Here is a 41,191-nt window from a genome sequence, read left to right as displayed (position 1 = left end):
CATGCCCGGCGCACCATAAAAAAGCCGCTGCAGTTGCAGCGGCCAAACCCACCAGGAAGTTAGGGTGTTAATTAATGGTCGTGATGATCATCTGCCGGCTCAGCAATACCCAGCCACGTAATACGGTGTGGTGTAAAGTTTAGCTGTTTGCGGCTTTTGATTTCTGCATCATGCACATCCACCGTAATCAGCTCTTTGCGGATCGGATCGGTGATATAAACTTTGTCATCGGCCGCCGAAATCGCTAATTGGAAACGGGCCCCTGCCGGTAACAGGCTCAGATCAGCGTTCGATACTGCAACTTTAGCCGCATAGGTAAAGGCACTTTGGCCAGCGTGGGCATGACCATGGTAGTTAAAAATGGTCAGTTGGCCGGTGTTATCCAGCAGGACAAACTTCTCGGCACCGTCTGCAAAGCCATAGCCCCAGATCGCAGTAGCAGTGCCGGGCTGCCAATCCAGCTTTTCCATTTTGGCATCTTCAGCGTCAATCGCGAACACCTGAGCGCCTGCTAAACCAATAAAATGTTCTGCCGCTTTGTCGCCGGCCAGAGTGCCAATACGCAGCGTACCGGTAAAGTCGGCGGTATTCGCCAGCTTACTGGCAGTAAAGGTATTTCCATTCTGCTCAATCAGCAATACACCATCCGAACAACCAAAGGCCACAAAATCATGATTCTGTGCGCTGCCGTGTAAGTTAGGGCAGTTTTCGGCAAAGACTTGTTCCTGGATGAAATCAGCACCTTGCCGCTTATACAGTGCCACCTGACTTGGCAGGGTAGTGCTGCTGTTTACATCGCGCAGAGTACTGACTAAAAACTCACCCCGTGCCTGCGCCGCACCATGCTGGTGAGTCGTTAAGGTTAATTTCGGATAGTTAGTGCGATCTTCACCAATATCAGCATCGGTTAACACCGCGACACTGGCAGGCGCACCTGTTGCGGCATTACCATCGAAAAATACCGCCAATTGGCCCGGAGCCTGCTGAAAGTGTGTCGGTCTGACGCCAGTTAACTGAAACGGCATAAAACGTGGCGCTTCCTGATAATCATGTAGATGGTCGACATGGTCTTCCTGCCATAAACCACCATCAATAAAGTTCACCAGATCCTGGGTACGTTGTACCACAGCTGCATAGCGGTAATCGCCACTGGCATAAAGATCACTGGGTGTCGCACTGACCATAAAGGTGTTCAGTTCGGTTTTAGCGGGTAACTCTAAGATTTGCACGAAAGGGTTATCAATCGCGGTTAACACTAACCGGCCTACCGGATTCACCTTATCATGGTCATGATCATGACCCGGCCGCTCAATAACAATCGGCTCCTGCTCGTTAATATTAATTGTCGTATCTCCACAAGCCGCAAGCAAAGCTGCGGCTACGGCCACGGCAACAGTCCGGGTCGGTGTTAGATAACGCATAGTGTCTTCCTCTGATACTCGAGCCCTGTCGCCAGGGCCCCTAATTGTTGATTAAAGTTAGAATGAACCTCTAAGGCCAATAGCAAAGCTACGACCTGGGAGTGGTGTGATGTCACGTAAGAAGGAGGTATGAACCAGCGCCAGCTCATCGGTCAGGTTCTGCGCTTTCAGATACGCCACCAGATCCTGCGAACCTAAGTTAAAGCGATAGCTCACACTGGCATCAACCAGGGTGTACCCCGCAGAAGCCTGCTCGAATTCAGCGATTTTATCCTGCCGGAAGTAACGGCTGATACTGAGGTCAGCATCAAAATGATTACCCTGATACGCTAGCTCGGTCATCAAACGCATTGGTGGTGTGCGTGGTAACTCACCACCAGCGCGCAGCCGGGCCCGAATATAGTCGCCCTGAATGGTCAGCCGATACGGTGCGCTGATTTGCCAGATAAACTGAGCTTCAAAGCCGTGCAAATCAACGTCTTCGTTAACGTACAGATAAACCGGCAATTCACCGCCATGGTCGTGGCCACCATGATCATGATCGCCATGGTCATGGCCATCATGCTCATCTTCGTGCTGGTGGCTATATTCGGCAAATAAGCCGGTGTTACGTTGATAGAAGTAATTATCAACCCGGTTGTAGAAGGCATTTAGTACTAAACCAAAATCACCACCAAACTTGCGGAACGTCAGGTCCAGATTGCGTGATTTTTCTAATTCAAAGCCGTCCCGGTTTAACTCAAAGCCATCCCGATCGGCATTGAGACGGAATAACGAGCCGATTTCATAACTACGAGTCCCCAGGTGAGGACCAAAGGAGAACAACTCAGCCGCACTCGGCGCCCGCTCAGCCTGGGATAAGGATAAACCAAGGTTATATCCCTCAGCAAAGTCCCAGACCACACCGGCAGATAAACTGACTGGCGTGTATTTATTCTCGACACCAAACACACGGATGATCTCAACACCGCCATGATCATGGTCATGATCGTGGTCGTGATGGTCATCGTCATGGCCATGAATGTCCAGTTCCGGCAGCAGCACCCGGTCAGCGCTAATCTTTACCCGTTCAGCGCGGGCGCCCAGCTGCAACAATACCGGGCCAAAATGACGCTCAGCCATCCAACCCAAGGCCAACATGGTAGATTCAGATGGTGGCGTAAAGGCCTCGCTGCCAACCGCCTCGAAATCGCTGAATTTATAGTGCAGACTCAGGCCGCCTTTCCAGTCGTATACCGGCTGGTGGAATAACTCGAAACGGGCTTCGTGACTCTTGTTGCGGAACACCGTACTGACAAAACCGTCTTCAATCTCAGCATGCTGATAATCGGTATAGGCCAGACGACTATTCAGCTGACGTAGCCAGGGATTGTCAAAAAACAGCTCGCTTTGTAGCTGCAGCCGATCCTGCTTTTTATCGGCATAGACCAGCTCTTCGTCATGCTCAGCGTGATCTTCTTCGCCACCATGGCTATGACCAGGGATACCATATTCCCGCTCTAAACGACCGTATGACAGCCCGACAAAGCCATTATCTAACAAGCGACTGCCACCAACGGTAAAGCCTTTGCTGGTGCTGAAGGTGTTCGCAATGCGACGACCGTGCTCATCATGCTCATCAGCATGGTCGTGATCATGATCGTGCTCGTCCTGGCGGTGCATCCAATCGTGCGGTGCCTTGTAATTAATGCTGTCGCGCCAGAAACCATCCAGATAAACCGCATAGTCCTGATTACCATTAACCAGTGAGCCGGCAACCAGTTTTGCCGAGTCGACGCTTTGTAGCTCGGTGAGCCACTCAGCACGTGGTGTACTGTCTGTAGGGATCCTATCATCGACTACGTTAACCACACCACCAATAGCGCCACTGCCGTAAAACAAAGTCGCGGGGCCGCGCAATACTTCAATTTGGGTTGCGGTACTGGTTTCTGTTGCCACACTGTGATCCGGGCCGATGCGAGAGGCATCACCGGCATCGAGACCATTTTGCATAATCAGTACCCGCGGGCCATCCAGGCCACGGATAATCGGGCTGCTGGTAACACCGCCATGGAAATTCGAATGCACACCAACTTCTTTACTCAGCGTATCGCCCAGCGAGGTAGTTTGTTGCATCTTTAACCGATCACCTGCTAACACGCTGACTGGCAGGGCGGATTCTGTTACTGAGGCATGTAACGGGCTGGCCGTGACATCAATAATTTCAAAGCTGCTTGGCGTCAGCTGCAGTTCCACATCGGTTAACCCAGCTGCCGGAACAGATAATTTCACGTTGCTGTGACCAAAACGACGGGCCGCCAGATGCAACTCTACTTCCCGCACTGGTACATTGCGCAATGTAAAGCGACCAAATTCGTCAGTGCGTGTTTTGGCCGCGGCGCCAATAACATCAACTTCAGCATTGGCAACGGGCTGCCCTTTAGGATCTTTCACTACACCGCTAATGGTATTGGCTTGTGCTGTGGCGCTATGCAAGGCCGCTGCTATGGTTAGGGCTATCGCACTCTGCTTGATCATTGGTCCTTAACTCCAGGATTAGCTCAAAATGTTATATCGTAACAATATACAGCTTTTGTGATGATATAACAATGCAGGGGATTAATGATGTGCGTTTAACAGATGTAAAACCTCGATAAACGCCATACCGACTGCTACACAGGAGATTTGCAAACCCAGGACTCTGATATTTACCGGCCGCTGCAGCCTGGGCAATAGATCGAATAGTGCAATGTAAATAAAGCCCCCGGCCGTAATAGCCAACAAGGTTGCTACCGGCAAAGTTAGGATCTGGCCCAAACTCAACACCAAAGCGGCACCGATAAAAACGGTGCTCGCCGCCAGCAAATTCAAGCCAACTGCCTTTTTCAAACTCGCGCCCGCCGCCACCAAAATGGCGGTATCACTGATTTCCTGGGGCAATTCATGCAGCAGAATCGCCAGCGTCGTCGCCCAACCCAACGCCGGATCCAACAAAAAGCTGGTCGCAATCAGGGCGCCATCAATCAGATTATGCAGGGCATCAACACTCAGGCTTACCCAACCAAAGCTGGCCATGGCTGGTGGATAAGCGTGATGAAAAACGCGATGCTGCCAATTGAGTCCCCGCTCGAAAAGAAAGAATACGCCCAGCCCTACGACCAGCCAGCTTAGAACGGGCCAGACCGTCGCCGAACTGGCAAGGGCTTCGGGTAATAAGTGAAAGAGCGCATCAGCAAGCAATACGCCGATGGCCACCGCTAATAACCAAGGGATAACGCTGTGCAACAGGCTACCGAACAACCGCAGCAACAAGCCGCCACTTAGCGATACTAAACAAACCAGGAAACAGGCAAAGACGATCTGCAGCATAAGACACCGAATTGTTATAATATAACATTACAATCGGTAGTGTAATCGATGTCACTGTCAGACACAAATTGTTAATGATAACTATTTGCATTTACAAAAAGCCGCGCTATACTCACTGCAACGGATTAAGAGCCGGTCATGGATGGCATCTCTCTGGTCTTTGTGGCTCGTCCTGCATTGTTCGGGCAAGCAAGCTTGCCCGTTTTTTTTGGAGGAAGATAAACTATGCCATTGCTGGCAGCCGGATCCCTGAAGAAAGCGCTTGGTATCCTGGCCGAATGCTGGCCATCGTTACGCAACAACAGCTCGCCCGCCCCCTGTCAACAACAGGTGTTATTTCCACCTGCTGCCGGTTGGCAACATTTACGCATTCTCGGTTATCGCTGTCTGGCTGAACATAGCGCGGGGTACGAGTTTATGCTGAAGCTGGAATCGCCATCAGAGAGGCTTGCATTGCCAACACTGCTGGAATTACAACCGCAGAATAGCTATAGCCAGGTGGCACTCTGGTTAACCCGTCTCGGACTCAGCGGCTGTCAGACAGTGCAGTTTGCGCAGCAACGGGTGCCGCTCTGTCAGGCGCTGTCCTGTATTGATCTTACTGCCGCCAGCCAGATACCGGCATCGGCGCTAAGTGACTGGCTGGCCAGCCAGCCCAGGCTAACAGCAGGACGTTTTCAGGTGTTAGAATCTTGGGAAACGGACGACAGTCTCAACCTGCACTGTGTCACCACAGATTGCATGTCGCGCGCCTGCTATCACTGGCTGCAACAGCAGGCGATCCGCTATCAGTTGCTCTACTTACGTTTTCTTGCAAACCGTTGTTAAAGCTGCGATTGCAGATAGTTTTCTAGTCCCAGTAGCTTAATCAGGCGGAGTTGCTGCTCCAGCCAATGCGCGTGATCATTTTCGGTATCGTCCAGCAGCCCCTGCAGGATATTACGCGTCACAAAATCCTGTTCCTGTTCACACAAGGCCATGCTTTGTTTCAGCAGCTTTTGCACCGCATACTCAACATTCAGATCATTCTGCAACATCTGCGGCACCGTCTGCCCGACCTGAATGGCATCGCGTTTGCTCATATCCGGCGTGCCGCCGAGAAAGATAATGCGCTCAATCAGCGCCGAAGCATGACCTTTTTCATCGTCGAACTCGTGATCGATGCGCTCAAACAGCTTGTGCAGGCCCCAGTCGTGATACATTCTGGAGTGAATAAAATACTGATCCATTGCCGCCAGCTCATTGGCCAGTAACGCATTTAATGCGCTAATTACCTTCGGACTACCCTGCATTATTCACCTCCCAGCTGCGCTTGCAGATAATTGGCTAATCCCATCACCGTAATTTGATGCTGTTGCGTTTCCAGCCAGTCCAGATGTTCTTCTTCATACTCCAGGATTTCCGTTAGCAGATCCCGGCTAACATAGTCCTGCAAACTCTCACACAGTGCTATCGCTTCCTTCAGTAACGGTAATTGCTCCAGCTGGAAATCCTGATCGCATTGCAGCATCTCCGGCGTATCTTCACCAATTCTGAGCTTACCCAGCGCCTGCAAATTCGGTAACCCTTCCAGCATCAGAATACGCTCAATCAGTTCGTCAGCTTGCTTCATATCTTTGATAGATTTCTTGTAGCAAACATCATTCAGGGCTTTCAGCCCCCAGTTTTTATAGATCCTGGCGTGCAGAAAATACTGATTAATAGAGGTTAATTCGGCAGTCAGTACTTCATTCAGCTTACTGAGTACCTGTGGATTACCGTGCATAGCAGACTCCGGCTAGATTAAAAGCAGGCTTTAAGCTTAGTTCAAACTGCGCAGTTAAGCAAAATTATGTTTAATATCAGAAATATGCAATTAATAATGCTTTGCATTTCTACTGTCAACCAGGCTCAGCACTGCCCTCCGTCCTGTAAATCTGCAACCAATCGCAAGTTGCTTCGCAGCGCTGGCATTTAACGTTATGGTAAGCATAAGATTTTCATTATCGACCTTGGACAACATTATGCGACTATCCTGCTACGCCCTGCCCCTCTTGCTGGGTTTGGGTCTAACACTGGGCCCCGCGCTACCGGCGCTGGCTAACAACAAAACCGAAGCGATCAGTATCGACGCCGATAGTGTGGTGGTTACCGAACACCGCACGCAGATTAACGGCCAAAGGATCAGCTACAAAGCTTATACCGGTACCCAGCCGGTGTGGGATGACAATGGCCATCCCACTGCTACGCTGTTTTATACCTACTATCAGCGCACTGATATTAAGGATAACAGCAAGCGCCCCTTGCTGATTTCGTTTAACGGTGGTCCGGGCTCGGCATCGGTTTGGATGCATATCGCCTACACCGGCCCCAAAGCACTGATTATTGATAGCGAAGGCTACCCTATTCAGCCATACGGCGTAAAAACCAACCCTTACTCGGTACTCGATGTCGCCGATATCGTCTTTGTAAATCCGGTTAATACCGGTTATTCGCGTGTCCTGCCCGGGCCAGACGGTAAAATGCCATCCCGTGAACAACAACAGAAAATGTTCTTTGGCGTCAATGCTGACGTTAACTACCTTGCCGGCTGGATCAACAGCTTTGTCACCCGCTACGAGCGCTGGCCGTCGCCTAAATTTCTGATTGGTGAGAGCTATGGCACCACCCGGGTCGCCGGCTTGGCGCTGGCACTGCAAAACAATCAGTGGATGTATTTAAATGGTGTGATCCTGGTGTCGCCGACCGATATTGGCATTGAACGTCAGGGCCCGGTCAAGGTAGCGAATCGCCTGCCATACTTTGCCGCGACGGCCTGGTATCACCAAGCCCTGCCGGCCGATCTACAACAGAAAGATCTGTATGATATTCTGCCGGAAGTTGAAAACTTTACGCTGAACGAATACCTGCCAGCACTGGCCCGCGGCAATTCGCTGCCGGCACAGGACAAGCAACGTATTGCCGAGCAGGTTAGCCGTTATTCCGGTATCAGCGTGCAGAATGTGCTGCGTTCTAACCTGGATATCAGCACCAGCTACTTCTGGAAAGAGCTATTACGTGACCGTGGTCAAACCGTTGGCCGGCTGGATTCACGTTATCTGGGGATCGATAAAAATGACGTCGGCGCCAGCCCGGACTATTGGGCCGAGCTGACCTCCTGGTTGCATTCTTTTACCCCGGCAATTAATCACTACCTGCGCACCGAGTTAAACTATAAAACCGACATTAAATACAACATGTTCGGTAACGTACATCCCTGGGATCGCAGCAACGACAATACCGGTGAAAACCTGCGCCAGGCGATGGCACAAAACCCCTATCTGCGGGTGCTGACGCAGGCGGGTTATTACGACGGCGCCACTAACTACTTTGATGCTAAGTACAATATGTGGCAGCTGGACCCGAGCGGTAAAATGAAAGATCGCCTCAGCTTCAAAGGCTACCGCAGCGGCCATATGATGTATTTACGCTATGAAGATTTAAAGAAATCAAATGATGATCTGCGCGAGTTTATCCTGCAATCATTACCGGCAGCTGGCCAGCCTGCTAAATACTAAACCGCACCTGTTACTGCCGAGTACAGCCAGTACTTGAAACAAAAGCCCCCGCAACAGCGGGGGCTTTTTTAGGTCAGAGCTCGACATTTAGTCTGCCAGTTCCTGTTCGGCGCTTTGCTGTTTGGCTAACAGGGTTTGTTGCTCCATCTGCGCCGTCAGCTGCTTCACCCGAGCAGCAAAAGCGGCCTTGGATTCTGCCGGTACCGGCCGCGCCAATGGGATATGCGCGGTCATCGGATTTACCGGTCTGTTATTCACATGCAGCTCATAATGTAAATGTGGTCCGGTGGAGCGCCCGGTATTGCCGGATAAGGCAATACGCTGTCCCCGCGTTACACGTTGCCCACGCTGAACCAAAAAGCGGCTTAAGTGCAGGTAGCGGGTTTTATAGTTACCAAAATGCTGGATCTCAATGTACTTACCAGCAAACGGATGGTTTTCAATCCGGGTAACCACACCATCAGCCGGTGCAATAATCGGCGTCCCGATCGGTAACGGGAAATCGGTACCATTGTGCGGCGACACCCGTTGCGTAATAGGGTGCAGACGGCGTGGATTAAAGTGTGAGCTAACCCGGACCTGGCTAGCCAGAGGTAAGCGCGAAAAAGCCCGCTCCAGACTATCGCCATTGGCATCATAGTACTGGCCGTCGTCATGCATAAAGGCGGTTAACGTCTGACGCCGGTTTAGAATACGGATGCCTTCAATCCGGCTTAAGCCCGTACTTTCTTCACCAACAAAGTTTTCACTGCGCAATACCTGAAACTGGGCTCCGGCTTGCAAGTCGCGGGCGAAATTAATCCGCTCTTTAAATAACTGATTAATATTGTAAATATCAGCATCATTCAAACCAGCTCGCTGGGCTGAAGCGTAAAAGCTGCCAAAGACTTCACCCACCAGAATCGTATTTTGCCATACTCCTTCATCCAGCAGTTCCTGATAACTGAATTCATCGGCGGCTTCACGTTTATACAGCACTTTCTTGCCGGCATGCACATACAACTCCATGCTCTGTAGCTGGCCATTTTCATCCAGCTGCAGGGTCAGACGATTACCGGGGCGCAGTACGTCTAACGCCAGCAAGGACTCGTCTGCCGCCATCACCTGCTGTACAGTTTGGTAGTTCAGGCCATAGCGGGCAAAGATCCGGCTCAGGCTATCACCGGCACGGATATTATAAACTTTGATAAAGGGATCTTCGGCGGGTGCAATATGCAACTGGCTTTGCAACCAGGCGGTAAGCTCGGCCACCGGAAATTGCTGCAGCTGCTGGGGCCCATGTTGTAGCCCCATACCCAGCATTAACGGCATAAAGCCCAGGCTACTCTGTGTTGGCTTAGGCTGCGGCCAGGCGAGCAACACGCTCAAGCCCAGCGCACAGCCCAGCATCAACCGTTGATGCAGCACGGGCACACGGTCCCGGAATTGTTGAATTAAACTGTTCGGCATGAATTAAATCGTAATCATTATTCTAATTTTAGTGTGGATGGCGCTGGCGCAACCTGCTATCAGCGGCGGCCGACTCTGGCTACCTAAGATAACCGTACCCTCAATAAGTTCATTCTATGACATAGCAACGATAATTGCACCCGCCACCTGGCGACATAGCACGACAAGCGTTTATGCCCTGTGTTATATCCCAGACAAAACTTTTACCAGAATGCGGCGAAAAATCATACAACTTTTTTAACTTCGACTTCACCGCATATCAGATGAACGGCCGCTACTTTGTTGTTATATTGATGTCAAAATTAACAGCAGGATCCCGTATGCAACTTAAACCCTTGTTATTACTCGCTACGCTGACAAGCTTTGGTCTGTCTGCCGCGCCTGTAGTGCTGAAAAATATTCAGGGCTATGGTTTTGACCAGCAGCGGCAACTGGTGAACTTCCAGACGCTGGTATTTGATGACGAAAGCGGCCAGGTACTGGCTCGCGGCGCAGCCGGCATTGCTGCCAACTATCCAAAGGCCAGGGTGATTGATGGTCAGGGACAAACCCTGCTGCCGGGCTTAATCGATGGCCACGGCCATTTACTGGGGCTGGGTGAATATCTGAAACAAGCCGACTTGCGGGGTCTAAGCAGTGAACAGGCCTCAGCGGCTCAGGTCGCGGAGTTTGCCCGCGCGAACCCGGAGCAGCAATGGGTGATTGGCCGTGGTTGGAATCAGGTGTTATGGGATAGCAATGCTTTTCCGGCGAAAAAGACACTGGATGAACTGTTACCGGATAAGCCGGTATATCTGGTGCGGATCGACGCCCATGCGGCCTGGGTCAATAGCAAAGCGCTGGCCTTGGCCGGTATCAGTAAAGACACCCTTGATCCACCCGGCGGAGAAATTATCCGTGATGCCGCCGGCGAACCAACAGGTGTATTAATTGATAACGCTATGTACCTGGTACAGCAAAAAATCCCGGCCCCCAGCACTGACGATAAAAGAGCGGCTCTGCAAACGGCATTTGCCCATTTGCAGGAACTGGGGATCACTGCCGTGCATGATGCCGGTGTCAGCAGCGAACTGGTCGCGCTCTATCAGCAATTACAGCAGGAGCAGGCGCTGGGCGTCCGGGTATACCCGATGCTATCAGCCAAGGATCCGGCGCTGGAGCAGTGGTTTACTAACGGCATCGTTGACGACCCGACTGATTGGCTGGATATCCGCTCGGTAAAAATTTATGGCGATGGAGCCCTGGGTAGTCGCGGTGCGGCATTGTTAGCTGACTATAGCGATCAGGCTGGCCAACGTGGCCTGTTGGTTACCGAACCCGATACTCTGACCGAGATTATGCGGCTGACCATTAACGCCGGCTATCAGGCCAATGTGCACGCCATTGGCGATCGGGCTAACCGTTTGGTATTGGATCGCTTTGAATTGCTAGCCTCCGCCGAGCAGCGCGCTGCCGGCCGCCACCGTATCGAACATGCGCAGATAGTCTCACCGCAGGATATTCCGCGCTTTAAAGCGCTGCACATTCTGCCCTCGATGCAGGCGGTACATGCCACCTCGGATATGAATATGGCCGGTGACCGGCTGGGCATAGCGCGGTTGCGCGGCGCCTATGCCTGGCGCACCTTTGCCGATCAGGGCAGTATTATTGTCGGCGGTTCAGATTTTCCGGTGGAACTGGCCAATCCGTTCCATGGTTTACACGCCTCGGTCACCCGGCAGGATCAGCAAAATCAGCCGGTCGGTGGCTGGTTGCCAGAACAGCGCCTGACCTTAGTTGAAGCACTGCGTTCTTTTACCGTTGATGCCGCCTACGGTGCCTTTCAGGAAGAAAAAATGGGCACCTTGGCACCGGGTAGCTGGGCTGATTTTATTCTGGTCGACCGCGATATTTTTGCGATACCGGCAGAACAACTGTGGCAAACCCGCACCCAGCAAACCTGGATCCACGGTCAGCTACGTTTTAGCCGCTGATCCTGCGCAGATAGCCGTTGGCAGCCATCACGGCCAACGGCTATGCTTAAAGCATCGCCCAGAGTAGGTAGTACTGATGACTGACACGCTGATTGCCAAATGCCGTGGAATGGCTTTTGTACTGCTCGCCAGTTGTTGCTGGCCACCTCTGGTAGTTGCCGATCCGGTCACCATTACCGTTGGTACCACGCAAAGCCCATCAGACCTCAGTACCCGAATTGAGCAGCAGTTAGCTGCGGCTTATGCCAGGCTAGGCTTTAGTACCCGCTTTATCGCTTTACCATCAGAGCATCGGTTACGGTTATTGACTAATAATGAGCTGGATGCCGACTTGTTTCGGATCTGTCAGTTGGAACAGCAGGAAAATCTGGTAACAGTTCCGGCCAAGCTTGGCGAGCTGATGTTACAGGCCTACAGTCAGTCGGTAGAAACCCTAACGCAATGGCAGCAAAACAGCGAGCTGATTATCGTCCATATCCGCGGCTTGAAGATGGCGGAGCTTACTCTTTTTGCCGGCAGCCGGGTGGAGGTCAGTGATTTGCAACAGGCGTTTGGGATGCTGCTGCAAAAACGCGCGGATATTTTACTGGAAGATCAGCGCTCTGCGATTGCCTATCTGCATCAGGCCGGTTTAACCGATGCCGGACTGGTCGCAACCGATCTCTTGCCCTTTGCGATCTGCCATGTTTTAAGCACACAGCTGGGGCATTTAGCGGCGCCGCTAGCCGAGCTGTTGCAGCGCGCGCAGGATTAACAGCGGGCCTAAGCCCGCAGCGGTTAATTCGCTTCGTCTTCTGTTACAAAGTCCGGGCGCTGGCCGTGGCTTTGCTTATCACGTAATTTGCCAATAACCGTACTTAATTTGCGCTGTAGCTTGTCAGCCGCACCGGTAATGGCCTGCCCCACTGTCGGGGCAAACTCGGTTACCGCTACCGGCTCCAGCCCTTGCGGGCGGGCTTCCAGCAAGCAGCGCTTGTCGTTACCTTCGTGTTTGGTGCTACCGTTTTCATCACTCAGGTGTACCTCAACCCGGGTCAGGTGATCTGCAAAACGCTGTAATTTATGCTGTAGCGTATCGCGGACAAATTCGGCCAGGCGCTCATCCGCCTGAATATTGCGGTCACTGTTAATCTGAACTTGCATAGGTCACTCCTGTGGCAATAGGGACTGCAGAGTAAGACGCCGTTTTAGTCGATAGGTTGCGTCGTCTTAACGAATAATTGGCACCGCTTGGCGCTAACTTCAAGGGCTGACGCAGAAAATAAAGCGAGAAAGTCAGACATCTTTGGCAAGACTGGTTAAAATAGCGCTATACCTTACAGCCCAAATATAAGCGCATGATCAGTAATAAGTGGACCAAGCTCATTAAATCGCTGCACCTGAAAAAGCATCGTAAAGCCGAGCAACTGTTCTTCGTCGAAGGTGAGAAAGCGGTGTTGGAGCTGTTACAGTCAGACTGGCCGGTCGTCGCCTTATTTGCCACTGAAAGCTTTCTTTCCGCGCACGGTGTGCACAGTCAACGCGCTGACCTACTACAAAGCTGCAGCAGTAGCGAGCTGGAGCGGGTGGGCACCTTTAGCAGCAATGATGCCGCCTTGGCGGTGGTACGGATACCGCAACGAAGTTTTAGCCCACCGGCACCTCACGAGTGGGTGCTGGTTTTAGACAGCATTAACGATCCGGGTAATCTGGGGACCATTATTCGGATTGCCGACTGGTACGGCATCCGGCACATTCTCTGCTCCGAGGATACCGCGGATGCCTTTAATCCCAAGGTCATTGCTGCCGCCAAAGGATCATTTTTAAGGGTGCAGTTGCATTATCAGCCGTTAGTACCGCTGCTGGAACACGCCGCGCGTCCGGTATATGGCGCTTACCTGGGCGGAGAGTCGGTGCATCAGTTAGCGCTGGCTGCGCCCGGGGGGTACCTGGTGCTGGGTAATGAAGCCAATGGCATCAGCGCAGCTGTCGGTCAGCATATCAGCCGTAAAGTGACGATTCCGGCCTTTGGTCAGGCGGAATCGCTGAATGTTGGTATTGCCTGCGCTATTATTTGCGATAATCTGCGTCGCTTAAGCGGCGCCTGAACCGGGAACTGGCTATGAACTTTCCGACTATTGAAGCCTATGTGGGCAATACGCCGCTGGTCCGCTTACAACGGCTGGCGAACCATACCAACAGCACGGTACTATGCAAGCTGGAAGGCAATAACCCAGCCGGCTCAGTAAAAGATCGGCCAGCGCTGAATATGATTGTGCAGGCCGAACTGCGTGGCACTATCAAACCCGGTGATCGGATTATTGAAGCCACCAGCGGCAATACCGGTATCGCGCTGGCGATGGCAGCCGCCATTAAAGGTTACCCGATGACGCTGATTATGCCAGCGAACGCCACCGAAGAGCGCAAAGCCTCGATGCGCGCCTATGGTGCCGAGCTGATCCTGGTGAGCAAAGAGCAGGGAATGGAGGGCGCGCGTGATCTGGCGTTACAAATGCAGGCCGAGGGCAAGGGCATAGTACTGGATCAATTTAATAATCTTGATAACCCGGCGGCGCATTATGTCAGTACCGGCCCAGAGTTATGGCAACAAACGAATGGCTGCATTACGCATTTCGTTTCCAGCATGGGCACCACCGGCACCATTATGGGCACCTCCCGCTATCTGAAGCAGCAAAATCCGGCGATTCAGATTATTGGCTTGCAACCGGCAGATGGCGCCAGTATCCCCGGCATCCGCCGCTGGCCCAAAGAATACCTGCCGGGCTTTTTTGAGCCTGAGCGCGTCGATCAAGTAATCGATATCTACCAAAAAGATGCCGAAGAGATGATGCGCCGGCTTGCCCGGGAAGAAGGCATCTGTGCCGGTGTCAGTTCAGGTGGCGCTGTTTATGCGGCGATCAAATTGGCAGAGCAGCAGGATAATGCGGTGATTGTAGCGATTATCTGTGATCGCGGTGACCGTTACTTATCATCCGGTATTTATTAGCATAAAATGTTCTTAAAGCCCGCACGCTAAACTACCGGCTGGCGGTATAATAAGGGCCTTTTCGGCTAAGTGAGTGGCCCTTTTGTCATACGAATATCTGGCGCTGCTGGCAGCTGCCTGCTGGGCCTTTGGCAGTTTATTGTCGGCGCAGGCCGCTACCCATTTAGGTGCCTTTGCCTTTACCCGCTATCGGATGCTGATTGCTATGTCGCTGTTATGGCTACTTAGCTTGCTCAGTGGTAGTTGGCAGACCTTGGCCTCAGCGCAGGTTTTGCTGCTGATCCTATCCGGTGCTATCGGGATCTTTATTGGTGATACTGCCCTCTTTGCCGCGATGAATCGTCTGGGTCCGCGCCGGGCCGGTGTGTTGTTCGCAACCCATGCGCTGTTCTCGGTGCTGCTGGCGTACTTTTTTTTGGGAGAAACCCTGTGGGGACTGACCCTGGTTGGCGGCAGCCTGTTAGTCGGCGGTGTGATGATTGCTATCGCCTTTGGTAAGCGCAAAGAGGAGCAACATCAGTGGGAAAGCAGCCAGCAAGGGCTGAAGATTGGCATAGCGCTGGCATTGTTATCGGCACTGTGTCAGGCCGTCTCAACCCTGATGCTGAAACCGCTGATGGTAGAGGGCCTGGATGCAATAGCCGGTTCTGCCGTGCGGATGAGCACCGGCTTTGCATTGCACCTGCTGATTTGGTTACTGGGTTGGCGTATTGCGAAAAGCTATTTACCCCTGACACCGAAAATCTTCGGCTATGTGTTTATTAACGCCAGTCTGTCGATGGTGCTGGGCATGACGTTAATTTTGCAGGCGCTAAAGAGTGGTGACGCCGGTATGGTGGCGCTGTTTTCCTCTGTTAGTCCGGTGTTGATTCTACCTATGTTATGGTTGGTATACCGCCGCCGGCCAGCCTGGGGCGCCTGGGCAGGCGCCGTGCTAACCGTGGCAGGTATCGCCTTATTGATCCGTTAACTACCGATGATACCGCCATCATCCTTGGTAATAATTACCGTTGCCGAGCGTGGCCTACGGGTACCGCGATCCGGCCAGGTGCTGCTAAAGCTGTACGGGCCAGATCCCTCCCCCGGATGCTGAATATTGACAAACATAGTACGGCAGTCCGGCGTCATCACCACGCCGGTGATTTCGCAGCCCACCGGCCCGACCAGGAAGCGTTTCAGTTGATGTGTTGCCACATCGGCGACCAGCATCTGGTTGTTACCAAAGGCCCCCTCTCTTAACTGGCCTCCGGACATATCGGTCTGGATCCACAATAAGCCATTAGGGTCAAACCAAAGCCCGTCCGGCGAGGCATGGTGATTCTCAGCGGTCAGCATAAATTGGTGCTGCGGCGTGTAGGTATAGACGTCGCCACTTAACATAAAGATATCCCAGCTAAAGCGCTGCTGCGCCTGCTCACGCCAACGAATAATATGGCCCTGGCTGTTGCTGGCTCGCGGATTGGCGGCGTTGAGCTGTGAGCTATGCCGTTGATCATTATTGGTCAGCGTAAAATACACTTCACCGGTTTGTGGGTGTACCGCGCCCCATTCCGGACGGTCCATTTTGGTAGCACCGGCGATATCAGCCGCTAACCGGGTATTTAACAGCACATCAGCCTGATCACTGAACTCGACCTTGGCCGCCTCGGCCTTAGCCCGAAAGCCGGCATCTGCCAGGTCCAGTGGCAGCCAATCGCCACTGCCATCGTCATTAAAGCGGGCGACATAGAGGGTGCCGCTATCCAACAGATGCGGACCGGCCGTTGCCGGATCATAGAGCTCTTTTGATACAAATTTATAGATATACTCAAAACGTGAGTCGTCGCCGGAATAGGCGACCAGCGGCTTGCCGGCTTCTGCTTTGGCGAAAATTACGCCTTCATGGGCAAAGCGCCCCATGGCGGTGTGCTTAACCGGCACGCTGCCCGGGTTAAAGGGGTCAATCTCAACAATCCAGCCAAAGGTGTTGGGCTCATGCCGGAAATCCTGCTCCGCAGTTTCGGCAACTGCTGATGCATCAAAACGCGCCAGCACCTGATCCTGCCTGGCTGCCGTTTCCCAATGCATAATGCTATTAAAATCTGACACGCTATAACGGCGATGCTCACGCGGCATCCGTTGGTCGCGGTTTACAAACAGCAACGCCCAGTTCTCTTCGCAGGTTAGATAGGTGCCCCAGGGGGTGACACCATGCGAACAATTATTCAGCGTGCCGCGGGTGGCGGTGCCATCCGGGCTGTACTGAGTGCGAACCTTGGCGTGACCGCGCACCGGGCCGGTCAGCTGCATCGGTGTCATGCCAGTGATCCGACGATTGTACTGACTGCCGCTAACCAGTTGCCACTGACCACTGTCATCCCGTTTGATATGCGCCACACTAACGCCGTGTGCTGCCAGCTCCTTATGCACCTCTTCCGCCTGCCGCGGTAAGCCGGCACCACCAAAGGCATGCAGGATCATCGGATCACAGTATTCGTGGTTCATTACCAGTAAACCTTCACCCGAGTCCGTGCCACCATCCTTTAAATCAATCGGGAAGAAGTGCATGCCATCATGGTGCGAGCCAATTTGTTTTTCCTGATCGGCGGCGGTATTAGTGCCATCCGCTTTATAGGGCGCCGCGCCGTCCAGCAGCGGTGTGCCCCAGGGTAAAAATGGCTTAGCAGTGTAACCCGTTGGCACAGTGACACTGTCAAAACGGTTTACCGCCACAGCCTCAAAGCCCATTAAACCCTGTTTGACTGCCGAACTAACGGCGCTAACCTTAGTATCGCAACCTACCAGGCTAGTACCAATAAAACTGCCGACCGCCAGTGCCATGGCACCGCGCAAAAACTGGCGCCGATCTAACCGCTGCGCGACAACCTGCTGAAAACTGGGGTTATCAGAAAAGTTTGCCTGTGGCTCAACGCCAGAAATATCGTAGTTTACTTGCTGAGATTTAGTCATTCACGTTCGCCATCATTATCATTCGGGAAAATAGTCGTAATATGCCAGCAGTTGATTGCAAATTTGTGACGACCAAGGCTATGCTCGGGCTATTTCGCAGCACAGCGGGCTGGTCGCCGGCTAGTCTGCTTTGCTATAGTAAAAAAGAGTAAACCAGAGGAACCCAAATGATGCAATGGCAGGTGTTGACCTTCGACGAGCTGGACACGCGAACCCTGTACTCCCTTTTGCAATTGCGGGTGGATGTATTTGTCGTCGAACAAAACTGTCCCTATCCGGAATTAGATGAAAAGGATTTAGAGCCGCAAAGTCGCCACGTGCTGCTGAGGAAAGGCGACAAGGTGATTGCTTACGCCAGGGTACTGGCCCCCAACGTCAGCTTTGCCGGCTACCCGGGCATTGGCCGGGTTTGTGTGTCACAAACGGCACGCCGCCTGGGGCTTGGCAGGGTGTTAGTAGAGCGTACGCTGGCTGTGGCCAATGAACTGTGGCCGGCAACGGATATTTATATTTCAGCCCAGTGTTATTTGCAGCGGTTTTATGAAGATCTCGGTTTCCGTGCCGCCAGTGAGCCTTACCTGGAAGACGATATTCCTCATTTACAGATGATTAAGTACTTTCAGCAGACTGCGACAGCATAAAGTGCGACGACGGCAGTCTGCACAGACAGCCGTCACCGCAACCCCACGTTAAGGTAAGCCGACTTCAAAAGTCAGGGTCAGTGTCGCCCGGATCTGATCTGCCAGTTCAGTCTTTTCTGCTGACTGATAGCTGGCCTCGATCAGGTAACGACCGGCTTGCGTCGGGGTAAAAGCCAGTTTGCCCGCCGCATCCGTTTCCAGCATCTGCCGCCCGGCCGCATTACGGTATAACTCATCCTGCTGAGAAAGCTCTACCTTAACACCGGCAGCGGGTTTGCCGTCCATTAGCAGTTGCCATTCAATCTTATCCTCTGCCACATAATCCGCCGGATGGGTAATAAAGTTCAGTTCAAAGCCATCCCCTTTCGGGTCCAGCGCAGTGCGATTCGGTGCCTTTACCGTCACCACCGCCAGGGCTTTACTCTGCCCCCGGCTGGTCGTCACCTTAGTCGCGCCAGCCGGTAGCTCTTTAGCCGCCGCCCGCTTATCCGCCATAATGCGCTTACGCTCGCCGTTCACCTCAAACATAGTGAAGTAGCGCGCCGGGCCACCATTTTCAATCAGGTAAGTGCCTTCCTGCACCAGCTGATGGTCGGCCTGGGATTTGCGTTTGCCCTGATAACTCTGACTAAACTTATGCCGGCTGCCATCAGGAAACACCAGGCTCAGATTGTCAGGCGATACCCCTTTATCGGCGACAAAGGTCATATTGGCGGCAGACACATCGACCGAAATCCAGGTGTCTTCGCCTGATAACACAAAATGACTTGGCATCACCCACAGGGTATGGGCCAGACTCGCCTGGCTAAAAAGTGCCAGCATGGCAGCAGTAAGTAAGTTCTTCATCGGTATATCCTTCTTCTGTTTAGTCACTTATTTAAGCGTCAGCGTCAACGGTCCCAGCTCTTCAGCCGCCGCCGCATTCAGTTGTTGTGGTTGACCATTTAACTGAAAATCAATTTTTTGCAGGCTACGCCCGCCCTGCTCCCGCGAGGCTTCAACATAGAGCGTATAAGCACCAGGGGCCAGCGCCTGCCCCTGATCATCGGTGCCGTCCCAGCTTAACCGGTACTGACCGGGGGTGCGGGTGGCACCGGTCATCGCATCAACCAGCGCAGTATCACTACGGCCGATTTTGCGCCAGAAGCGGCGGATATCTTTTAGCCAGTCAGGCTCCTTACGCCACAGGGCAATCAGTTTTACCGGTTGCTGCTGGGCGTCTTCCACCCAGACAGCGACATAAGGCCGGTAGTACTGCGCCGTAGCAATCTCGGGGATCGTCAGCACAATGTCGGCCTCGGCCGCCGACAGCGGCTGGCTGCCCAGGCCGAGCAGCAATGCCAGGGCAAATAGCGGTTTTCTCACAATGTTCTCCTTGTTAATGATCGGCTTTAGTGAAAGGCCAGCAGATACGCCAGCACGGCCATCACGCCGCCAAGCACAGCCAGGGCGTTACCTAACTGCTTTTTCGATGGCATTTTCAGCAGCAGATAAAAACCAGTCAGCGCAAACAACAGGCAGGCGATAGCGGTAATGTCAATCAGGGCTTTCCACAGGGCACCGCTATCCCGCCCTTTGTGCAGGTCATTTGCCAACGCCAGATAGCCGTTAAACTGTTGTTCCAGCTCTATTTCTGCGGCAGAAAAGTCCACCAGGGCTACGGCAAAACCCGCTGGTCGTTTAAAGCTCAGCTCCAGGGTTTGTTCATCGCTGTCAAAACGGGCTTGCCAGCTGATGCCAGCGACGCCATGAGTGCGTTTCAACCAGTCCACCAGCGTTGTTGCATATTCCTGCTGCTGCGTGGTAAGTGGCCAATGCTGCAGAGGTTCAGGCAGGGGCAACTGCTGCAACTGCTGTCGCGCTCCCCATTTGCTTTGCCAGTCCGGATGGTTAAGGGTGATGCCGGTAACAGAGAAAAACAGCAGTAACAACAACACCCACATTGCACTGTAGGTGTGTAGGGCGCGCATCAGGCGCGCCATGGCTGCTGCCGGCTTCTTACGATTAGAAGCGGACATTCATCCCTACCCAGTAATTGCGACTTTTGTCCTTGTTGTTGAAATCATCAACAAAGGCGGCACTGTAACCGTTCTGGCCACTGCTATCGCGAACACAGCTGGCGGCGGTATCATTACACTCAGTAAACACAATGTTGTATGAGGTAAAGTCTTTATCCAGCAGGTTATTGATGCGGAAATTAAAACTCACCGCATCGCTGGCCTGATAAGCCGCACCCAGATGCAGCACGTTATAGCCTTTAAAGTACAGCGCTTCGTTGTTCACGGTATCCCAGGAGCGGTAGCGCCGGTCGCGGTACTCAGAGGTTAAGAACAGATTTAACATATCGCTGGCCTGCCAGCTTAATGTCAGGTTAGCCATATGTTTGGCGGTATTACCCAGCGGACGGCCTTTTAACGCACCGCTTTTCTGTTCGCTATCGGTATAGGTATAGTTTGCACGCAGCGCCAGTTGTGCCAGCAACTCGACCCGGCCCGCCAGCTCAGCGCCCTGAATAGTGACCTTGTCAATATTGACGGTCTTACTGCTGGTGGCATAACCCAGTTCGGCAAATTCACCGGTTTCAGTACAGACAATACTCGTACCCGCACCGCAAGGCTGGGATGCGAGCTTGTCATCAAAATCGTTTTTAAACACTGTGGCGTTAACGTTATGCCCGTTTGGATGACTCCAATACACCGCCAGCTCGGTCGATACACTGGTTTCCGGTTTTAAATCCGGGTTACCAAACATCGGCGAGGTGCCCTGACCGCCGAAACCGACTACGCCATCATACAACTGAGTAGTTTTAGGTGTTTTAAAGCCGGTACTGACGCCACCTTTAATGGTCCAGGCATCGCTTAGCGTATAAACACCATAGACTCTCGGACTTAACTGATTACCAAAGATTTGATGATCATCATGCCGCAGGCCAGCAGTTAGCGAGAAAGCGCCGGTCAGATCCCAGGTATCTTCAGCAAATAGGGACCACATATTATGTTTCTGTACTGCCCCCGGAGTACCGCTTTCAATCCCAAAAACGCCATCCTCCAGTTCACCGCGGATCAGCTGCGCGCCCATAACCATGGTATGCCGTCCGGCGGCTTCAAATGGGAAATCGACTTTCAGATCCAGGGTATACTGGTTACTGTTCATTACCCGCTTCGGTCGCGGCAGGAAGGTCGCTTCCGCCAATGCTTTACGCTGCGCTTCGGTTAAACCAGTGTAAGACCCCGTGCCATCAATCATTTGCAGCAGCAACGCCCGCTCTGCCACACTAAAAGGCAGAGTTCGACCGTTGTTATTAGTATCGACATAAGAGAGAGAGATAAAGCTGTTGAGCTGGTCCCATTTGCCTTCATGAGTCAGCGACCAGGTATCACGGGTAAACTCCTGGGTTTCACTGTAGCCGACCTGAGGGTTAGCGCGCCGCGCCCAGGTGCCGCCACTTTGTACACAAGCCGCTTCACGACTACCAACGCCGTTTTTACAGAAAAAGCCAGCCGCCCAGATGGTATTGATATTATCTACTGTACCGAGCGGAAATTCGCGCACGCCATTAGCATTAATAAAGGGCGTATTATCATAGTCCTGCGTTGAAGACTCGATATCAAACCAAATCGTTTGCTGCGCAGTCGGCGTCCAGCTTAAACGCCCGCCCAGTACCCGGTTTTCGTTATCCACGGTTTTGCCACCACCACCAAAGCCCAGCGAGCGGGTGCGGGTTTCACCATTCGGATAAACGACAGGCGCATACTCTGGCGTCGAACTTAGACGATTATAGACGCTGCCGCGTACTGCCATGCCCAATACACCGGGGATCAGCGGGCCCATCACGTTAAAGTCGGTGGTAATATCATCGCCGTAAGCACTGTCGCTTTGTTTTGAACGGCTATGGGTCACAGAGCCGCTCCAGTTTTCGGTGACCTTTTTGGTAATAATATTGATCACGCCGCCCAGCGCATCGGCGCCATACAGGGTTGACGCCGGGCCGCGGATCACCTCAATCCGCTCAATGGCATCCAGCGGTGGAATATGGCCAAACTGATTGCCAGCAAAGGCATTAGGATAGATATCACCATGGTTATTCTGCCGCTTACCGTCAACCAGGATCAGGGTGTAATCCGCGCCCATACCGCGCAGGCTAATGGTACCCTGTCCGGTTTTATCGCGCGTTTCACCAATATCGACACCTTCCAGATCTCTTACCGAATCTAACAGTGTGGTATAGGGCCTTGCCCGTAAATCTTGCTGAGTAATCACCGAAATACTGGCCGGTGCATCCACTAGTTTCTGTTCGTAACCCGAGGCTGTTACCACGATCACCTCTATATGGCTACCGGCCGCCTCTTCCGCTTGGGTAACTGGACTACTCAGCGCACTGGCGATAGCCAGCGCCAAAGCACTTTGACGAAGCAGTGACTTATCAGCAAACAACATTAACCTAACTCCTGTAATGGCTTCCCGCCCTAAAAGATGGCGCAAATGATAACCATTATCATTATTAAGATCAATATCGATAGTGAGAATTGTTGTGATTTAGGGAACTTTTTTAAGCTGGCTAAACAGCAATAGTGGTTCAATAAAAAAGCCCGCACAAAGCGGGCTTAGTCATACCAATGTTTAGCTTTAGAAGCGGTAACGGAAACCGGCTTCAAAGGCGCGCTCAGGACCAACATAGATCCCCTGACGCAGACCTGCGATATACTGCTTATCGGTCAGATTCTTTACTGAGCCATAAACAGTAAAGCCTTCAAAAGCAGTATATTGCGCCAGTAAATCATAGACAGTGTAAGCCGGTAATAAGCCACCCCAGATGCCGCCAGCAGCGTTAGCCGGAATATCGATGCGGTTGCTTGGATCGCCGAACTGTTCACCACGGTGGTGTGCGGTCAGAGCAACGCTAAAGGCATCAGCGCTGTAGCTTAAGGCCACATTGGCCAGTACCTTGGGGGCATACGGCAGACGGTTACCGGCATTGACACCCGTTTTAAACTCAGAAGTCGGCACCCAGGTCGCATTGGTATCTAAGCGGAAGCCGGCGCCCAGATTATAACCAAACAGAAACTCCATACCGGTATGCTCGGTTTTACCGGCATTGGATTGGGACAGGTTGGGATCACTGTTGCCGGTAACGACCTGATTGGCAAAGTCCATATAGAAAGCCGATACTTCGTAGTTAGCCGCACCCACTGTGCCACGTAAACCCAGCTCATAGTTAACTGAACGTTCACCATCTAACTGCTGATCGGTTAAACCATCCAGTGCTACACCATTTGATGCTGGCGAGAAAGCACGATAGACACCACCGTATAATTGCGCATTTGCTGTTAACTCATAGGTTGCGCCTACGCCTGGTAGCAATTCGGTGTTGGAGGTCTTAGCACTATCGCCATTCTGCGTCAGGATGGTACGTTTTTGCTCATAAGACTCAACCCGTAAACCTGGGGTAACGGCAAAATCATCAGTCAGCTGAATACGGCTTTGCGCATAGCCGGCGACACTGTTAGCAGAATCAATAATATGACGGTCATTGTTACCTGAGCGATCAGCCGCACGGGTCGCCCGGATCCGGGTATCATTCGATTCTTCTTCCATCAGGCGCAGACCAAACTCCGTCGCAGCGGCATAGCCAAATAACTGCTGATCAAAGCTTAACCGGCTTTCAATCCCCAGGCGCTCAAAGCTACGATTATTGCCGGTTAAGGTATTGGTGTAAACCCAACGCCCTGCGGTATTCGAGGCGGCAGTATTGGCGTCATAACGCCAGTAATCGCGGGTCGTATTACTCCAGTAAACCAAGGTGTTTAATTTGGCATTATTATCAAATACATATTCATGGTTCAGGTCAAAAGCCGTGCGATCGGTCAGATACCAGTCATCCGGTGCCGGGTTGTTACGCTCACCATTCAGGTATTGCTGCAGCAAAAGTCCACGATAGGAAATATTGGCCTCATTTTCATGATAGGCAAATTTAATCCCGACTTTTTGCTTATCGCTAATGGCTAAACCGGCTTTAACCATCACATCGGACATATCGTAACCCTTGTCCATAAAGCCATCGCTCTTGGCTTTAGTGGCCACCACGCCTAAGAAGGCATCTTCGGCCTGGTTTTTAGCACCGGCTTCCAGTGTCATCTCACGTAGATTGAAAGAACCGGCGCGGGCAGACAGCTGTACGCCATCAGTAGGAGTTTTGGTGATATAGTTAACTACGCCACCGATAGTGGAAGGGCCGTAACGTAAAGAGGCCGAACCTTTTAACACTTCAACCGACTCAACCCGCTGAATACGGGTATTAAAATAACGGTCATTACCGATAAATAAGCCCGGGGCTACCGGCACGCCATCTTCCAGTAACAAGGATTTTGATTCACTGGCAGACAAACCACGAATGCCGAAATTAGATACGATAGAGGTCTCTTCTTCGCCTTTGATATTGATACCAGGTACCCGGCGCAACACATCCTCTGTAGACAGCGGCTGCACCTGCTCAATCTGGGCACGGTCGATAAGGATCACTGACCCGGTTTCATCAAAACGGTGCAGTTGCTGATCGCCTTTGACCCGGATTACCTCAATAGAGGGCATCACTTTTTCTGCACTACTTTCTGCGGCAACTTCTTCTGCAACCGCAGTCATATTTACTGCACCTAGAGATAACGCCACGGCTAAAGCCACGGGCTGACGCTTAGTCGACAACATAAAACCTCACCTGGATAAATTAATGCTGTTTGAAATTGCCGCGCATCTTAGCAATTAAAAACTCAAACAGCAATTGTTATCATTTGGCTTTATGATTGTTTTACTGTCACTATTACTTTGTGGGTAGCCCGTACAGGGTTTCGGCCCGTTGCAGTAAAATCCAACTGGTCAGTATGTACTTGTCACCGGATACCGGGATGCAGCCGCGATGAGTGTGGGTAAAATAGGCCGGCGCTATTACCATGCGGCCAGCTTTCGGTTGAATACGCTGCTGCTGATAATAAAACTCGGTCTCGCCGCCTTCGGCTACATCATTCAGATAGAACATAAACAGCAAGCTACGGTGCAACGGTTCATTGTCCGGCAGCTGGGGGTAAACCTCGCAATGCCAGTAGTTGTAGTTGCCCTTACCGGCGGCATATTTTTGCGCCTGAATAGGCCCCAGCCGGTACAGGGTACGCATAAAATCAAAGGTTTGTTGCTCACTAAACTGGCTGAAATTTTCATGGGTGACCGGCAAGGGGGCGCCACTGACCGGATCCTGGGTGGTGATGCCCACAGGCGCAATCAAGGCAAAATGGTACTTCTGAAAATACTGATGTGCATAGTGGGTGGTAACCTGAATAATCTGCTGTAATAACGCCTGGTACTCAGCATGCTCATTCAGATACAGATCGGTACTGATTTTTTTGCTGGTATCAACGCCTGCGCCGGTACGGCCGGTTTGCGTATGCGGGCTTTGCTCAAAGGTGCTAATCAGCTGTTGGCAAAGTGCCGGGCTTAACGCATTATCATACACTTCAATAAAATTGGTCATTACAAGGTCCTACTGATGTTTACCGAGGTTATCCAGCCCCGTTTTTCTGATACTGATGCCTTAGGGCATATTAATAACACGGTGTTTGCCGTCTGGTTTGAAAGCGCCCGCCAGCCGGTGTTCCGAATCTTTACCCCAGATCTGGACGTTAAAAAATGGGCTTTGATTATTGCCGGTATTCAACTGAATTACCATGCCCAGACCCATTATGGCCAGCCGGTAGAAATTCGAACCTGGATCAGTGAAGTGGGTAATCGCTCGTTTAAGGTGTATCAGGAAGCCTGGCAAAACGGCCAGAAAACGGTATCGGGCACTGCCGCCATGGTGAAATTTGATTATCAACAGCAACAGGCGGCGTTGTTAACCGAACAGGAACGCCAACAGCTAAGTGCCCACCCGCTTAACGCCGAAAACTAACCACTGAGCGAAAGCCGCTGGTATGCGTATTAACAACTGCTTAAGTTTAACCAAAACCACAGGGGATAAAATTTATGCAGCAAACACTGTTAACGCTGGCGCTGGGGCTTGGTATCACCGCCTCGCCGCTGGTACAGGCTTTCGATCGCATTACCGGTAAAGACTTTGCCAGCCGCTCCGAAGTGATCGCAACAGAAGCTATGGCGGCCACCAGCCACCCACTGGCAACCCAGATTGCATTGGATATTATGAAACAAGGCGGCAACGCAATTGATGCCGCCATTGCCGCCAATGCGGCCCTGGGTTTAATGGAGCCGACCGGTAATGGCATTGGTGGTGATCTCTACGCCATGATCTGGGATGCCAAAACCGGCAAGCTCTATGGGCTAAATGCCTCTGGCCGCTCGCCGCTGGGATTAAGTTATGACACCTTAAAGGCCGAGCTGGATAAACTGGGCCGCAGCGATTTACCACCCCATGGCATGCTGCCAATTAGCGTGCCCGGTACTATCGATGGCTGGTTTGAAATGCACCAGAAATTCGGTAAGCTGCCAATGCCACAGCTGCTACAACCCACTATCGATTACGCCGAAAAAGGTTTCCCGGTTACTGAACTAATCGCCTACTATTGGGATCGCAGTGTGCCAGTGTTAAGCCCACAACCCGGCGATTTTAAAGGCAGCTTTACCATTAATGGTAAGGCGCCAGCTAAGGGCCAGATTTTTAAGAACCCGGGCCTGGCGTACACGCTACGCACCGTCGCCAAAGACGGTCGTGATGCTTTTTACCGGGGCGAAATTACCCGCAAAATCGATAAATTTATGACTGAAAACGGTGGCTATCTGCGCTTTGCCGACTTTGCCAATCACCGTTCGGACTGGGTAGAGCCGGTGGGCGTCGACTATAAAGGCTATACCCTTTGGGAGTTGCCGCCAAACGGCCAGGGTATTGCTGCCTTACAAATGCTGCAAATACTCAAGAACTTTGATCTGGCCGCCCTCGGTTTTAACAGCCCGGAAAGCATCCACCTGATGGTAGAAGCAAAAAAACTGGCCTTTGAAGATCGCGCCAAGTTTTATGCCGATATGGACTTTTACAAAACACCAATCAGCAAACTGATTTCTGAGGAATACGGCCGCGAGCGCGCCAAGCTGATTAGCCAACGTGCCGCCCAGCGCGTCGATGCCGGCAACCCGCATCTGTATGAAGGCGATACCATCTATATGACCACCGCCGATAAAGACGGCAATATGGTGTCATTAATTCAGAGCAACTACCGTGGCATGGGCTCTGGCGTGGTGGTGCCGGGCTTAGGCTTTGTGTTCCAGGATCGTGGCCAGTTGTTCTCGATGGATAAAAATCACGCCAACGTCTATGAGCCTGGTAAGCGTGCCTTTAATACCATTATTCCGGCCTTTGTGACCAAGGACGGCAAGCCGCTGATCAGCTATGGCGTAATGGGCGGCGCCATGCAGCCGCAGGGCCATGTGCAAATTCTGGTCAATATGGTGGATTTTGGTATGAACCTGCAGGAAGCCGGTGATGCCGCCCGTTGGCAGCATCTGGGCAGCACTGAACCTACGGACGGCCAGGATGCCTATCTGAAAAACGGTGGCTATATTGAGGTTGAGCGCGGCATCCCGTTTGAAACGGTACGCGAGCTGCAAAAGCGTGGTCATGATGTGCGTTATGGCTTAGGTGGCTATGGTGGCTATCAGGCGATTATGAAAGACCATGTCAATGGTGTTTGGATCGGCGCCTCCGAATCCCGTAAAGATGGTCAGGCCGCGGGTTACTAACGCCGGCACCTGCTGTGGTTTTCTGCAAATCAGGGCGGCTCATGGCCGCCCTTTTTTATAGGTTAAATCACCAATTCTACTCTGGCATCATGATGTTGGCGGATTTCGCAGACTGCCTGCTCCAGACAGCCGGCAAAGGGTTCCGCCGATGCCGGCTTTTGCTTGCGCAGTTCAATGCGCTCGGCCGCTTTCAGGTAGCGCATCACTTCTTCCTTGCTACGCAGGATCAAGCGTGGCACCGCCACCGGCTTGCCGGTATCCGCGTCCTTGGCAATCATCGTAAAGTACGACGAGTTACAATGCTTTATCTGGCCGGTTTGAATATTCTGCGCTTCAACCCGGATCCCGACCACCATTGAGCTGGTACCGACATAGTTCACCGAAGCATTCAGTGTCACCAACTCCCCGACTTCGATCGGACTGAGAAAATCTACCCGGTCCACCGACGCCGTGACACAGTATTTACCACTAAATTTAGAGCCACAGGCAAAGGCGATCTGGTCCATCAGCGATAGCAGATAGCCACCGTGGATCTTACCGCTAAAGTTGGAGTGGGAGGGTAACATCAACTGCGACAGCGTAATGTGAGAACAGGCAACGGTTTTATAGTCCAGGCTCATAACAGGCTCCTGCGCAGGTAGGGGTTAATTTAACTGTTGCGGTAATGGCTTATCCTGCACCAGAACCCAGGGTGAAATGACCACGGCCCACAGTTCAGCCTGTTGCTGATACCACTGCTGCGCTTGCTCCTCGCTGGTACGAACCACCTGAGCACTTTGCAGCCACTGCGCAACCTGCTGCTTATCATCGCGGCTAAATGCAAAGGCCACGTCAATTAAATCCAGCTCGGCTGCGACGCTAATCACACTGCCAGCGGCATAAAACTTTTGCAGCTCCAGCCAGCTGATCCGCGCTGTTTCACTAACAATTTTCGCCCGGACCAGCGCCGGGTTTTCTGCTTCTTCGGCCAGCCAGGCATCAGACGGAGTGGGTTTATTCATCTTTGTTTCTTCCTTCGCAGTGCCCTATTCCAGCTCATCACCCTGTTCGGCGACCTGCTGGGCACTGAGTTCATGTTTCTTCAGCAACTTATAAAAATCGGTACGATTACGACCCGCCAGTTCGGCGGCCCGGGTGACATTGCCTTCGGTCATTTGCAATACCCGGATCAGATACTGGCGTTCAAACTGGTCACGCGCTTCGATTAGCGTCGGCCAGTAACTGCTATTCTGTGATAACGCCTGCTCCACTAAGGACGCTGAAATCACCGGGCTCTGGGTTAAGGCGACACACTGTTCAATCACATTGACCAGTTGCCGCACATTACCCGGCCATTTTGCGGTAGCCAGCAGCTGCAGGGCGTCATCGGAGAAGCGGGTTACCTTTACATGATGCCGCTCGGCACTTTGCTGCAAAACGTGGCGGGCTAACAGCGGGATATCTTCTGCCCGTTGCTCTAACGTCGGCAGTGGCAGGTTCACCACATTTAACCGATAGTACAGATCTTCGCGGAAACTGCCGTCGGCCATCGCCTGTTGTAAATCGCGGTGCGTGGCAGACAGCACCCGCACATTGATCGGGATCGTTTTAGCACTGCCTACCGGCCTGATCTGGCGCTCCTGCAAGGCACGCAGTAACTTTACCTGCAAGGCCACTGGCATATCGCCAATTTCATCCAAAAACAGGGTACCACCGTCGGCTTCGCGGAATAAACCAGCATGCTCAGTGACCGCGCCGGTAAAGGCCCCTTTACTGTGGCCAAACAGCTCAGACTCCAGCAAATGCTCAGGTAAGGCGCCGCAGTTAATCGCGACAAAAGGCTTAGCGGCCCGCGGGCTGGCATTGTGGATGGCTTTGGCCAGCAATTCCTTACCGGTACCACTGGCACCGGTGATCAGTACGCTGACATCCCGCTGCGCCACCCGGTACGCCTGCTCCAGCACATTTTGCATCAGCGGGCTGCGGGTAATAATGGCCTCACGCCATTGCTCCTGCTCCGGTAAGGATTGATTCAACGCGCGTTGTAATACTTCGCGCAGCTCAGCCGGGTTCAGAGGCTTGGTCAGGAAGCCAAACACGCCGCGCTGCGTGGCAGCGACCGCCTCCGGAATAGAGCCATGCGCCGTCATCAGGATCACCGGTACGCCTTTGTAGCGTTTAGCAATTTCATCAAACAGGCTCATACCATCCAGTCCAGGCATCCGCAGATCACTTAACACTACGTCGACACTCTGCTTCGCCAGCAGCGTCAGCGCCGTTTCAGCGCTGTCGGCGTTAATCACCTGATAGCCTTCGCCTTCCAGACGCAGGGTTAACAGCCGCAGTAAACTCGGATCATCATCGACCAACAATAAGCGAGGGTTATCCCGGGCCATTATTGCCTCCGTTATTTTCCACCGGTTGCTGGTTTAACTCGGCCTCGATTTGGGTCAGAGCATCAATTTTCTTCTGCAATTCCCGGTTGGTTTTTTGCAGCCGCTCTAACTGGTCCAGTTGCTGGGCATTTAAACGGGTAACGGCACTGACTGCCGATTCAGCTTCCAATAACTTCTGATTATAGGTTAGCTCCCAGCTAAAGATCGCAGCCAGACGCGGCGGGAAACTCAGCAGCATCTCAGCCAATTGCGTTTGTACCTTAAAGCGGCTGACATAGGGCATATCCGGGTGCAGCGACAACAGTGCGAACTGGAATTGCGCCACCTCGTCCGGTTCCGTCAGTTGCAGTAAACGTTGGCGCTCAGCCTCCGGCTCAGCCAGAATGCTTTGTTTATAATCCAGCCAGGCTTGCAGCGTTGCCGGCTCATCGGTAAATTTTAGCAGATCAAGCAACTGCGGCTCTTCCTGCGGCGCTGGCTCTGGCTGCTCCGGCATCACTTCAAGCTGCGGCTCGGCTGGCGGCGGTGCCGGCGGCGGCGTAACCTGACAGGCTGATAACAGCGCCAGTGACGCTACCCAGACTAAATTTTTCATACCATTTTTTCTCCTGAAAGCGGCAACCTGACCCGGATACAGACATCGGCATAGACGACGTCAACAATATCCGCATGCCCGCCAAGCAAGCGGGCGCAGTCTGCTACTATCGACAGCCCCAGCCCCGAACCCTGCACTGCATCAAAACGTGGGGTCGTGCCCCGCTGGAAAGGTTCAAATAATTTCTCACGCAGTGCCACTGGGATCGGGGTGCCATTATTCGCCACCTCCAATACCACGGATTCGTCCTGCCGGTATAATTTCACCCAAACCGGACTGCCTTCGGCGCCATAGGCCTGGGCGTTATTAATCAGATTATCCAGAATGCGCCGAAACAAGGTGGCATCAGTACAAAGTGAACTGAGCTGACAATCAAGCTTCACCTGTTGCTGGCGTTGCTGTAGCGATAACGCATGGTCACTAAAACACTCCTGCATCAGTTGCTGTGGCACCACCTGGCTCCAATTCGGCTGGGCTTGTTGTAGCAGGCGGTTATAGTCAAGGAGCTGATCGGTTAACACGCTGAGCCGATCGGCACTGCCATTTAGCAGGCTAACGACCTCCTGCTGCTGCGCATTAAGCGGACCAACCAACTGCTCGGTTAACAGGGCGCAGCCTTCGCGAATGCTGGAAAGTGGCGTTTTTAGCTCGTGTGAGGCATGGCGCAGCAACACCAGCCGTAAGGCTTCTAATTGCTGCAGGCGCGAACTCAGCCAGCGTAATTGCTCACCAAGCTCGGCCAGTTCCCGCGGCCCGCGAAGTTTTTCATCCGGAAACTGATGCTTGGGCTGCGCAATGGCCCGGATCATCCGGTCCAGCTTCTGTACCGGCGCCGTGATCCGGCCCGAGGCCCATAACACCAAGAGTAAGGTGAGTAACACCAGAGCAAAGGTTTCCCAGGCCAGCTGTTGCTGGGTTTTCGCGACCTGCTGTTGCTGATTCTCCAGTTGCCGCTCTAACAGGTCCCAGATTTCTTTGGTGATTTGCTGTTGCTGGGTACGCACTTGCAGCAGTAAGGCTTCTGGCACTTCGCTGGTCGGTTCAATAAACTTTAATCTGAGGCTTTGCAAAGCATCGCGCTGACTCTGACATAACGCCAATTCGGGTAAACTGCGACAGAGCTGAGCTAACAGCTGTAGCTGATTGTCGATATGGTTTAAAGCCAGCCGCTGCAGCGCCTCAGTGCGCACCACCGCATACTGGCGCACAGCCCGCTCGATATCGACTACCAGGCTTTGCATACTTTCTGCCTGGCGCACTGTCGACACTGCCTGCTCGGCCGAGGTAATGGCATAATTACTGACACCACTTAGGGATTTATTACTCTGCCACAATAAAACTCCGACTGGGATCAGGGCCAGAAAAAAGCTTAGCAGTACTAACTGTCGCAATGACGCCGTTTGAATGGAAAAGCGCATGGGCTCCACCCTCAGAGAATTCTGACTTTAGTTTACTGAAAATTCAGGGCCTTGTATTGCCGTTAGCCGTATAAATTAGCTGCTACGGGCAAAAAAAAGGCCAGTACTAAGACTGGCCAAGGCAGATTCAGCTCAACAGCTGATCTATGGGATAGGTTACTGGGCTAACTCGGTGTTCATGCCCTGAGCATAAACTGCTTGCGTAGCCTGAGTTGAATGCGCCAGTTGCTGCTGTTCCCAGGCCTGGACGCTGGCATTATTCAGGTCAACCCGACGCAGTAAGGTAAAAACGATAGCCATATTGGCAACTAAAAACAGCGTGATAAAACTTAAGAACATATCCATGGTACTTCTCCGGCTATGGGCTCCCGCAGTGGAGCAACTTTGCTGTCTCAGGAGAATCGCGTAAAAGTAATACTGCATTGCTTTTACGCTATTCCCCTGCAGCGTTACCATAGTTAATGCATGCTGCGTGCCAACATTTAATTTCAATTTAGATTCAAAAACTTAGGTGATTTCTGACAGGGTAATGCGGATAGGGGTGTCGCTAACTGTTGCTAATTAGCGACACTTAAAACGGGGTAAAAAAATTTCCATTTAAAATCAACAACTTAAACTGTATGCAAAAAGCGACACTACCTCAGACAGCAGAAATAGCTAGCAGCCAAATAAAGGCCAGCTAACAGTAAGCTTTTGATTTCAATTAAATAAAGCCATAGCGCTGGGCAACACGGTCAAAATACTCCAGGCACTGTTTAGCATACTGACGTTTCTCGACATAGCTGCCTGGGAAAAAGCTTTTCTTAAAGCCATAGGCCACCATATCTTTTAACCGTTTTAACGGCACGTCGAAGTTATCCAGCGCCAGCTGGTATTCCTTACTGACTGTGGTATTCGATACCAGGCGGTTATCGGTACAAATGACTGTAGCAATACGATGCTCCAGCATATCTTTAAACTTATGCTGGCGGATATCGGTAATCGCCGGGTTGGTTTGCAGGTTGCTGGTTAAACAGACTTCAATCGCAATACGCTTATCGGCGATATAAGAAGCCAGGTTATTGATATATTTTGTTTTATCGGAAATAGCCGGATCCTGAATCATCTCCGGTATAAACATTGAGTAGCCATGCCCCAGACGATCTGCATAGCACTCGGTAATGGCTTCAAACACACTCTCGGCACCGTAGGCTTCACCGGCATGCAGGGTTTTTAGCAAAAAGTGCTGGTGAGCGTATTCGTATACTTCTTTAAATTTACCGGCCGGATAGCCTGCTTCCTGCCCGGCTAAATCCAGACCAACAATCGGCATGCCTTCTTCATCACGCAGCCGGACACTGGCACGCACCAGCTCCATCGCCGCCAGCTTAATCACATCCATTGGCGCAAAATCACGCATTAATTGAAACAGGTTGGTGTAATAGGGTGAGAAACCTTTGTTACCAAACATTCGCATCGCACAGTTAATAATGCCATAGTAGAACGGCGGCTTCTGACCGCTTAGCACCGCTTCAGTGGCGTTATACTCCTGCATCGCCTGCTTTAGCCCGTTATTCACTGCATGCATAATCTGGTCAAAATCAATACCGCGCGTCAGATCAATCAACAACTGCGGGGCGAAACGCACTTCAATATAATTGACGCCTTCGGCCTGATTATCCAGTGCCAGCTCGTAAGCGGCCTGCTGCAGGTTTTCCGGGTCGCGTAACACGGCACAGGTATATTGGAAGCAATGCAGATACTCACCCAGATTCTGATAGCGCTCTTTGAACACCAGCTCTTTTAAGCCAGCTACCGTCTCAGAAGGTAAAGTGACCTGGCTGCGTTTGGCCATGTCGATAAGACTGTCTAACCGTAAACTGCCGTCCAAATGCAAATGTAAATCGGACTTGGGCATCATCTTAATAAAGTCGGCGGAGTAGCGTGGCATAATCATTCCTCTGTTAACTAGCTGAAAGAATATCACAATCAGCTTGCCACAAAGGAATGGTAACGAAAAATTGCATAAGCTCTAAAAGCAACAGGGCGCCGATAGCGCCCTGTTGCTTTACATGAATTAAACCTTAAAGCGGTTTACCAGCTCATTAAGTTGAATTGCTAATCGCGACAATTCTGTTGCGCTGGCAGAGGTTTGCTGCGAACCTGCCGAGGTCTGGTTCGCCAGGTCGCTGATAGTAATAATATTACGGTCAATTTCCCGTGCCACTTTCGATTGCTCTTCAGCAGCACTGGCAATCACATGGTTCTGATCGCTGATACTGGTAATATTGGTCGCGATCTGCCCCAGGGCTGCGGCAGCTTCTTCAGCCACATTTTGGGCATCACCAGCGTTTTGGCTAATTAGCCCCATGGCATTTACCGCTTCACGTACCGAACCTTGCACTTGTTGGATCATTTGTTCAATTTCACCGGTGGAGGTTTGGGTGCGGTGCGCCAAACTACGCACTTCGTCGGCGACGACGGCAAAACCGCGGCCGGCATCACCGGCGCGGGCTGCTTCGATCGCCGCATTCAGCGCCAGCAGGTTGGTTTGCTCGGCCACACTGCGAATCACTTCCAGCACCTGGTTAATTGACGAGACTTTTTCTGCCAGCACATTAATCACGGTGACGCTTTGCTGAACCTCGGTATTCATCTTGCCGATAACAGCACGGGTCTGGGTAACCTTCTGGCTACCATCTTTGGCCAAGTTGGCCGATTGTGCAGACGCATCTGAGGTTTGCATCGCCGTTGCCGCCACTTCATCAACGGCTGAGCTCATCTCAGTGATAGCCGTCGCGGCTTGTTGTACTTCGTCATTTTGTTGCTGAATGGCGCGCGCTGACTCATCGGTAACGGCATTGAGTTCTTCCGCAGCAGAGGCCAGCTGACTGGCTGAGCTGGCGATATGGCCAATGGCATCACGCAGTTTTTGCTGCATTTGTTGTAAGGCTTCAGCCAGGCGGGTTAACTCATCGTCACCGTCTTTATTGATACGCTGCGTCAAATCACCTTCAGCAATTTGCCGGGCAGACTCAACCGCTTGCTCCAGCGGTGCATTAATGCTGCGCGAAATAACCAGTGCAATCACTATAGCAATCGCCACCGCTAACACTATTAGTACAATAACAATAATACGGGCGGCCTGATAAGCACTGACTGACTCGGTTCGCGCGGTGTTAGCAGCTTGCTGTTTGATACGGGTGAGATCGAGTAAATCCGTTGTCATCTGTGCCGTAATCGGGTTAATTTGCTGCAGCAAATCCAGCGCCATACCGGTCTCGTCCTGCTTCAGAAACTCGATCGCTTCTTGCTGTAACTGCAAATATTGCTGTAATCTTTTTTCGAAATCAGCAAAAACTTCCCTCTCTTCATCCAGATATATGTTAGCAGAAAATGCCTGCTCATTACGCCGCACCTCTGCTCGTAATTGCTCTACTTCGTTCAGTGTGGCGCCTTCCTGCGTAATGTCGGTAGTTAACATCAAGCGTAAGGTTAAGGCCCGCAGAAGGGTGACGTTCAGATTTAAGTCCGCCAGGCTCATTAGTGAAGGTAAAGTATTAGTTTCAACCAAATTCGCCCGTTCACGAATTTGCGACATGGTATTCAGGTTATAAAGACCCAGCGCGGCCAGCATAAAAGCCAGAGCGCCAAAGGCTGCCAGTAAACGTTTTTGAATGGATATTGTTCTAAACATAGGTTAAACCTTGCATTAAGTTAACGGCGTAACTAACTTGATCCGTAATGAATGTTTCGCGGGTGAGTTTCACTACTTTAGCAGTTCTATCAAGCCTTAACAGTCCTGTCGATAGAAAAGCCCAACTTTTTTTCTGAATCGTGCGCTCAACGCCCACTAAATTCTTTTAATTAGTTCGCAGCCATACCTGCAAATTATGTTGATCTGGATCAAGCAACAAGCGTATTATTATTTCAGAAATTTCTGAAAGTTCAGTAACGGGATGCGCATATGCAAATGACTCCAATGATTGAATCCTTTGTTTACCACTTTGGCGAAATGGGCAGCCGTTGGGGCTTTAACCGTACCGTTGGCCAAATTTACGCCCTGCTGGTGATTAGCGAGCAACCGCTCTGTGCCAATGAAATTGGTGAGCTGCTGGGGATTTCGCGCGGCAATGTCAGTATGGGGTTAAAAGAGTTGGGTAGCTGGCAGCTGGTGCAGGTTAGCCATAAACCCGGCGAGCGGCGCGAGTTTTATCATAGCCGCGGTAGTATCTGGGATATGGCCAACCGGGTGTTTGAAGAGCGGCGCAAACGGGAAATGGACCCGACGCTTAGCTTACTGCGTGACATTATGATGGACGAAGCGGCTAATCCGGAAGAAGCCTTTGCCCAAAAGCGCATCGCCGAAATTCACGATCTGCTGGAGAACATTACTGAATGGACGCAAAGCCTGCAATCCTTGTCGCCGGAGAAGCTGAATACCTTAATGAAGTTAGGCTCCGGCGTTGGCAAGGTACTGGAATTTACCGATAAGTTTTTAGGTAAAAAAGATCCGGCAAAACAAGCCTAGCTGTTTTTGCCACCTGTTGTTCTGTTGTAGTGAGGTTGCCATGTTAGACACCCTGTTGCTGTCACGCATTCAGTTTGCGGCCAATATCAGTTTTCATATCCTGTTCCCAACCATTACCATCGCCCTGGGCTGGTTGCTGGTGTACTTTAAAATCCGCTTTGACCTGTCACAGCACCCGGTGTGGATGCGCGCCTACCGCTTTTGGGTCAAAGTCTTTGCACTGACCTTTGCACTGGGTGTAGTCAGTGGCATTACTATGTCGTTCCAGTTCGGCACCAACTGGCCGGGTTTTATGGAGACAGTAGGCAATATTGCCGGCCCGTTACTGGCCTACGAAATCCTGACCGCCTTTTTCCTCGAAGCAACCATGCTCGGCATTATGCTGTTTGGTTTTAACAAGGTACCGCGCTGGCTGCATACGCTGGCCACCTTACTGGTGGCAATAGGTACTACGCTGTCGGCATTTTGGATCCTGGTGCTCAATTCCTGGATGCAAACTCCGGTTGGCTTTGAAATGCGTGATGGCGTAGCGCATGCCACTGACTGGCTGGCGATAATTTTTAACCCCTCCTTCCCGTATCGTTTTACCCATATGCTGCTGGCGTCGGCACTGACGGTCTGCTTTTTGGTAGCGGGCATTTCTGCCTACCGGTTATATCGCGGTGATAATAAAAAAGCACCGCGCCTGACACTAAAAACCGCCCTGTTCACCGCTGCTGTGCTGGCACCGACCCAAGCCTTTGTTGGTGACCTGCATGGTTTAAATACGCTGCAACATCAGCCGCAAAAGATCGCGGCCATGGAGGGGATCTGGCATACCCAGCAAGGCGCGCCACTGGTGCTGTTTGCGATCCCTGATGCTGAAACTCAAACTAACCGCTTTGCACTTGAGATTCCAAAACTGGCCAGTTTAATTCTGACTCACGATTTAAACGGTGAGCTGAAAGGCATTAACGAATTTCCGGACGCACACCCACCGGTGGCGCCGGTGTTCTACAGTTTCCGGGTGATGGTGGGTATCGGTGTATTAATGCTGGCCGTTGCCTGGTGGTGTAGCCTGCGGTTGTACCGAAAAGGCGAATTATCACCGCTGCAATATAAGGTATTAATCGGCATGTCGTTCTCCGGTTGGATCGCCACCCTGGCCGGTTGGTATGTGACCGAAATCGGCCGCCAGCCATACCTGGTATATGGTGTGCTAAAAACCAGTGACGCCGTGACCACTGTGGCCAGTGAGCAGGTTGCCTTAACGCTAATCATGTATCTGGCGCTGTATGTGGTGTTACTGCTGGCCTATGTTAAAACCTTATTCTGGCTGGCAAAACGGGCGATTGAGGTTGAGGAATATGACCTGTCGCTGCCAGGCCTACCGGAACAGAAAGCCAAACTCGCCAATGAAGGAGTCGAAGCATGAATTTCCTGACTGCAGAAAATCTGGCACTGGTGTTCGCCGGCCTGACAGCACTGGCGGTACTGCTGTATGCCATCCTGGATGGTTATGACTTGGGCGTGGGCATAACGCTGCCGATGCAGCAAGAAGCCTGGCGCGATACCGCCATTGCCTCTATTGGTCCGTTCTGGGATGCCAATGAAACCTGGCTGGTGCTGGCCGTCGGCTTGCTGCTGGTGGCTTTTCCGGCGGCGCACAGTGCGATTCTGCATGCGCTGTATTTGCCCGCCGCCTTGTTGCTGATTGGCTTGATCTTACGCGGTGTCGCCTTTGATTTTCGCGCCAAAGTAAAACCGGAGCGGAAAATCCGCTGGGACTGGACCTTTAAATTTGGCTCCTTGCTGGCAACCTTTAGCCAGGGCTTTATGCTGGGTATCTATGTTATGGGGCTGGAATACAGCGTTGGCAGTGTCGTGTTTGCCAGCTTTAGCGGCCTCTGCGTTACCGCCGCCTATGCGATGATTGGCAATGCCTGGCTGATAGGCAAAACCAGTGGCGATTTACAGCGCCATGCTATCCGGCAGTGTAAATTGGCCGGGGTTTGGACGCTGGCCGGTATTCTGGCAGTCAGCGCTATCAATCCGCTGGTAAATGCCAATGTATATCAGGTTTGGACCGAGCCACCACTGGCTTATTTATTTGCCGCCATTCCGCTGCTGTGTTTTGCGATGTTTGCGCTGGGTTATCTGGCTTTAAAGCGGCTACCGCTGCCCGATGATCGCGGCGCCTGGCTGCCGTTCTTTATCTGTAAAGTGATCTTTGTCTGCAGCTTTGTCGGCTTAGCACTAAGCTTCTACCCCTTTGTGGTGCCGAACCAGATGACACTGTATGAAGCGGCCAGCTCCAAAGAGTCCCTGACCATTATTTTCTTCGGCGCTGTTGTGGTTATTCCGATTATCGCCGCCTATACCGCGGTTGCCTATTATGCGTTTCGCGGTAAGGCAGATGGTTTGAAGTATTACTAATAAGACAATGAGAGCGCTAAGCCATTTTTTGTAAGGCTAATGGCTTAAACCCAAAATAGGAAAAGTTGGTGATCACCATAAACACAGCAGCCCTCCATTTTTGAGGGCTGCTGTCAATGTTTAAAACACGTTTAGGCGACTGCGCCACCTCTTCACAGAATGGAGCCTACGCCCCACAATCGTCATATCTCAGGGCGATAGCAGTGTTGTACCAGAAAGGAGCAACAGCTGAAATACCAGAATAACCCTGGCCACAGCAGCAAAGCTTACGATAAGCCAATTTAGGAATAATCGACTTTTAAATATAGCCAGCTAAGTTACCTAAAACTTTTGCGGTCTGAAAATCCACACTTCGCTGAGGCTAACAATGCCAGGCTGGGTGTCAAAAAACTCCTGAGTGATCTGCTCAGCAATCTGTTCAGCTTTTTGCTGATCTTTCACAATGACCTCAATTTTCATCAGATGTAAGGCATCGATAATTGAAGCATGCTGCGCTGGGTGCAGGTGTAAAGAGCTATTGCCGCCCGCTTCGAAAATACTGTAACCCTTGGCGCCAGCCTCTTCTAATAACGCGATGAGATCTTCTTCCAGCACCTTTTCCGCAATAATATTAATTTGATAAGCCTGATATTTCATAATGGACTCCCGCGCCTTAAAACACGACTTTCGCTAATTCGGTGAATAATGGAATACAGACGGCAATCGCAATCGGGGTACCAATACTGGTTGAGGAACCAATATAAGCGGAAGGATTTGCCTTGGGTATACCCGCCCTGAGTGTCGGAGGGCCTGAAATATCCGAACTTGACGCTGCCATCACCGCTAATAGTACGGTCCCGCCTGCACTAAACCCAGTTAGATGATGCGCTAAATAGCCCAAGCCAAAGCCAATAGCACCATGCGCAATTGGCGCTGCAATCGCATAGACGACGTACCAATGCGCCACTCTGCGTAGTTCACTTAAACGCTGCCATGCTTCAATACCCATAATGAGCATTAGAATTGATAAGAAACCGCGGAATACTGGTTCATAAAAAGAAGCATATACCGGTTCCGGTTTGGCGAATAAGCCAATTAACAACCCTAATAATAACGCAGTAAGCGCTGAACCTTGTAAGCTATCGATAATAATTTCTTTAATTGAGATAGGCTTACGCACTGATTTTTGGGGTTTATCCGCCGTAGCCTCGGCCATCGCTTGCTGCCGATCACTGGCTAAGCGGCCTAACACTATTGCCAGTATTAGGGCTGGTATGTCCATAAAGGGGTAGAGTGCCGATACCCAGGCTTCGTACTCCATACCAATATCATCTAAATGCAGCATCGCAGCGGCAAAGGTAGAGGCTGAAACCGCACCAAACAAGCCGGCCGTGGCTAAGGCATCAGTTTCTTTCACACCAGGTAATTTTGCTAAGGTGTATTTACCTAACAGCACAATTAACACACCAGCTATGACGGCAAAAAAGGCAGGAAGTAGCAGTGCAGCAAGGTTAGCATTACGGATTTCCATGCCGCCTTGTAAACCAATTTTTAGCAGCAAGACGATAACAATAAATTTGTAGACAGGCTCTGGAATGGTGAGGCGACTTCCGAGTGCCGCAATCAACATACCGCCAAGTAGAAATGCCAAAGTTGGTTTTTGTAGACCAACGATAAAATAATCCGCGACTGTTAGTAATATATCCATTTTCACCTCAAACTACTCTACGCGCCAGCATAGAGGCTAATCGATACTGTGGCAAACTGAACAGCAGGATACTAACTGATTTTGCTCACTCCCATGTTAATTCTTACTGTAAAAAACCCCAGTATAAAACCTGTCTCTTATACACAAATCCCC

General features: G+C 51.7%; 37 protein-coding genes. 13 read left to right on the top strand and 24 right to left on the bottom strand.

The window, feature by feature from the left end; translation table 11 throughout:
• Positions 1-71: 71 nt before the first annotated feature.
• The 3 genes from A9165_RS11940 to A9165_RS11930 all read right to left on the bottom strand — a co-directional run bounded on the left by A9165_RS11940 (position 72) and on the right by A9165_RS11930 (position 4,769).
• Complete coding sequence (locus A9165_RS11940; protein WP_065956040.1) at positions 72-1,421, bottom strand: 5-methyltetrahydrofolate--homocysteine methyltransferase; 1,350 nt, start codon at positions 1,419-1,421, stop codon at positions 72-74.
• 57 nt (positions 1,422-1,478) lie between these two features.
• Complete coding sequence (locus A9165_RS11935; protein WP_008606644.1) at positions 1,479-3,938, bottom strand: TonB-dependent receptor; 2,460 nt, start codon at positions 3,936-3,938, stop codon at positions 1,479-1,481.
• Between the two features lie 81 nt (positions 3,939-4,019).
• Positions 4,020-4,769, bottom strand: a complete 750-nt coding sequence (locus A9165_RS11930) for a ZIP family metal transporter (protein ID WP_065956039.1) — start codon at positions 4,767-4,769, stop codon at positions 4,020-4,022.
• A 225-nt stretch (positions 4,770-4,994) separates the two neighbouring features.
• Between A9165_RS11930 and A9165_RS11925 the strand changes: the two genes are divergently transcribed.
• A complete protein-coding gene (locus tag A9165_RS11925) occupies positions 4,995-5,597 on the top strand; it encodes a hypothetical protein (protein WP_065956038.1) in 603 nt (200 codons plus the stop codon).
• Here the strand turns inward: A9165_RS11925 and bfr (A9165_RS11920) are convergent.
• Positions 5,594-6,061 (bottom strand): bacterioferritin, encoded by a 468-nt coding sequence (gene bfr / locus A9165_RS11920; RefSeq protein ID WP_065956037.1) that lies wholly within the window; start codon positions 6,059-6,061, stop codon positions 5,594-5,596. The genes A9165_RS11925 and bfr (A9165_RS11920) overlap by 4 nt on opposite strands.
• Positions 6,061-6,534, bottom strand: coding sequence for a bacterioferritin (gene bfr / locus A9165_RS11915; protein ID WP_065956036.1), 474 nt, complete (start codon positions 6,532-6,534; stop codon positions 6,061-6,063). Before bfr (A9165_RS11915) ends, bfr (A9165_RS11920) begins: the two co-directional genes overlap by 1 nt.
• Positions 6,535-6,772: 238 nt before the next feature.
• On the opposite strand from bfr (A9165_RS11915), the gene A9165_RS11910 reads away from it, so the two are divergent.
• Entirely contained in the window at positions 6,773-8,305 is a 1,533-nt protein-coding gene (locus tag A9165_RS11910; RefSeq protein WP_065956035.1) for a S10 family peptidase, read from the top strand.
• Between the two features lie 87 nt (positions 8,306-8,392).
• Here the strand turns inward: A9165_RS11910 and A9165_RS11905 are convergent, their stop codons facing one another.
• Positions 8,393-9,754 (bottom strand): peptidoglycan DD-metalloendopeptidase family protein, encoded by a 1,362-nt coding sequence (locus A9165_RS11905; RefSeq protein WP_008606627.1) that lies wholly within the window; start codon positions 9,752-9,754, stop codon positions 8,393-8,395.
• A gap of 320 nt (positions 9,755-10,074) precedes the next feature.
• Between A9165_RS11905 and A9165_RS11900 the strand changes: the two genes are divergently transcribed.
• Complete coding sequence (locus A9165_RS11900; RefSeq protein WP_065956034.1) at positions 10,075-11,727, top strand: amidohydrolase; 1,653 nt, start codon at positions 10,075-10,077, stop codon at positions 11,725-11,727.
• A 76-nt stretch (positions 11,728-11,803) separates the two neighbouring features.
• Positions 11,804-12,481, top strand: a complete 678-nt coding sequence (locus A9165_RS11895) for a hypothetical protein (protein WP_065956033.1) — start codon at positions 11,804-11,806, stop codon at positions 12,479-12,481.
• 23 nt (positions 12,482-12,504) lie between these two features.
• Here A9165_RS11895 and A9165_RS11890 read toward each other — a convergent pair whose 3' ends face one another.
• The gene (locus A9165_RS11890; protein ID WP_065956032.1) at positions 12,505-12,870 is read right to left on the bottom strand and encodes an HPF/RaiA family ribosome-associated protein; all 366 of its coding nucleotides are present in this window, start codon (positions 12,868-12,870) and stop codon (positions 12,505-12,507) included.
• A gap of 194 nt (positions 12,871-13,064) precedes the next feature.
• Between A9165_RS11890 and A9165_RS11885 the strand changes: the two genes are divergently transcribed.
• From A9165_RS11885 to A9165_RS11875, 3 genes are all read left to right on the top strand, one after another.
• Positions 13,065-13,814: an RNA methyltransferase gene (locus A9165_RS11885; protein WP_008606623.1), complete on the top strand. Its 750-nt coding sequence runs from the start codon at positions 13,065-13,067 to the stop codon at positions 13,812-13,814.
• A gap of 14 nt (positions 13,815-13,828) precedes the next feature.
• A complete protein-coding gene (gene cysM, locus A9165_RS11880) occupies positions 13,829-14,713 on the top strand; it encodes a cysteine synthase CysM (protein ID WP_065956031.1) in 885 nt (294 codons plus the stop codon).
• Positions 14,714-14,795: 82 nt separating this feature from the next.
• Positions 14,796-15,683, top strand: a complete 888-nt coding sequence (locus A9165_RS11875; RefSeq protein WP_065956043.1) for a DMT family transporter — start codon at positions 14,796-14,798, stop codon at positions 15,681-15,683.
• On the opposite strand, the gene A9165_RS11870 is transcribed toward A9165_RS11875, so the two are convergent.
• Complete coding sequence (locus A9165_RS11870) at positions 15,680-17,662, bottom strand: PhoX family phosphatase (protein WP_065956030.1); 1,983 nt, start codon at positions 17,660-17,662, stop codon at positions 15,680-15,682. The genes A9165_RS11875 and A9165_RS11870 overlap by 4 nt on opposite strands.
• A gap of 167 nt (positions 17,663-17,829) precedes the next feature.
• Here A9165_RS11870 and A9165_RS11865 point away from each other — a divergent pair, with 167 nt between their 5' ends.
• Positions 17,830-18,303: a GNAT family N-acetyltransferase gene (locus tag A9165_RS11865; protein WP_218060738.1), complete on the top strand. Its 474-nt coding sequence runs from the start codon at positions 17,830-17,832 to the stop codon at positions 18,301-18,303.
• A gap of 48 nt (positions 18,304-18,351) precedes the next feature.
• Here the strand turns inward: A9165_RS11865 and A9165_RS11860 are convergent, their stop codons facing one another.
• From A9165_RS11860 to A9165_RS11835, 6 genes are all read right to left on the bottom strand, one after another.
• On the bottom strand, positions 18,352-19,149 hold the full coding sequence (locus tag A9165_RS11860; RefSeq protein ID WP_065956029.1) for a DUF4198 domain-containing protein: 798 nt from the start codon (positions 19,147-19,149) through the stop codon (positions 18,352-18,354).
• Between the two features lie 27 nt (positions 19,150-19,176).
• Positions 19,177-19,668, bottom strand: a complete 492-nt coding sequence (locus A9165_RS11855) for a DUF2271 domain-containing protein (RefSeq protein WP_065956028.1) — start codon at positions 19,666-19,668, stop codon at positions 19,177-19,179.
• A 26-nt stretch (positions 19,669-19,694) separates the two neighbouring features.
• Positions 19,695-20,321 (bottom strand): PepSY-associated TM helix domain-containing protein, encoded by a 627-nt coding sequence (locus A9165_RS11850; protein WP_065956027.1) that lies wholly within the window; start codon positions 20,319-20,321, stop codon positions 19,695-19,697.
• Positions 20,308-22,740 (bottom strand): TonB-dependent receptor domain-containing protein, encoded by a 2,433-nt coding sequence (locus A9165_RS11845; RefSeq protein ID WP_065956026.1) that lies wholly within the window; start codon positions 22,738-22,740, stop codon positions 20,308-20,310. Before A9165_RS11845 ends, A9165_RS11850 begins: the two co-directional genes overlap by 14 nt.
• A gap of 189 nt (positions 22,741-22,929) precedes the next feature.
• A complete protein-coding gene (locus A9165_RS11840) occupies positions 22,930-25,005 on the bottom strand; it encodes a TonB-dependent receptor domain-containing protein (protein WP_065956025.1) in 2,076 nt (691 codons plus the stop codon).
• Positions 25,006-25,117: 112 nt separating this feature from the next.
• Positions 25,118-25,822 carry a 2OG-Fe(II) oxygenase gene (locus tag A9165_RS11835; protein WP_065956024.1) on the bottom strand — a complete coding sequence of 235 codons (705 nt, stop codon included), beginning with the start codon at positions 25,820-25,822 and terminating at the stop codon, positions 25,118-25,120.
• Positions 25,823-25,837: 15 nt separating this feature from the next.
• Between A9165_RS11835 and A9165_RS11830 the strand changes: the two genes are divergently transcribed.
• Both A9165_RS11830 and ggt read left to right on the top strand, forming a co-directional pair.
• Positions 25,838-26,239, top strand: coding sequence for a thioesterase family protein (locus tag A9165_RS11830; protein WP_008606612.1), 402 nt, complete (start codon positions 25,838-25,840; stop codon positions 26,237-26,239).
• Positions 26,240-26,313: 74 nt separating this feature from the next.
• Positions 26,314-28,038, top strand: a complete 1,725-nt coding sequence (gene ggt / locus A9165_RS11825; RefSeq protein WP_065956023.1) for a gamma-glutamyltransferase — start codon at positions 26,314-26,316, stop codon at positions 28,036-28,038.
• A gap of 62 nt (positions 28,039-28,100) precedes the next feature.
• Here the strand turns inward: ggt and A9165_RS11820 are convergent, their stop codons facing one another.
• From A9165_RS11820 to A9165_RS11785, 8 genes are all read right to left on the bottom strand, one after another.
• Complete coding sequence (locus A9165_RS11820; protein WP_008950338.1) at positions 28,101-28,658, bottom strand: acyl-CoA thioesterase; 558 nt, start codon at positions 28,656-28,658, stop codon at positions 28,101-28,103.
• Positions 28,659-28,682: 24 nt separating this feature from the next.
• Positions 28,683-29,039: a DUF2288 family protein gene (locus A9165_RS11815; RefSeq protein ID WP_008606608.1), complete on the bottom strand. Its 357-nt coding sequence runs from the start codon at positions 29,037-29,039 to the stop codon at positions 28,683-28,685.
• A gap of 24 nt (positions 29,040-29,063) precedes the next feature.
• Positions 29,064-30,413, bottom strand: coding sequence for a sigma 54-interacting transcriptional regulator (locus A9165_RS11810; RefSeq protein ID WP_008606606.1), 1,350 nt, complete (start codon positions 30,411-30,413; stop codon positions 29,064-29,066).
• Positions 30,400-31,008: a hypothetical protein gene (locus A9165_RS11805; protein ID WP_065956022.1), complete on the bottom strand. Its 609-nt coding sequence runs from the start codon at positions 31,006-31,008 to the stop codon at positions 30,400-30,402. Before A9165_RS11805 ends, A9165_RS11810 begins: the two co-directional genes overlap by 14 nt.
• The gene (locus A9165_RS11800) at positions 31,005-32,426 is read right to left on the bottom strand and encodes a sensor histidine kinase KdpD (protein ID WP_065956021.1); all 1,422 of its coding nucleotides are present in this window, start codon (positions 32,424-32,426) and stop codon (positions 31,005-31,007) included. Before A9165_RS11800 ends, A9165_RS11805 begins: the two co-directional genes overlap by 4 nt.
• 156 nt (positions 32,427-32,582) lie before the next feature.
• Complete coding sequence (locus tag A9165_RS11795; protein ID WP_008606601.1) at positions 32,583-32,771, bottom strand: hypothetical protein; 189 nt, start codon at positions 32,769-32,771, stop codon at positions 32,583-32,585.
• A gap of 358 nt (positions 32,772-33,129) precedes the next feature.
• On the bottom strand, positions 33,130-34,356 hold the full coding sequence (locus A9165_RS11790) for an adenosine deaminase family protein (RefSeq protein ID WP_065956041.1): 1,227 nt from the start codon (positions 34,354-34,356) through the stop codon (positions 33,130-33,132).
• Between the two features lie 126 nt (positions 34,357-34,482).
• Positions 34,483-36,102 (bottom strand): methyl-accepting chemotaxis protein, encoded by a 1,620-nt coding sequence (locus A9165_RS11785; protein ID WP_057787027.1) that lies wholly within the window; start codon positions 36,100-36,102, stop codon positions 34,483-34,485.
• 270 nt (positions 36,103-36,372) lie between these two features.
• On the opposite strand from A9165_RS11785, the gene A9165_RS11780 reads away from it, so the two are divergent.
• The 3 genes from A9165_RS11780 to A9165_RS11770 are packed head-to-tail and all read left to right on the top strand — an operon-like array spanning position 36,373 to position 39,351.
• Positions 36,373-36,936, top strand: coding sequence for a GbsR/MarR family transcriptional regulator (locus tag A9165_RS11780; RefSeq protein WP_039924842.1), 564 nt, complete (start codon positions 36,373-36,375; stop codon positions 36,934-36,936).
• A 40-nt stretch (positions 36,937-36,976) separates the two neighbouring features.
• Entirely contained in the window at positions 36,977-38,350 is a 1,374-nt protein-coding gene (locus A9165_RS11775; protein ID WP_008606589.1) for a cytochrome ubiquinol oxidase subunit I, read from the top strand.
• Complete coding sequence (locus tag A9165_RS11770) at positions 38,347-39,351, top strand: cytochrome d ubiquinol oxidase subunit II (protein ID WP_008606588.1); 1,005 nt, start codon at positions 38,347-38,349, stop codon at positions 39,349-39,351. The genes A9165_RS11775 and A9165_RS11770 overlap by 4 nt, the downstream gene beginning before the upstream one ends.
• A gap of 321 nt (positions 39,352-39,672) precedes the next feature.
• Here the strand turns inward: A9165_RS11770 and A9165_RS11765 are convergent, their stop codons facing one another.
• Both A9165_RS11765 and A9165_RS11760 read right to left on the bottom strand, forming a co-directional pair.
• On the bottom strand, positions 39,673-39,987 hold the full coding sequence (locus A9165_RS11765) for a DUF3240 family protein (protein WP_057787023.1): 315 nt from the start codon (positions 39,985-39,987) through the stop codon (positions 39,673-39,675).
• 16 nt (positions 39,988-40,003) lie between these two features.
• Positions 40,004-41,038 carry a sodium-dependent bicarbonate transport family permease gene (locus A9165_RS11760; protein ID WP_057787021.1) on the bottom strand — a complete coding sequence of 345 codons (1,035 nt, stop codon included), beginning with the start codon at positions 41,036-41,038 and terminating at the stop codon, positions 40,004-40,006.
• Positions 41,039-41,191 lie beyond the last annotated feature (153 nt).

It is taken from the genome of Alishewanella sp. HH-ZS, assembly GCF_001704375.1.
Classification (GTDB): domain Bacteria; phylum Pseudomonadota; class Gammaproteobacteria; order Enterobacterales; family Alteromonadaceae; genus Alishewanella; species Alishewanella aestuarii.
This window is presented reverse-complemented; position numbering and strand designations above follow the sequence as displayed.

Excerpts from the sequence above, each read along its gene's own strand:
- A9165_RS11940 (WP_065956040.1), bottom strand. The coding sequence starts at position 1,421 with ATGCGTTATCTAACACCGACCCGGACTGTTGCCGTGGCCGTAGCCGCA.
- A9165_RS11935 (WP_008606644.1), bottom strand. The coding sequence starts at position 3,938 with ATGATCAAGCAGAGTGCGATAGCCCTAACCATAGCAGCGGCCTTGCAT.
- A9165_RS11930 (WP_065956039.1), bottom strand. The coding sequence starts at position 4,769 with ATGCTGCAGATCGTCTTTGCCTGTTTCCTGGTTTGTTTAGTATCGCTA.
- A9165_RS11925 (WP_065956038.1), top strand. The coding sequence starts at position 4,995 with ATGCCATTGCTGGCAGCCGGATCCCTGAAGAAAGCGCTTGGTATCCTG.
- bfr (WP_065956037.1), bottom strand. The coding sequence starts at position 6,061 with ATGCAGGGTAGTCCGAAGGTAATTAGCGCATTAAATGCGTTACTGGCC.
- bfr (WP_065956036.1), bottom strand. The coding sequence starts at position 6,534 with ATGCACGGTAATCCACAGGTACTCAGTAAGCTGAATGAAGTACTGACT.
- A9165_RS11910 (WP_065956035.1), top strand. The coding sequence starts at position 6,773 with ATGCGACTATCCTGCTACGCCCTGCCCCTCTTGCTGGGTTTGGGTCTA.
- A9165_RS11905 (WP_008606627.1), bottom strand. The coding sequence starts at position 9,754 with ATGCCGAACAGTTTAATTCAACAATTCCGGGACCGTGTGCCCGTGCTG.
- A9165_RS11900 (WP_065956034.1), top strand. The coding sequence starts at position 10,075 with ATGCAACTTAAACCCTTGTTATTACTCGCTACGCTGACAAGCTTTGGT.
- A9165_RS11895 (WP_065956033.1), top strand. The coding sequence starts at position 11,804 with ATGACTGACACGCTGATTGCCAAATGCCGTGGAATGGCTTTTGTACTG.
- A9165_RS11890 (WP_065956032.1), bottom strand. The coding sequence starts at position 12,870 with ATGCAAGTTCAGATTAACAGTGACCGCAATATTCAGGCGGATGAGCGC.
- A9165_RS11885 (WP_008606623.1), top strand. The coding sequence starts at position 13,065 with ATGATCAGTAATAAGTGGACCAAGCTCATTAAATCGCTGCACCTGAAA.
- cysM (WP_065956031.1), top strand. The coding sequence starts at position 13,829 with ATGAACTTTCCGACTATTGAAGCCTATGTGGGCAATACGCCGCTGGTC.
- A9165_RS11870 (WP_065956030.1), bottom strand. The coding sequence starts at position 17,662 with ATGACTAAATCTCAGCAAGTAAACTACGATATTTCTGGCGTTGAGCCA.
- A9165_RS11865 (WP_218060738.1), top strand. The coding sequence starts at position 17,830 with ATGATGCAATGGCAGGTGTTGACCTTCGACGAGCTGGACACGCGAACC.
- A9165_RS11860 (WP_065956029.1), bottom strand. The coding sequence starts at position 19,149 with ATGAAGAACTTACTTACTGCTGCCATGCTGGCACTTTTTAGCCAGGCG.
- A9165_RS11850 (WP_065956027.1), bottom strand. The coding sequence starts at position 20,321 with ATGTCCGCTTCTAATCGTAAGAAGCCGGCAGCAGCCATGGCGCGCCTG.
- A9165_RS11845 (WP_065956026.1), bottom strand. The coding sequence starts at position 22,740 with ATGTTGTTTGCTGATAAGTCACTGCTTCGTCAAAGTGCTTTGGCGCTG.
- A9165_RS11840 (WP_065956025.1), bottom strand. The coding sequence starts at position 25,005 with ATGTTGTCGACTAAGCGTCAGCCCGTGGCTTTAGCCGTGGCGTTATCT.
- A9165_RS11835 (WP_065956024.1), bottom strand. The coding sequence starts at position 25,822 with ATGACCAATTTTATTGAAGTGTATGATAATGCGTTAAGCCCGGCACTT.
- A9165_RS11830 (WP_008606612.1), top strand. The coding sequence starts at position 25,838 with ATGTTTACCGAGGTTATCCAGCCCCGTTTTTCTGATACTGATGCCTTA.
- ggt (WP_065956023.1), top strand. The coding sequence starts at position 26,314 with ATGCAGCAAACACTGTTAACGCTGGCGCTGGGGCTTGGTATCACCGCC.
- A9165_RS11820 (WP_008950338.1), bottom strand. The coding sequence starts at position 28,658 with ATGAGCCTGGACTATAAAACCGTTGCCTGTTCTCACATTACGCTGTCG.
- A9165_RS11815 (WP_008606608.1), bottom strand. The coding sequence starts at position 29,039 with ATGAATAAACCCACTCCGTCTGATGCCTGGCTGGCCGAAGAAGCAGAA.
- A9165_RS11810 (WP_008606606.1), bottom strand. The coding sequence starts at position 30,413 with ATGGCCCGGGATAACCCTCGCTTATTGTTGGTCGATGATGATCCGAGT.
- A9165_RS11805 (WP_065956022.1), bottom strand. The coding sequence starts at position 31,008 with ATGAAAAATTTAGTCTGGGTAGCGTCACTGGCGCTGTTATCAGCCTGT.
- A9165_RS11800 (WP_065956021.1), bottom strand. The coding sequence starts at position 32,426 with ATGCGCTTTTCCATTCAAACGGCGTCATTGCGACAGTTAGTACTGCTA.
- A9165_RS11795 (WP_008606601.1), bottom strand. The coding sequence starts at position 32,771 with ATGGATATGTTCTTAAGTTTTATCACGCTGTTTTTAGTTGCCAATATG.
- A9165_RS11790 (WP_065956041.1), bottom strand. The coding sequence starts at position 34,356 with ATGCCACGCTACTCCGCCGACTTTATTAAGATGATGCCCAAGTCCGAT.
- A9165_RS11785 (WP_057787027.1), bottom strand. The coding sequence starts at position 36,102 with ATGTTTAGAACAATATCCATTCAAAAACGTTTACTGGCAGCCTTTGGC.
- A9165_RS11780 (WP_039924842.1), top strand. The coding sequence starts at position 36,373 with ATGCAAATGACTCCAATGATTGAATCCTTTGTTTACCACTTTGGCGAA.
- A9165_RS11775 (WP_008606589.1), top strand. The coding sequence starts at position 36,977 with ATGTTAGACACCCTGTTGCTGTCACGCATTCAGTTTGCGGCCAATATC.
- A9165_RS11770 (WP_008606588.1), top strand. The coding sequence starts at position 38,347 with ATGAATTTCCTGACTGCAGAAAATCTGGCACTGGTGTTCGCCGGCCTG.
- A9165_RS11765 (WP_057787023.1), bottom strand. The coding sequence starts at position 39,987 with ATGAAATATCAGGCTTATCAAATTAATATTATTGCGGAAAAGGTGCTG.
- A9165_RS11760 (WP_057787021.1), bottom strand. The coding sequence starts at position 41,038 with ATGGATATATTACTAACAGTCGCGGATTATTTTATCGTTGGTCTACAA.